Annotated in this window: 48 protein-coding genes (1 of these 48 running past the window's edge); 25 read left to right on the top strand and 23 right to left on the bottom strand. The window is 67.0% G+C overall.

Translation table 11 applies throughout. The features are described 5' to 3' along the window. From ACIQCS_RS07945 to ACIQCS_RS07935, 3 genes are all read right to left on the bottom strand, one after another. Window positions 1-226 carry the 5' portion of a dihydrofolate reductase gene (locus ACIQCS_RS07945; RefSeq protein ID WP_345852043.1) on the bottom strand. The gene continues 245 nt to the left of window position 1, outside the view, so 226 of the gene's 471 nt are visible here — the first part of the coding sequence; it begins with the start codon at window positions 224-226; its stop codon lies off the left edge, out of view. A gap of 143 nt (window positions 227-369) precedes the next feature. Further along, window positions 370-1,251 carry a BPSS1187 family protein gene (locus ACIQCS_RS07940; protein ID WP_345849763.1) on the bottom strand — a complete coding sequence of 294 codons (882 nt, stop codon included), beginning with the start codon at window positions 1,249-1,251 and terminating at the stop codon, window positions 370-372. Further along, the gene (locus tag ACIQCS_RS07935) at window positions 1,248-2,042 is read right to left on the bottom strand and encodes a thymidylate synthase (RefSeq protein ID WP_345849764.1); all 795 of its coding nucleotides are present in this window, start codon (window positions 2,040-2,042) and stop codon (window positions 1,248-1,250) included. Before ACIQCS_RS07935 ends, ACIQCS_RS07940 begins: the two co-directional genes overlap by 4 nt. Before the next feature lie 112 nt (window positions 2,043-2,154). Here ACIQCS_RS07935 and ACIQCS_RS07930 point away from each other — a divergent pair, with 112 nt between their 5' ends. Continuing rightward, entirely contained in the window at window positions 2,155-2,592 is a 438-nt protein-coding gene (locus tag ACIQCS_RS07930; RefSeq protein WP_345849765.1) for a JAB domain-containing protein, read from the top strand. Here ACIQCS_RS07930 and ACIQCS_RS07925 read toward each other — a convergent pair. The 4 genes from ACIQCS_RS07925 to ACIQCS_RS07910 all read right to left on the bottom strand — a co-directional run bounded on the left by ACIQCS_RS07925 (window position 2,578) and on the right by ACIQCS_RS07910 (window position 8,600). Then, window positions 2,578-3,345, bottom strand: a complete 768-nt coding sequence (locus ACIQCS_RS07925; protein WP_345849766.1) for a class I SAM-dependent methyltransferase — start codon at window positions 3,343-3,345, stop codon at window positions 2,578-2,580. The genes ACIQCS_RS07930 and ACIQCS_RS07925 overlap by 15 nt on opposite strands. Next, entirely contained in the window at window positions 3,342-4,469 is a 1,128-nt protein-coding gene (gene prfB, locus ACIQCS_RS07920) for a peptide chain release factor 2 (protein ID WP_345849767.1), read from the bottom strand. The genes ACIQCS_RS07925 and prfB overlap by 4 nt, the downstream gene beginning before the upstream one ends. Window positions 4,470-4,597: 128 nt before the next feature. After that, the gene (locus tag ACIQCS_RS07915) at window positions 4,598-7,111 is read right to left on the bottom strand and encodes a transglycosylase domain-containing protein (RefSeq protein ID WP_345849768.1); all 2,514 of its coding nucleotides are present in this window, start codon (window positions 7,109-7,111) and stop codon (window positions 4,598-4,600) included. A gap of 226 nt (window positions 7,112-7,337) precedes the next feature. After that, on the bottom strand, window positions 7,338-8,600 hold the full coding sequence (locus tag ACIQCS_RS07910; protein WP_401530540.1) for an N-acetylmuramoyl-L-alanine amidase: 1,263 nt from the start codon (window positions 8,598-8,600) through the stop codon (window positions 7,338-7,340). 485 nt (window positions 8,601-9,085) lie between these two features. On the opposite strand from ACIQCS_RS07910, the gene ACIQCS_RS07905 reads away from it, so the two are divergent. The 6 genes from ACIQCS_RS07905 to ACIQCS_RS07880 all read left to right on the top strand — a co-directional run bounded on the left by ACIQCS_RS07905 (window position 9,086) and on the right by ACIQCS_RS07880 (window position 16,619). Next, on the top strand, window positions 9,086-11,725 hold the full coding sequence (locus ACIQCS_RS07905) for a ribonuclease E/G (protein WP_345849770.1): 2,640 nt from the start codon (window positions 9,086-9,088) through the stop codon (window positions 11,723-11,725). Window positions 11,726-11,860: 135 nt separating this feature from the next. After that, window positions 11,861-13,219, top strand: a complete 1,359-nt coding sequence (locus ACIQCS_RS07900; RefSeq protein ID WP_345849771.1) for a M48 family metalloprotease — start codon at window positions 11,861-11,863, stop codon at window positions 13,217-13,219. Window positions 13,220-13,224: 5 nt separating this feature from the next. Continuing rightward, window positions 13,225-14,007, top strand: coding sequence for a DsbA family protein (locus ACIQCS_RS07895; protein WP_345849772.1), 783 nt, complete (start codon window positions 13,225-13,227; stop codon window positions 14,005-14,007). A gap of 241 nt (window positions 14,008-14,248) precedes the next feature. After that, the gene (locus ACIQCS_RS07890) at window positions 14,249-15,199 is read left to right on the top strand and encodes an ABC transporter ATP-binding protein (RefSeq protein ID WP_345849773.1); all 951 of its coding nucleotides are present in this window, start codon (window positions 14,249-14,251) and stop codon (window positions 15,197-15,199) included. Then, window positions 15,196-15,969 carry an ABC transporter permease gene (locus ACIQCS_RS07885; protein WP_345849774.1) on the top strand — a complete coding sequence of 258 codons (774 nt, stop codon included), beginning with the start codon at window positions 15,196-15,198 and terminating at the stop codon, window positions 15,967-15,969. Before ACIQCS_RS07890 ends, ACIQCS_RS07885 begins: the two co-directional genes overlap by 4 nt. Then, complete coding sequence (locus ACIQCS_RS07880) at window positions 15,969-16,619, top strand: heme-binding beta-barrel domain-containing protein (RefSeq protein WP_345849775.1); 651 nt, start codon at window positions 15,969-15,971, stop codon at window positions 16,617-16,619. The genes ACIQCS_RS07885 and ACIQCS_RS07880 overlap by 1 nt, the downstream gene beginning before the upstream one ends. Window positions 16,620-17,094: 475 nt before the next feature. Here ACIQCS_RS07880 and ACIQCS_RS07875 read toward each other — a convergent pair whose 3' ends face one another. Together ACIQCS_RS07875 and ACIQCS_RS07870 are read right to left on the bottom strand one after the other, a co-directional pair. Further along, window positions 17,095-18,954, bottom strand: coding sequence for a CocE/NonD family hydrolase (locus ACIQCS_RS07875; RefSeq protein WP_345849776.1), 1,860 nt, complete (start codon window positions 18,952-18,954; stop codon window positions 17,095-17,097). Between the two features lie 57 nt (window positions 18,955-19,011). Beyond that, entirely contained in the window at window positions 19,012-19,749 is a 738-nt protein-coding gene (locus ACIQCS_RS07870; RefSeq protein ID WP_345849777.1) for a CPBP family intramembrane glutamic endopeptidase, read from the bottom strand. Between the two features lie 212 nt (window positions 19,750-19,961). Here ACIQCS_RS07870 and ACIQCS_RS07865 point away from each other — a divergent pair, with 212 nt between their 5' ends. From ACIQCS_RS07865 to ACIQCS_RS07855, 3 genes are read left to right on the top strand one after another with little or no spacing between them, the layout of a single operon-like run. Next, window positions 19,962-22,238 (top strand): ferritin-like domain-containing protein, encoded by a 2,277-nt coding sequence (locus tag ACIQCS_RS07865; protein WP_345849778.1) that lies wholly within the window; start codon window positions 19,962-19,964, stop codon window positions 22,236-22,238. Window positions 22,239-22,251: 13 nt separating this feature from the next. After that, window positions 22,252-23,103: a DUF692 domain-containing protein gene (locus tag ACIQCS_RS07860; protein WP_345849779.1), complete on the top strand. Its 852-nt coding sequence runs from the start codon at window positions 22,252-22,254 to the stop codon at window positions 23,101-23,103. Further along, on the top strand, window positions 23,093-23,851 hold the full coding sequence (locus ACIQCS_RS07855) for a DNA-binding domain-containing protein (RefSeq protein WP_345849780.1): 759 nt from the start codon (window positions 23,093-23,095) through the stop codon (window positions 23,849-23,851). The genes ACIQCS_RS07860 and ACIQCS_RS07855 overlap by 11 nt, the downstream gene beginning before the upstream one ends. A 432-nt stretch (window positions 23,852-24,283) precedes the next feature. On the opposite strand, the gene glpX is transcribed toward ACIQCS_RS07855, so the two are convergent. After that, window positions 24,284-25,252 carry a class II fructose-bisphosphatase gene (glpX, locus tag ACIQCS_RS07850; protein ID WP_345849781.1) on the bottom strand — a complete coding sequence of 323 codons (969 nt, stop codon included), beginning with the start codon at window positions 25,250-25,252 and terminating at the stop codon, window positions 24,284-24,286. A 155-nt stretch (window positions 25,253-25,407) separates the two neighbouring features. Here glpX and ACIQCS_RS07845 point away from each other — a divergent pair, with 155 nt between their 5' ends. Both ACIQCS_RS07845 and ACIQCS_RS07840 read left to right on the top strand, forming a co-directional pair. Continuing rightward, complete coding sequence (locus tag ACIQCS_RS07845) at window positions 25,408-25,761, top strand: hypothetical protein (protein WP_345849782.1); 354 nt, start codon at window positions 25,408-25,410, stop codon at window positions 25,759-25,761. A 66-nt stretch (window positions 25,762-25,827) separates the two neighbouring features. Further along, window positions 25,828-26,136 (top strand): hypothetical protein, encoded by a 309-nt coding sequence (locus tag ACIQCS_RS07840; RefSeq protein ID WP_345849783.1) that lies wholly within the window; start codon window positions 25,828-25,830, stop codon window positions 26,134-26,136. Window positions 26,137-26,154: 18 nt separating this feature from the next. Here the strand turns inward: ACIQCS_RS07840 and ACIQCS_RS07835 are convergent, their stop codons facing one another. The 3 genes from ACIQCS_RS07835 to ACIQCS_RS07825 all read right to left on the bottom strand — a co-directional run bounded on the left by ACIQCS_RS07835 (window position 26,155) and on the right by ACIQCS_RS07825 (window position 29,176). Further along, entirely contained in the window at window positions 26,155-27,447 is a 1,293-nt protein-coding gene (locus ACIQCS_RS07835; protein ID WP_345849784.1) for a homoserine dehydrogenase, read from the bottom strand. Between the two features lie 133 nt (window positions 27,448-27,580). Beyond that, window positions 27,581-28,531, bottom strand: coding sequence for a 2-oxoglutarate and iron-dependent oxygenase domain-containing protein (locus ACIQCS_RS07830; RefSeq protein ID WP_345849785.1), 951 nt, complete (start codon window positions 28,529-28,531; stop codon window positions 27,581-27,583). A 141-nt stretch (window positions 28,532-28,672) separates the two neighbouring features. Further along, on the bottom strand, window positions 28,673-29,176 hold the full coding sequence (locus tag ACIQCS_RS07825) for a hypothetical protein (RefSeq protein ID WP_345849786.1): 504 nt from the start codon (window positions 29,174-29,176) through the stop codon (window positions 28,673-28,675). 119 nt (window positions 29,177-29,295) lie between these two features. Between ACIQCS_RS07825 and ACIQCS_RS07820 the strand changes: the two genes are divergently transcribed. The 5 genes from ACIQCS_RS07820 to ACIQCS_RS07800 all read left to right on the top strand — a co-directional run bounded on the left by ACIQCS_RS07820 (window position 29,296) and on the right by ACIQCS_RS07800 (window position 32,672). Beyond that, complete coding sequence (locus ACIQCS_RS07820) at window positions 29,296-30,528, top strand: multidrug effflux MFS transporter (RefSeq protein ID WP_345849787.1); 1,233 nt, start codon at window positions 29,296-29,298, stop codon at window positions 30,526-30,528. Window positions 30,529-30,606: 78 nt separating this feature from the next. Further along, window positions 30,607-30,945: a DNA primase gene (locus ACIQCS_RS07815; RefSeq protein WP_345849788.1), complete on the top strand. Its 339-nt coding sequence runs from the start codon at window positions 30,607-30,609 to the stop codon at window positions 30,943-30,945. A 46-nt stretch (window positions 30,946-30,991) separates the two neighbouring features. Continuing rightward, window positions 30,992-31,582, top strand: coding sequence for a YdeI/OmpD-associated family protein (locus ACIQCS_RS07810; RefSeq protein WP_345849789.1), 591 nt, complete (start codon window positions 30,992-30,994; stop codon window positions 31,580-31,582). A 230-nt stretch (window positions 31,583-31,812) separates the two neighbouring features. Further along, window positions 31,813-32,229 (top strand): biopolymer transporter ExbD, encoded by a 417-nt coding sequence (locus tag ACIQCS_RS07805; protein WP_345849790.1) that lies wholly within the window; start codon window positions 31,813-31,815, stop codon window positions 32,227-32,229. A gap of 59 nt (window positions 32,230-32,288) precedes the next feature. Continuing rightward, window positions 32,289-32,672, top strand: a complete 384-nt coding sequence (locus tag ACIQCS_RS07800; protein WP_345849791.1) for an MliC family protein — start codon at window positions 32,289-32,291, stop codon at window positions 32,670-32,672. On the opposite strand, the gene ACIQCS_RS07795 is transcribed toward ACIQCS_RS07800, so the two are convergent. Continuing rightward, window positions 32,662-32,865 carry a hypothetical protein gene (locus ACIQCS_RS07795; protein ID WP_345849792.1) on the bottom strand — a complete coding sequence of 68 codons (204 nt, stop codon included), beginning with the start codon at window positions 32,863-32,865 and terminating at the stop codon, window positions 32,662-32,664. The two genes, ACIQCS_RS07800 and ACIQCS_RS07795, sit on opposite strands and share 11 nt — an antisense overlap. A gap of 64 nt (window positions 32,866-32,929) precedes the next feature. Here ACIQCS_RS07795 and ACIQCS_RS07790 point away from each other — a divergent pair, with 64 nt between their 5' ends. Then, the gene (locus tag ACIQCS_RS07790; protein ID WP_345849793.1) at window positions 32,930-33,322 is read left to right on the top strand and encodes an acyl-CoA thioesterase; all 393 of its coding nucleotides are present in this window, start codon (window positions 32,930-32,932) and stop codon (window positions 33,320-33,322) included. A 151-nt stretch (window positions 33,323-33,473) separates the two neighbouring features. On the opposite strand, the gene ppc is transcribed toward ACIQCS_RS07790, so the two are convergent. Further along, window positions 33,474-36,146 (bottom strand): phosphoenolpyruvate carboxylase, encoded by a 2,673-nt coding sequence (gene ppc / locus ACIQCS_RS07785; protein WP_345849794.1) that lies wholly within the window; start codon window positions 36,144-36,146, stop codon window positions 33,474-33,476. A 79-nt stretch (window positions 36,147-36,225) separates the two neighbouring features. Then, on the bottom strand, window positions 36,226-37,239 hold the full coding sequence (locus tag ACIQCS_RS07780; RefSeq protein ID WP_345849795.1) for a L,D-transpeptidase: 1,014 nt from the start codon (window positions 37,237-37,239) through the stop codon (window positions 36,226-36,228). A 99-nt stretch (window positions 37,240-37,338) separates the two neighbouring features. On the opposite strand from ACIQCS_RS07780, the gene ACIQCS_RS07775 reads away from it, so the two are divergent. Beyond that, a complete protein-coding gene (locus ACIQCS_RS07775; protein WP_345849796.1) occupies window positions 37,339-38,187 on the top strand; it encodes an oxygenase MpaB family protein in 849 nt (282 codons plus the stop codon). On the opposite strand, the gene ACIQCS_RS07770 is transcribed toward ACIQCS_RS07775, so the two are convergent. The 6 genes from ACIQCS_RS07770 to ACIQCS_RS07745 form a co-directional block, all read right to left on the bottom strand. Beyond that, on the bottom strand, window positions 38,184-38,582 hold the full coding sequence (locus tag ACIQCS_RS07770) for a septal ring lytic transglycosylase RlpA family protein (RefSeq protein WP_345849797.1): 399 nt from the start codon (window positions 38,580-38,582) through the stop codon (window positions 38,184-38,186). The two genes, ACIQCS_RS07775 and ACIQCS_RS07770, sit on opposite strands and share 4 nt — an antisense overlap. 132 nt (window positions 38,583-38,714) lie before the next feature. Further along, window positions 38,715-39,503: a DUF4198 domain-containing protein gene (locus ACIQCS_RS07765; RefSeq protein ID WP_345849798.1), complete on the bottom strand. Its 789-nt coding sequence runs from the start codon at window positions 39,501-39,503 to the stop codon at window positions 38,715-38,717. Between the two features lie 47 nt (window positions 39,504-39,550). Beyond that, window positions 39,551-40,678 (bottom strand): ABC transporter permease, encoded by a 1,128-nt coding sequence (locus ACIQCS_RS07760; RefSeq protein WP_345849799.1) that lies wholly within the window; start codon window positions 40,676-40,678, stop codon window positions 39,551-39,553. Next, window positions 40,675-41,841 carry an ABC transporter permease gene (locus ACIQCS_RS07755; RefSeq protein WP_345849800.1) on the bottom strand — a complete coding sequence of 389 codons (1,167 nt, stop codon included), beginning with the start codon at window positions 41,839-41,841 and terminating at the stop codon, window positions 40,675-40,677. The genes ACIQCS_RS07760 and ACIQCS_RS07755 overlap by 4 nt, the downstream gene beginning before the upstream one ends. Before the next feature lie 5 nt (window positions 41,842-41,846). Beyond that, window positions 41,847-42,881: an efflux RND transporter periplasmic adaptor subunit gene (locus ACIQCS_RS07750; protein WP_345849801.1), complete on the bottom strand. Its 1,035-nt coding sequence runs from the start codon at window positions 42,879-42,881 to the stop codon at window positions 41,847-41,849. Further along, the gene (locus ACIQCS_RS07745) at window positions 42,878-44,242 is read right to left on the bottom strand and encodes a TolC family protein (RefSeq protein ID WP_345849802.1); all 1,365 of its coding nucleotides are present in this window, start codon (window positions 44,240-44,242) and stop codon (window positions 42,878-42,880) included. The genes ACIQCS_RS07750 and ACIQCS_RS07745 overlap by 4 nt, the downstream gene beginning before the upstream one ends. A 1,766-nt stretch (window positions 44,243-46,008) precedes the next feature. Here ACIQCS_RS07745 and ACIQCS_RS07740 point away from each other — a divergent pair. The 3 genes from ACIQCS_RS07740 to ACIQCS_RS07730 all read left to right on the top strand — a co-directional run bounded on the left by ACIQCS_RS07740 (window position 46,009) and on the right by ACIQCS_RS07730 (window position 51,663). Further along, window positions 46,009-46,665 (top strand): hypothetical protein, encoded by a 657-nt coding sequence (locus ACIQCS_RS07740; RefSeq protein ID WP_401530527.1) that lies wholly within the window; start codon window positions 46,009-46,011, stop codon window positions 46,663-46,665. An 82-nt stretch (window positions 46,666-46,747) separates the two neighbouring features. After that, a complete protein-coding gene (locus ACIQCS_RS07735; RefSeq protein WP_345849804.1) occupies window positions 46,748-51,082 on the top strand; it encodes an RHS repeat-associated core domain-containing protein in 4,335 nt (1,444 codons plus the stop codon). Next, the gene (locus ACIQCS_RS07730; protein ID WP_345849805.1) at window positions 51,079-51,663 is read left to right on the top strand and encodes a hypothetical protein; all 585 of its coding nucleotides are present in this window, start codon (window positions 51,079-51,081) and stop codon (window positions 51,661-51,663) included. The genes ACIQCS_RS07735 and ACIQCS_RS07730 overlap by 4 nt, the downstream gene beginning before the upstream one ends. Window positions 51,664-51,681: 18 nt before the next feature. On the opposite strand, the gene ACIQCS_RS07725 is transcribed toward ACIQCS_RS07730, so the two are convergent. Then, window positions 51,682-51,981: a hypothetical protein gene (locus ACIQCS_RS07725; RefSeq protein WP_345849806.1), complete on the bottom strand. Its 300-nt coding sequence runs from the start codon at window positions 51,979-51,981 to the stop codon at window positions 51,682-51,684. A gap of 70 nt (window positions 51,982-52,051) precedes the next feature. On the opposite strand from ACIQCS_RS07725, the gene ACIQCS_RS07720 reads away from it, so the two are divergent. The 3 genes from ACIQCS_RS07720 (at window position 52,052) to fusA (ending at window position 56,725) form a co-directional block, all read left to right on the top strand. Then, window positions 52,052-52,222, top strand: a complete 171-nt coding sequence (locus ACIQCS_RS07720) for a hypothetical protein (protein WP_401530524.1) — start codon at window positions 52,052-52,054, stop codon at window positions 52,220-52,222. Window positions 52,223-53,104: 882 nt separating this feature from the next. Next, the gene (gene tuf, locus ACIQCS_RS07715; RefSeq protein ID WP_345849808.1) at window positions 53,105-54,286 is read left to right on the top strand and encodes an elongation factor Tu; all 1,182 of its coding nucleotides are present in this window, start codon (window positions 53,105-53,107) and stop codon (window positions 54,284-54,286) included. Between the two features lie 393 nt (window positions 54,287-54,679). Then, window positions 54,680-56,725, top strand: a complete 2,046-nt coding sequence (gene fusA, locus ACIQCS_RS07710; RefSeq protein ID WP_401530522.1) for an elongation factor G — start codon at window positions 54,680-54,682, stop codon at window positions 56,723-56,725. The last annotated feature ends 190 nt before the right edge of the window (window positions 56,726-56,915 follow it).

Here is a 56,915-nt window from a genome sequence, read left to right as displayed (position 1 = left end):
CGACCTCGGCGCCCTCGGCCCGCCAGCCGGCATCGCGGGTCAGCACGATGTGGCGGCGGCCGGGCAGCGGGGCGGGGAAGCTCTCGAAGGTCTTGCGCCCCATGATCATCGGCTTGCCCATGGTCTGCGCCTTGAAGCGCCTGAGATCGGCCGGCAGGTGCCAGGGCAGCCGGCCGTCGATGCCGATCACGCCATTGTCGGCCCGGGCGAGATGGAAGGAAATCAGCGGCATGGCGGGGCTCCGGCGTCGCGGCTGAAAAGGGGTGGGGACAGGCGCGAGGCAGGGATCATCCGCCGACACAAGCAGATGCGACTCGAGATGGGAACCCTTTGCCGATGCTGCCTCGCCGGGCTCCGCATGTCGCGGCGTCACTCGGGCGCGTCGCTGCCCTTGCCGAACATCGTGCGCCATATCTCGGCATAGCGCGGGTCGCGGATGCCGGCGCCGTGATAGGGATTGGGGCTGTTCGCGCCGAAGCCCGGCGGCAGGTCGAGCGTCAGCACATGCACCTGCGCCGCCGGCAGGCCGAGCGCGGCATAGGCCGCCCGGATCAGCGGCACCGTGTTCTCGCGGCGGTTGTACGCTGCCTGCCAGCGCGCGACCGGCGTGGCGCTGGGCCCGGCTATCCAGGGCGCAGGCCGGCGCTGGCGGCCGCTGGTCTCCCAGGGGCTGGAGAACAGCACGACGCGGCGGACCTTGTGGCGCTTGGCGATCCAGGCCGCCATGCCCGCGCCCTGCGACTGGCCGGAGAAGAGGATCGCGCCCCAGTTCAGGCTGTCGCCGTCGAGATACCGGCCCCAGCCCCGGCCGGGCTGCTCCCGCTCGAGCAGGCGGAGCAGCGCGACCAGGCGAGGCACGATGGCCTCGGCCCGGGGGTTGGCCACCGTCCTGGACTTGCCGGTGCCGAAGACACGCATCTCGCGAAAGTCGCTCGCGCAATCGGGATCGGGGTCGGCGGTGCAGACCTGCACCACGGCCGGATCATTGTCATAGCCGAGCGCGATCGCCCGGTAGCCGAGCCCGGCGACGAAGCGCATCAGATTGGCGTTATATGCGGGCTTGCCGTTGGTGCCGGGCAGGAACACCGCGAGCGGCGCATCCGCCGGCAGCCGGTCTCCGGCGAAGATGTAGCTGGGATCGTCGAACGCCTTGACCGCGGGGTCGGCCCGGGAAGGGACGACCTGATGGCCGGCCTCCTGGTCCGCGGCCGGCGCCAGCGCCAGCAGGGCCAGCGCGGCCAGCCGGATCATACCGCCACCGGCGCCTTGATGTGCGGCTGGGCGACGTAATCGTGGATCGCGAAATCCTCATATTCATAGGCGTCGATCGACGGCGCCTTGCGGAGGATCTCCAGCCGCGGAATCGGCCCCGGCGTGCGCGAGAGCTGCTCGCGCGCCTGGTCGAGATGGTTCGAATAGAGGTGGCAATCGCCTCCGGTCCAGACGAAGTCGCCCACTTCCAGCCCCGCCTGCTGGGCGAGCAGGTGGGTGAGCAGCGCATAGCTGGCGATGTTGAACGGCACGCCCAGGAAGATGTCCGCCGAGCGCTGATAGAGCTGGAGGCTCAGCCTGCCGTTCGCGACATGGCATTGGAACAGGCAGTGGCAGGGCGCCAGCGCCATGGCGTGGAGCTCGCCCGGGTTCCAGGCGGAGACGATCATGCGGCGCGAATGGGGATTGGTCTTCAGCGTCTCGATCAGTTCGGCGATCTGGTCGATATGGCGGCCGTCCGCCGCTTCCCAGTCGCGCCACTGCTTGCCATAGACCGGGCCCAGCTCGCCCGCTTCGTCGGCCCATTCGTCCCAGATGCTGACCTTGCGCTCCTGCAGCCACTTCACATTGGTGTCGCCGCGCAGGAACCAGAGCAGCTCGATGAGGATCGAGCGCAGGTGCAGCTTCTTGGTGGTGAGCAGCGGGAAGCCCTTTGCCAGGTCGAAGCGCATCTGATGGCCGAACACGCTGCGCGTGCCGGTGCCGGTCCGGTCCATCTGCTCGGCGCCGTGCTCCAGCGCGCGCGCCATCAGGTCGAGATATTGCTGCATGGGCCCAGACTAGCCCCGCGCCCCGGCGGCGCCAAGCGGGCGAGATGCCTCCATTGTGGAGAAAACGCGCATCTGGGAATACCCGGGCTCGCGGTCCGGAACGGACCGGGTCGTGCTTCGGCCGGCGCGTGGCGGATGGCAGCGCCGCACGATGCTTTCCGGTGCCGAGAACCCGCCCCTGCGCCTTGCCGATGCCCAGGCCGCCGGCGCGCTGTTCGGGCCGCTCGCGCGCGAGACAGTGGAAGTGATGGCCTTCGCCTATCTCGACCGGCACCAGCAGGTGCTGGGCCTGCGCCATGTCCGCTCGGCGCATCGCGACCGGCTGGACCTGCCGATCCGCGACGTGGCGGCCGACGCGATCGCCTTCCATGCCTTTGCGGTGGTGATGGCGCACAACCATCCGAGCGGCGATCCCACGCCCAGCCAGGCCGATCGCGCGGCGACTGACCGGCTTGCCCGCGCGCTCGATACGCTGGGCGTGCGGCTGCTGGATCATCTGGTGGTCGCGGCGCGCGGCACCACCAGCTTCCGCAACCTAGGGCTCCTTTGATTCCCTGGACATGCTGGCCGGCGTGGCGGTCTTGCCGCTCTTGCAGGCGCGGATCGCGCTGGGCTCGGGCCGCTCGCCCTGCGCCTGGAAGATCGCGATATAGCCGCCGGCCGAGGGCATCGGCCGGATCGAGGACAGGGTATAGCCCACCGCGGCGAACTCGCATTTGAGCAGCGCCGGCGGCGTGCCGTGATCCTGGGTCGGGCGATTGGCGTCGACCACCACCACCTGGCCGTCGGGCGCGAGCGCGGGGCGGAGCCGCCACAGAAACTCGTACGGGCTCTCGATCTCATGGTACATATGGACCATGAGGACGCGATCGAAGCTGTTCTCGGGCAGGCGCGGATCGGCGGGCAGGCCCAGGCGCACGCTGACATTGTCGAGCCGCTCGCGGATCACCCGGCCGGCGAGCTTCTGGATCGTGTCGGGCACGATGTCCTCGGCGACGACCCGACCCTTCTTGCCGACGCGGGTGCCCAGGCGGACGGTGTAATAGCCTTCGCCCGCGCCGATATCGGCCACGGTCATGTCGCGCTTGATCCCGGCCAGGTCCATCACCTGCGCCGCTTCGTTCAGCCGGTCGCGCGCTTCCTCGGTCGACCAGCGCGGGGACAGGATGGTGGCGACCGGCCGGTCGGCGGCGGGGAAGCCGCTGTTGATCGCGGGGGCGCCCTCTTCCCGATTGTCGAGCGGCGACCCGCCGCTGCATGCGGCCAGCGCCAATCCCAGGAGCAGGGCGAGGCCCGGTCTCAATCGACATCCTCCACTTCGACCGTCTCGCCGGTCACGCGCTGCGATAGCGCAGCCGCCATGAAGGCGTCGAGGTCCCCGTCGAGCACGTCGGAGGGCGCGGTGGACGTGACTCCGGTGCGCAGGTCCTTCACCAGCTGATAGGGCTGGAGGACATAGGAGCGGATCTGGTGGCCCCAGCCGATATCGGTCTTGGTGGCGTTGGTCGCGTTGGCGGCCGCCTCGCGCTCGGCCAGCTCGCGCTCGTAGAGGCGGGCGCGCAGCTGGTTATAGGCCTCGGCCTTGTTCTTGTGCTGCGAGCGCTGGTTCTGGCACTGCACCACGATGCCCGTGGGCAGGTGGGTGATGCGCACCGCCGAATCGGTGGTGTTGATGTGCTGGCCGCCCGCGCCCGAGGCGCGATAGGTGTCGATGCGCAGCTCGCTCTCGTTGATCTCGACTTCGATATTGTCGTCGATCACCGGATAGACCCACACGCTCGAGAAGCTGGTGTGGCGCCGCGCGGCGCTGTCATAGGGGCTGATGCGGACGAGGCGGTGCACGCCGCTCTCGGTCTTGGCATAGCCATAGGCGTTCTCGCCCTTGACCAGCAAAGTGGCGGACTTGATGCCGGCCTGCTCGCCGGCATGGAAGTCGATCAGCTCGACCTTGAGGCCATGGCGATCGGCCCAGCGCGTGTACATGCGCTGGAGCATGCCGGCCCAGTCGTTGCTCTCGGTGCCGCCGGCACCCGCGTTGATCTCGATATAGGTGTCGTTGGCATCGGCCTCGCCCGAGAGCAGGGCCATCACCTTGTCCTTCTCGGCGCGCTCGGCCAGCGCGGCGAGGCTGGCGGTGCCTTCGCTCGCCATGTCCTCGTCGCCCTCGGCCTCGGCCATCTCGATCAGCTCGGCGGTGTCGTTGAGCTCGGTCTCGATCGCGCGGGTGGCGGTGATCGCCTCGTCCAGGCGGCGGCGCTCGCGCATCACGTCCTGGGCCTTTTTCGCGTCGTTCCACAAGGTCGGGTCCTCGACGCGCGCGTTCAGCTCGTCGAGGCGGCGCAGCGCGCGGTCCCAATCGAGGAAGCGGCGGAGCAGCGCGAGCGACTCCTTGATGTTGTCGACATGAGCCTGCGCTTCGGCGCGCATGGGTTTTACCTTTCGAACTAACTACTTCGTCATCCCCGCGAAGGCGGGAATCCAGGGTAACGAGCGGCGTCGCCTTTGGCTCTGGATCCCCGCCTTCGCGGGGATGACGACCTATATGAGAACGCGCGCTAGTAGATTCCGCCCTCGCGTTGCAAGAAGTCGCTGTCGCCTTCCTGCTTCTTCGGCGCGGCCTTCTTCTCGACGGCCTTGGTTTCCTGCGTCTCGTCCTGCTCGCGCCGGCCGCGGCGCTGCTCGGTATCGGGCTTGAACGCTTCCCAGATCACGCCCGAGAGCGGGTCGCTCGTCGGCCAGGCGCCGGTCACCGGCTTGCCCGAGGCACGATCGATGCGGACCATGCGGATGCCCTGCGGCGCGGTGAAGGGAATCTTCTCCATGCCCTCGAAGGCGGGGATGGCGAATTCCTTGAAGATCGGTGCCGCGATCGAGCCGCCCTGGGCATAGCCGCCCAGGTTGGTCGGCGTGTCATAGCCGATATAGAGGCCGCCGATCATCTGCGGCGTGCCGCCGACGAACCACACGTCGGTGGGCCCCGAAGTGGTGCCGGTCTTGCCCATCATCGGCCGGTTCAGGTCGCGCAGCACCGTGGCGGTGCCGCGCTGGACCACGCCCTCGGCGATATGGACCATCTGATAGGCGGAGAGCGCGTCGATCACCTGCTTGGCGCGGTTCACCGGGCGCGGCATCGCGCCGCCCTTCCAGTCGGGCGCGTTGCAGCCTTCGCAGGGCCGCCAGTTCTCGGGCCACACCACCGCGCCCTTGCGGTTCTGGACGAAGTCGATCAGCGACGGGTTGAGCGCGCGGCCATGGTTCACCAGGATCGAATAGGCGTTGACCATGCGCAGCACGGTCGTCTCGCCCGCGCCCAGCGCATAGCTGAGATAGGGCGGGAATTTCTGCCGCGACACGCCGATGCGCTGCATCAGGTCGACGACATGGTCCATGCCGGTCTGGTTGGCGATCTGCACCGTCATCAGGTTGCGCGACTGCTCGATGCCCCAGCGCAGCGTCTTGGGGCCGGCGCCGCGGGCATTGCCGAAATTGCGGAAGCATTTCTGGCCGAGATTGGCGCCCTGCCAGACGCAGAACGGGCCATCGACCACGATCGAGGTCGGGGTCATGCCCTGCTCCAGCGCGGCGGCATAGACGATCGGCTTGATCGTCGAGCCCGGCTGGCGCTGCGCCTGGGTGGCGCGGTTGAACGCCTGGATGCGCGAATCGAAGCCGCCCTGCATGGCGAGGATGCGGCCGGTGCGCGGATCCTCGACCACCATGCCGCCCGAGACCTTGGGGATCGAGCGGAGCGACCATTGGTCGCCCGCCTCGGGCGCCACCGCGACGATGTCGCCGGGCTTGAACGCGTCGAACGCCTGGCCGCCCTGGCCGCGCACCGGCATGGTCGCGCCCCATTTGGGCAGCGTGCCGGTGGTGCCGTCGTCGAAGCCGATCTGCCAGCCATCGCCCGCGCGCTCGATCAGCACGCCGGCGCGCCAGTCCTCATAGTCCAGGCCGATATTGGTGTTGAGGAACGACTGGAGCCAGTTGCCGGCATCCGCGTGGCCGATGGGCCCGGACCAGCCGCGGCCGCGATCATAGCGCAGCAGGCCGTCGCGCAGCGCCTTTTGCGCATATTGCTGCAGCTTGGGATCGAGCGAGGTGCGCACCCACAGGCCGCCCGAATAGACGCTGTACGGCCCGCTCGCATCCGTCTCGCCGAACTTGTCGAGCAGCTGGCGGCGCACTTCCTCGGTGAAATAGCCGCCGACGCGCTCGAACCGGGGGGTCTGGCGCGGCACGGTGCCGAGCGGCGCCGCGACCGCGGCGTCATGCTGGGCCTGGTCGATGAAGCCGTTGCCGAGCATCTGGCCGAGCACCCAGTTGCGGCGATCGAGCGCGCGCTGGGTATGGCGTTCGGGGTCGTAGTTGGACGGGCCCTTGGGCAGGATCGCCAGATAGGCCATCTGCGGCAAGGTGAGCTTGTCGAGCTCCTTGCCGAAATAGGCCTGGCTCGCCGCCTCGACTCCGCCGGCGTTGCGCCCCAGCTCGATCGAGTTGAGGTACAGCTCCATGATCTGCTGCTTGGTGAGCGTGTCCTCCATGCGCCAGGCGAGGATGCCCTCCTTGGCCTTGCGCAGATAGCTCGTCTCGTTGCCGACCAGCAGGTTCTTCGCGACCTGTTGCGTGATCGTGGAGGTGCCGCGCGGCGTGGAGCCGCTGATCAGCCCCTGAAAGGCGGCGCGGGCGAGGCCGGGGAAATCGACGCCGTGATGCTCGAAGAAGGTCTTGTCCTCGGCGGACATGTACGCCTCGACGAGGAGCTTGGGATATTCGGCGAAGCTCAGCTGCACGCGGCGTTCGCGCGCATAGCTGTGGATCGGCAGCCCCTCGACCGAGCGGACGTTCGTCGGGAGCGGCGGCTCGTAGTTCTTGAGCGTGTCGACCGAGGGCAGGTTGCGCGCGATGAACAGCCAGACGAGGAACACGAACAGCCCGGCGAGCAGTGCCAGCACCGCCAGCACCCGGAACCACCAGCGGTGGCGCACGCGGCCGAACAGCCCCTTGAAGCCCCCGATCTCGCGCTTGATGCGCATCTTTATGCTGGAAGTGGTCGAACCGTCGGACATGCGGCTCGCGGTTTAGCAGGATTGGGAGCGGAAGGAAGCAGGGAGTCTGGTGGCCGGCATCGCACCTTTTCCCCCGCCATCCCGAGAATTCCTCCGTCATCCCCGCCTTTGCGGGGATGACGGCCAGGGTAAATCGCGCCGAAACCCTTTTATGCCGCCTTCGGAACCACTTCCCCGCACACCCTCTATAATGAACCCCGAGGGGAGGAAGCAGAAGGGGATGTGATCAACGAGAGGCCAAAGTCCGCGACGCCATGCGGGTCGCGAAATGAATCTCCACGGCCTTGCGCACGCTCTGCGCCACTTTCCTGCGCCCTTCGTCCGAGGCGAGGAAGGCGGCATCGCCCGCGTTCGAGATATAGCCCGTCTCGAACAGCACCGAGGGCATGTCCGGCGCCTTGAGTACCATGAGCGAGGCCATGCGGTGATAATTGGCCTTGATCGGGATCAGCGGCTGGGCCTCGCGGCCGAGCAGCCGGGCGAAGCCGGCCGAGGCGTTCATCGTCTCGCGCTGGGTGAGGTCGATGAGAATCGAGGAGATGTCCGGATTCTGCGTGCCGAGATCGACGCCGGCGATGATGTCGGCCTTGTTCTCGCGTGCCGCCAGCCGCGCCGCTTCCTTGTCGGAGGCGACTTCGGAGAGCGTGTAGACGGTTGCGCCCGACGCCTCGCCATTGCCGGCGCTGTCGCAGTGCACCGAGATGAACAGGTCCGCGCCCAGCTTGCGTGCCAGGCCGTAGCGCTCCTGCAGCACCAGGAAGCGATCGTCCTCGCGGGTGAGCGCCACGCGCACCCGGCCCGAGGCGATCAGCGCGTCCCTGATCGCCAGCGCGGTCTTGAGCGTGAGGTCCTTCTCGCGCAGGCCGAAGGCGCCGATCGCGCCGGGATCGTGCCCGCCATGGCCGGCATCGATCACCACCAGCGGGCGATCGGCCGCGCCATAGACATGGGGCAATGCCACCGGCGGCGCGCGCCGGGGCAGGGCGATCGTCTCGCTGTAGCTGCTGTGCCCGGCCGGCTGCACATAGGAGAAGGGCGGCAGGAAGCGCATCCGGCGCTCGGCCGCGGCGCGGGCGAACTGCGCGTCGTCCACGGTGCGCAGCTGCAGCGTGAGCGTGCGCCCGTCGCGCCCGAAGCTGCCCTCGGTCACGATCGCCGGCCGCGCGAGGTCGAGCACGATCCGCGCGCCCTCGGGCCCTTGCGAGCCCTGGCGGATGCTCGCCACCGGCCCTTCGGCATAGGCGCGATTGCCCGGCTCGGCGCCCCTGGCGTCGAGAACGATACGTTGCGGTCCCGCGAGCATGAAGGCGCTCGCCTGCGAGACGGGCTCGTCGAACCTGACGATCACCCGATCACCCTTGACTCGCACTTCCTGCACGACGCCCGCCCAGCTGGGAACTCCGGTCAACCAGCCGGAGAGCAAGGCGAGCAGGAACAACACCCTGACGCTATGCCGCGCCCGGGCTCCGGGGGTCCAGCCCAAAACCATGATGAGATACTCTGACTACGCGTCTGCCCTGACCAGTCCGGACTAGGCGGCGCGCCTCAAATCGCCGTGAAACGATGCGGTTAATTTATGATTCGGCATATTTTTGCCGGCAGCGGCGGCAAGGGCTTGCCGGTTGGCGCCAAGGTTGCCGCGCCGCCACGGTAATGCTAGGCAATCCCAGGCCGGCCCTTGCGCCGGCCCTTTCCCGCGGCCACATCTTGCCGCGACAGTTCAGGTTGACGCTCGCATGAGGCAATTTCCGCAACGCTCGCACCGACCGGCCCCGATGGCCGGCCGCGTGATGGCGGCGGAGTCGGCGGACCACCGGTTCGCGCGTGTCCTGCGAGCAGCAGCAGTTTTCGAAACCAGCGAGACCGCAGCCGGCGAATCCGCCGGCCAGGGCCGCTTTGCATATCGCGCGCCTGCGCGAGCCCTCCGCAACACCAATCCAGAGGGCTGGGGCCGGCGCGCCCGGAGAACAATAAATGACCATGCGTATGCTGATCGACGCACGCCACCGGGAGGAAACCCGCGTGGCGGTCGTCAAGGGAAGCCGAATCGAGGAGTTTGATTTCGAGTCCGCCGAGCGCAAGCAGCTCAAGGGCAACATCTATCTGGCCAAGGTGACTCGAGTGGAGCCGTCGCTCCAGGCGGCGTTCGTCGACTATGGCGGCAATCGCCACGGCTTCCTGGCCTTCAGCGAAATCCATCCCGACTATTACCAGATCCCGAAGGAAGACCGCGAAGCGCTGCTGCGCGAAGAGGCCGAGCACGCCGCCGAGGAGGCCGCGCTGCGCGCCGAGGAGGATGGCGACGAGGATCACGACCACGACCATGACGAAGGTGGCGTGGAAGTGCTCGAGCGCCCGCACGACGACGAGGAAGGCGAGTATGAGGCCGACGCCGATGCCGAGCCGGGCGAGGAAGCCCGTGAGGGCGGCCGTTCGCGCAAGCGCCGCGGCAAGGGCAATGGCGGCGAAGACAGCCCGGCCGAGGCCCTGCGCCAGCGCCGCATGAACCTGCGCCGCCGCTACAAGATCCAGGACGTGATCCGCCGGCGCCAGGTGCTGCTGGTCCAGGTCGTCAAGGAAGAGCGCGGCAACAAGGGCGCGGCCCTCACCACGTATCTGTCGCTCGCCGGGCGCTATTGCGTGCTGATGCCGAACACCGCGCATGGCGGCGGCATCTCGCGCAAGATCTCGTCGGCCGCGGACCGCAAGCGCCTCAAGGGCATCATGGCGGACCTCAAGCTGCCGCCGACCATGGGCTGCATCGTCCGCACCGCCGGCCTCCAGCGCACCAAGGTCGAGATCAAGCGCGACTTCGACTACCTCGCCCGGCTGTGGGACGGGATTCGCGAGGAGACGCTCAAGTCGACCGCGCCGGCGCTGGTTTACGGCGATTCGGATCTGCTCAAGCGTGCGATCCGCGACATCTACAATCGCGACATCGACGAAGTGATCGTCGAGGGCGAGGACGGCTATCGCCAGGCCAAGGACTTCATGAAGCTCCTGATGCCGAGCCACGCCAAGAAGGTGAAGCAATATGCCGACGCGGTGCCGCTGTTCCAGCGCGCCGGCGTCGAGGACCAGCTCTCGGCGATGTACAATCCCGTAGTCCAGCTGAAGAGCGGCGGCTATCTGGTGATCAACCCGACCGAGGCGCTCGTCTCGATCGACATCAACTCGGGCCGCTCGACGCGCGAGCACAATATCGAGCAGACCGCGACCGCGACCAACCTGGAAGCGGCGCACGAGATCGCCCGCCAGCTGCGCCTGCGCGACATGGCCGGCCTGGTCGTGATCGACTTCATCGACATGGATCACTCGTCCAACGTCCGCAAGGTCGAGAAGGCGATGAAGGAGGCGCTGAAGAACGATCGCGCCCGCATCCAGGTGGGCCGCATCTCGGCGTTCGGCCTGATGGAGATGAGCCGCCAGCGCCTGCGCACCGGCGTGCTCGAGGCATCGACCGTGCAGTGCCCGCATTGCGAGGGCACCGGCCTGGTCCGCACCGCTTCGTCGGCCGGGCTTTCCGCGCTCCGCCTGATCGAGGACGAGGCCGCGCGCGGCCGCGGCTCGCTGATCACGCTGCGCGCGAGCCAGGAAGCCGCCTTCTACGTGCTCAACAAGAAGCGCGCCGACATTGCCGAGATCGAGGACCGTTACGGCGTGACCGTCGAGATCCTGTCGGACGGCGAGCTGGAGGGCGCGCGGATGTCGGTCGAGGCTTCGGGCCCGCCGCCGGCGCATGCGCCCAGGTTCGAGAAGCTCATCGAGGAGCCCGAGGACGAGGAGTATATCGAGGAGCTCGACGAGGAAGAGGAAGAGCTCGAGGCCGAGGCCGAGGGCGGGCGTCGTGGCGAACGCGAGGAAGGCGAAGGCGGGCGCAAGCGCCGCCGCCGCCGCCGCGGCCGCGGCCGCGGCCGTCGCGAGGAAGGCGAATCGGCCGAGGGTGAGGCCGATGCCGACGCCGGCGAGGAAGCCGAAGCGGAAGGCGAGGCTGGCGAGGGCGAGGAAATGGCTGGCGCCGGCGAAGGTGAGGGCGAGGGCCGCGAAGGCGGCCGCAAGCGCCGTCGCCGTGGCCGTCGCGGCGGCCGCCGTGGCGATCGCGCCGAGGCTGGCGGCGAGGATGCCGGTGACGAGGTGATCGAGGCCGCGGCCGATGCCGCCGAGCCGGCCGAAGCCGCGCCGGAACCGGTCGCGGCGGAAGCCGCCCCGGCCAAGCCGAAGCGCACGCGCAGGAAGAAGGCGGAAGCCGCCGAAGCCGAGGCCGCGCCCGTGGCCGAGGCTCAGGCCGAGCCGGCGCCCGAGCCGGTGGCGGAAGCGGCCCCGGCCAAGCCGAAGCGCACGCGCAAGAAGAAGGCGGAAGCCATCGAGGCCGAAGCCGCGCCCGCGGTCGAGGCTCCGGCCGAGCCGGTGCCCGAGCCGGTGGCGGAAGCGGCGCCGGCCAAGCCGAAGCGCACCCGCAAGAAGGCAGTGGCAGCCGAGCCGGCCGCCGCGCCGGCAGAGGAGCCCGTGCCGGTGGCGCAGGACACCGCGCCGGTCGAGGCCGCCGAGGACGATGCCGAGAACGAGGACGGCACGCCGCGGCGCGGCTGGTGGCAGCGCACCTTCGGCGCCTGATTCGCGGGCCTGAGGAAAAGGGGGCGCCGGTCCGCTGGGCCGGCGCCCTTTTTCGTGGCTTCACACGCGGTTCATCGGTGCACGCGCACGGCCAACGCCATTGATCGCGGTCGGAAATCGGAGGATACGGACGGCATGAAGCGCATCCTCGCCCTGTTCTCGGCCGTCTTGCTGCTCTGGATCCAGCCGGCGGCCGCCCAGTCGATCCTGCGCGATGCCGAGACCGAGGCGCTGCTCAACGACATGGCCAGGCCGCTGTTCGTCGCGGCCGGCCTGTCGCCCGCCAATGCCAAGGTAGTGCTGATCAACGACAGCTCGATCAACGCCTTCGTCGCCGGGGGGCAGATCGTCTATGTCCATTCGGGCCTGATCGATGCCGCCGACAGCGCCAACGAAGTGCAGGGCGTGATCGCGCACGAGATCGGCCATATCGTCGGCGGCCATGCCGTGTTCCAGAACGACGGCGGCTATACCAACATCTCGATCCTCAGCCTGCTGCTCGGCGTGGCGGCGATGGCGGCGGGCAGCGGCGAGGCCGGCACCGGCATCCTGATGGCCGGCCAGCGCGCCGCGATCGGCAAGTATCTGGCATTCAGCCGCGTCCAGGAAAGCTCGGCCGACGCGGCCGGCTCCCGGTTCATCAACAGCGCCGGGATCAGCGGCAAGGGCATGCTGAGCTTCTTCAACAAGCTCACGGCCCAGATGCACCGCTATGGCTATTACACGACCAGCCCGGAGGTGGATCCCTTCGCCCAGACCCACCCGATGTCGCAGGATCGCGTCGAGACGCTGAAGGCCGACCTGATGAACGCGCCGAGCTGGAACAAGCCGCTCGACCAGGATCTGGAACGCCGCTTCAAGCGCGTCCAGGCCAAGCTGCGCGGCTATGTCAGCGATCCCAAGGACACGCTCACAAAATATCCGCAGAGCGACCAGTCGGTGCAGGCGCATTATGCCCGCGCCTATGCCTATCACAAATCGGGCTATCCCGAGCAGGCGGCGGCCGAGACCCAGGCGCTGGTCAAGGCAGCGCCCAAGGATCCCTATTTCCTCGAACTCGAGGGGCAGATCATGCTCGAATCGGGCGATCCGCGCGGGGCGCTCGAGCCGCTGCGCGAGGCAACCGCCCTGTCGGGCAACCAGCCGCTGATCGCTTCCACGCTCGGCCATGCGCTGCTCGCGACCGAGGACAAGGCGAACCTTGCCGAGGCCGAGCGCGTGCTCAAGCAGGCAGTGGCGCGCGACAACGACAATCCCTTTGCCTGGATGAACCTAGGCACCGTCTATGATCGCAAGGGCGACGAGCCGCGCACCGCGCTCGCCACGGCCGAGCGGGCGCATCTGATCGGGGATGTCGGCACCGCGCTGATGAGCTCGCGCGCCGCGATGGCCGGGCTCCCGCAGGGCTCGGCCGACTGGGTGCGGGCGCAGGACATCAACATGGTTTCGCAGACGGCCTGGGACGAGAGCCGGAAGAAGAAGAAGGACCGATAGAGGCAATGATCGAACGGCTTCTGCGGTCGCCGCTGGCGCTGGCCGGCGCTTTCGCCCTGTGTGCGCTGCTCGGCGCGGGCATGTTCGCCGGCATCCAGGCGCTGATCCCCGGCATGGGCGCGCGCGGCGCCGTGGAGCGGGTGGTGCACGACTATGTGCTCGCCCATCCCGAGGTGCTGCTCGAATCGGTCGAGCGCTACAACCGGAAGCAGAGCGCCAATGCGGAGAAGGCGCAGGCGGAAGCGGCGGCCGCGGCCGAGAAGACTCTCCCCGCCGAGCGTCCGAAGCTGGAGACGCCCTATGCCGGCGCCTGGGCCGGCAATCCGCGGGGCGACGTCACCCTGGTGGCCTTCATGGACTATGCCTGCGGCTATTGCCGCGCGAGCCTGCCCGCGATCACGGAGCTGCTGAAGCGCGATCCGAACGTGCGCGTCGTCTATCGCGAATATCCGGTGCTCGGGCCGGACAGCCTCGTCGCCGCGCGCTGGGCGCTGGCCGCGGCCGAGCAGGACAAGTTCCCCGCTTTCCACGACGCGCTGTTCGCGACGGACGGGCCGAGCGCGGGCAATATCGAGGCGGCGGCGCAGAAGGCCGGGCTCGACATGGCCCGGGCGAAGCAGGCAATCGCCTCCAAGGCAGTGGAGGGCGAGATCCTCGCCAACCACAAGTTCGGCCAGAAGCTGGCGATGACCGGCACGCCGAGCTGGGTGGTCGGCGGCAGGCTGCTCTACGGCATGCGCGACTATGACGGGCTCGCCGCCGCCGTGGCCGAGGCGCGGAAGAAGTAACTCCCCAATGCCGCCCCAGCTTGTCTGGGGGAGGGGAACCATTTGCGCAGCGAACGGTGAAGGGGCCGCCGTCGTAGACGGCGGTGTTCCGCCGCCGCCCCTCCGCCACGCCGCTGCGCGCCGCGGTTCCTCTCCCCGAGACAAGCTCGGGGAGGAACTACTGCCTCGATTTTTGTACCGAGCGGTTGCCGCGCCGCGTTGCCGCGCTTACTTAGCGGGTCCTTTCCCGGCCGGGGGCATCATGACTTCCATTCTTTCCATAAAGGGCGTGAGCAAGACCTATGGCTCAGGCCACAAGGCGCTCGATCACGTCGATCTCGAGATCCGGCGGGGCGAGATATTCGCGCTGCTCGGCCCCAATGGCGCGGGCAAGACCACGCTCATCTCGATCATCTGCGGCATCGTGACGCCGAGCACCGGCACCATCCTGGTCGCCGGGCACGACGCGGTGCGCGAGCCGCGCGCCGCGCGATCGAAGATCGGGCTGGTCCCGCAGGAGATCGCGGTCGACATGTTCTCCACCGTCGGATCGGCGCTGCGCTTCTCGCGCGGCCTGTTCGGCAAGGCGCCGGACCAGGACTTTTGCGACCAGGTGCTCAAGGACCTGTCTCTCTGGGACAAGCGGGATGCCAAGATCATGGAGCTGTCGGGCGGCATGAAGCGCCGCGTGATGATCGCCAAGGCGCTCAGCCATGAGCCGGACATCCTGTTCCTCGACGAGCCCACCGCCGGCGTCGACGTCTCGCTCCGGCGCGACATGTGGAAGATGATCGGCAAGCTGCGCGAGCGCGGCACCACGATCATCCTCACCACCCACTATATCGAGGAGGCCGAGGAGATGGCCGACCGGGTGGGCGTGATCAACAAGGGCCAGCTGCTCCTCGTCGAGGACAAGAGCGCGCTGATGAAGAAGCTCGGCAAGCGCGAGCTCGACCTCGCGCTGGTCGAGCCGATGGCGGCGATCCCCGCCGGCCTCGAGGAATGGCATCTCAGCCTCGAGGACGAGGGCACGCGCCTGCGCTACACCTTCGACGCCCAGGCCGAGCGCACCGGCATCCCCTCGCTGCTCCGCAAGCTCGGCGAGATGGGCATCGCGTTCAAGGATCTCGACACGTCCAAGTCGAGCCTGGAGGACATCTTCGTCGGGCTGGTCGAGCAGCGCGAAACCTCGAACGAGGGAGCCGCCGCATGACCGGCATCAATTTCCATGGCATCTGGGCGATCTACAAGTTCGAGATGGCGCGCACGCTGCGCACGCTCTGGCAGTCGATCGCCACTCCGGTGATCACCACCTCGCTCTATTTCATCGTGTTCGGCAGCGGCATGGGCAGCCGCATCCCCTCGATCGAGGGCGTGCCCTATGGCAGCTTCATCGTGCCGGGGCTGATCATGCTGTCGCTGCTCACCCAGAGCGTCGCCAATGCCTCGATCGGCATCTATTTCCCCAAATTCACCGGCACGGTGTTCGAGCTGCTCTCGGCGCCGATCTCGGCGGTGGAGCTGGTGATCGGCTTTGTCGGCGCGGCGGCGACCAAATCGGTGGTGATCGGGCTGATCATCCTGCTCACCTCGGGATTGTTCGTGCCGCTCCGGGTCGATCATCCGCTGGCGATGCTCGCCTTCCTGCTGCTCACCTCGATCAGCTTCAGCATGTTCGGCTTCATCATCGGCATCTGGGCCAAGGGCTTCGAGCAGCTCAACCTGGTGCCGGCGCTGATCCTGACGCCGCTGACCTTCCTGGGCGGCAGCTTCTATCCGCTGAGCTTCCTGCCCGAGCCGTGGCGCACGGTCAGCCTGTTCAATCCGGTGGCCTATCTGATCAGCGGCTTCCGCTGGGCCTTTTTCGGGGATGTCGGCGATATCGACGTGCGCTGGAGCCTGGGCTTCACTGCCGGCTTCCTCGCGCTGTGCCTGGGCCTTATCGTCGCGATCTTCCGCACCGGCTACAGGCTGAAGAACTGATGCAGCCCTTTCCGCTCGACATCTTCACCGAGCCCGAGGGCGTCGATCCGAACACGCTCGCCAATCTGGGGCCCCTGGCGCGCCTCGCCGGCCGCTGGGAGGGCAGGAAGGGCGTCGACATCAACCCGAAGGCCGAGGGGCCCGAGCAGCGCGAATTCATCGAGCGGATCGAATTCGTGCCGATCGACCCGCAGGCGAACGGGCCGCAGCTCTTCTACGGCCTGCGCTACCATATCCACATCACCACGGCGGAAGAGGACATCACCTTCCACGACCAGGTGGGCTATTGGCTGTGGGAGCCGGCCACGGGCGTGATCCTGCAGACGCTGGCGATCCCGCGCGGCCAGGTGCTGCTCGCCGCCGGCAAGGGCGCGCCGGGCGACAAGGCAATCCGGGTGGAGGCGAAGCGCGGGCAGACCAGCTACGGCATCTGCTCGACCGATTTCCTCGAATATGCCTTCCGCACCGATGCCTATACGATCGACATCGCCTTCGACGACGAGGGCGGCTGGAGCTACGACATCCACACCACGCTCGAAGTGAAGGGCCAGGGCAGCTTCGACCATCACGACCGCAACGCGCTGCACCGCGTGGGGGATGCGAAGCCCAACCCCTGGGTGCAGATCCTGGCGGTGCGGGGGGAGATTTAGAAGCCTCTCCCAAAGGGGGAGAGGGAGTTAGGAGCCCTGGGGCCAATCGACATTCCGGCTAAGGATGTGGCTGGCAGGCCGGAGCGCTTCGAACCAGCCTCCTGCGTCACCCTGAACTTGTTTGGCGTTTATCCTCTCGGGACAAATGCCCGATGGCCGTCATCCCCGCGCAGGCGGGGATCCAGGGTAGTTGCGGGATATCGGCACCACCGCGCGAATGCTCTCCGGAAGTGCCAGGAATGCCTTGCACTTGTGCCGCGCCTGGCCCTGGATCCCCGCCTGCGCGGGAATGACGGAATCGGGTGCACTGACAAGTGGCAACTTGTTTCAGGGGCCAACGTGCCACCGGCGACATCGCTGGTGGAGAATTGGATGCTGAAACAAGTTCGGCATGGCGGAAGGGAGAGGCTTCGACATGCAGCTTCCGTCCCTCGCCACCGGGCGTGGAAGGGACAGAGCTGAATGTCGATTCGTCCTAGTTCCCCACCACCGGCAGCATGATCGCCGAGCCGGCGCACACCTTCTGCGTCGCCTTCCGGTAATCGCCCGGCCTGGCCTTGTAGATGTTCGGCACGAAGGTCTGCGGGTTGCGATCGATCATGGGGAACCAGCTCGACTGGATCTGGACCATGATCCGGTGGCCCTTCTTGAAGACATGGTCGTGGTCGCGCAGCGGGATCGACCAGTCGGTGACCTGGTTGGGCACCAGCGGCGTCGCCTTCTCGAACGACTGGAGATAGCGGCCGCGGCGGACTTCCATCGCGATCGGCAGCTGATAGCCGTTCAGCCCCTTGGCATAGGCGCCGAGCGCAGTCGGCGGCTTCTCATAGTCCTCGGGGAAGACGTCGATCAGCTTGACCACGAAGTCGCTGTCGGTGCCGCTGGTCGCGGCCATCAGGCTGGCGGTGATCGCGCCGGTCACTGTCAGGTCGCCGTCGAGCGGGGCGCTGACATAGCTGAGCACGTCCGGCCGATATTCGACGAAGCGCTGGTCCTCGGTTTCCCACCAGCGCCAGTCCGGCGTCGCATAGGTGGCCGACATCGGGCGCGGGCGGAAGGGCACCGGGTTGGCCGGGTCGGAGATATATTCGCGGCAGCCCTCGCCTGCGGCCGGCGCCTGGAACGAGACGCTGCCATCGGCATGGAGGAACAGGCTGCGGCGCGCCGCGCCGGCGAGCGGCCATTGGCTATAGGTCTTCCACTGCCAGCTGCCCGACTGGAAGCTCTTCAGCGCATAATCGGGTTTGGTGCCCTTGCCGTGCAGCCAATAGGCGAAGAAGGGCGCCTCGACCTGCTCCATGAACTGGGTGCCGCTGTCGACGCCGAACGGGACGCGGCCGAGGGCGTTGCCGGGCGAACGCCAGCTGCCATGGTTCCACGGGCCGGCGACCATCAGCGCGAGCCTGTCCGGATCATTCTCGCGCTGCTTGTAGAAGATCTGCCAGCTGCCCCAGGGGTCTTCCTGGTCCCAATAGCCGGCGACGTTGAGCGTCGGCACGGTGGTGCGCTTCAGCGTGTCCGACCAGACCTGCTTCTTCCAGAATTCGTCATAGTCGGGATGCTCGATCATCTCGCGGTAGCGCGGCACCCGGCCCTTGAAATACTTCTCCTCGATGTCCGCCGGCGAGCCCGCCTTGAGGAACCATTCATAGGTGTCGTAGCGGTCGTACAGGTCGATGCCGGCATTGGTCTTGTCGGCCTGGAGGCTGTTCACCCAGTCGCTGGCATAAGTGAGGCGCATCGCGCCCCAGCGGTGCAGGTCGTCATTCTTCCAATAGTCGGTCCAGGCGGCCTGCGGGCTCACCGCCTTGAGCGCCGGATGCGGGCGGGCGAGCGCGACCGCGGCGGTGAAGCCGGGATAGGAGACGCCCCACATGCCGACCTTGCCGTTGTTGGGCTTCACATTCTTCACCAGCCAGTCGATCGAATCATAGGCGTCGGTCGATTCGTCGACGGCGTTCTTGCCGGTCCTGATCTCGGTGGAGAGCGTGAAGGGGCCGCCCTCGGACTGGAAGCGGCCGCGCATGTCCTGCGAGACGAAGACATAGCCGTCGCGGGCCAGCGCCGCCCAGCTGGCCGGCACGCTCTGCGGCGCGCGGGCCGAGGCGCCATAGGGCGTGCGGCTGAACAGGATCGGCAGCGGGCCCTTCTGATCGCGGGGGCGCAGGATCACCGTGTGGAGCTTCGCCCCGTCGCGCATCGGGATCATCGCCTCCTCCATCACGAAGGGCGACCCCTCGGCCTGGGCCGGGGCGGCGGGAGCGGCCTGGCGCGCGGGCAGCGCGGCGACCGGTGCGGCGGCGACCGCCAGGGCGAAGAGACTGACCAACCGCATGCGAACCTCCATCGGAACCGGAATTGGGAGGAGGGCGTACTTGGTGTGTTGCTGGTGTCAATCGGGTCGCGCGGGAAACCGCAGGGCGATGGCGGGACGCAGGACCAGCGCGTTGAAGTCGATGAGCAGGTGGACGAAGATCGGCGCCGCCAGTCCGCCGGTGCCCAGATAGAGCGCCGCGAACAACGCCGCGAGCAGAGTCGCCAGCGCCATGCCCAGCCATCCCTGGTAGCGATGGAGCAGCCCGAAGAGCAGCGTCGAGGCGATGAAGGCGAATGCCGGAGCGCCGCCGCTCAGGACGATCAGGAGCGGCAGATAGAGGCGGAAGAATATCTCCTCGCTGATCCCGGCATTGACGGCCAGCGGCACGACGCGGAGCAGCTCGGCCCGGTTGCGCGGCAGCATCGCGGTGATGTCCAGCGCCGGCCTGGCGGGGCGGCGGCGCCCGAGCCGCAGCATTGCCCCCAGCGCGCCTCCCCCGAACAGCGCCCCGACCATGAGCCCGAGGACCAGGGGGCTGCCGATGCGAAAGTCTGGCATTGCCGGGGTCAGCGGGGCGAATGCATCGGGAAAGGTCCAGAGCGCATCGAGCCTGCCGAGCAGCGCCAGCCCGATCAGCGGCACCCCCAGATACAGGGCGCAGGCGTTGCGGGTCCAGCGCAGGAAGGCGCGCTGGCGCTCTTGCGTGTCCTCGATCGCGCGGAGGCGCCCGAAGCCGCGCACGTCGTTCCGCCGGAACCAGGCGAGTACTGCCAGCGATGCGACCAGCAGCGCCGGCGCCATGCGCGCATCCATGTCCCGCTCCCTCCTTGCGAACCCGCAGCGGGATAGCGCCACCGCACGGCGAGGCAAGTATGAGGAGATGGTTCAAGAAAAGCGTAAATTGACTGTCAGGCGTAACAAATATCGCATGCAACTATATTGGTTCTTTCGTCGATTGACGTGCCAATTCTGTTGGAGGAACCCATTGCCATCGCGGGCTTTCGCGAAGCTTGGGGGAAATTGCCATGCATCTGACGCACAAGCCGGGCGAACTGTCCGCGCGCCCTCTCAAATTCCTCGAGACCGATACGCTGGTGGTGCGTTGGATCGCGCAGGCGGCGGTCAATGTCGAGCTGTTCACCATCCCGCTCTACATGACCTCGCTCTATTCGATCACCGGCATGCACCCCATCACCAGCCAGGGGAACAGCTTCTACAAGGGCCGGCAATGGCCGGGCGCCAAGACCAGCGCGATCTTCGAGCACAAGCCCGGCAAGAAGGGCTGGGGCAACAAGAAGGCGTTCAACATCGTCTTCTCGGTGTTCATCCAGGAGATGCTCCACCTCCAGATGGCGGCCAATCTCGCCACCGCGATCGGCGCCGTGCCGAGCTTCACCGCCACTGCGCTGCAGAGCGGCGATCATGGCTGGACCTGCTATGGCCCCAAGCTCACCCGGATCCCGGGTGTCGTCGACCTGACGGACACCAACCGGTTCAAGGACGTGAAGGTCAATGTCGGCCCGCTCGACGAGGAGCGGATCAAGCTGTTCCTCGCCATCGAGCAGCCGCAGGAAACGGCCGAGAAGGACATCGTTCGCAACCAGGAGCGATATTTCCCCAAGGTGCCGTTCAAATACACGACCGCGGCCGAGCTCGACGCGCACATCATGTTCGGCTCGATCGGCTATATGTACCAATGCTATCGCGACTATCTGCTGATCACCTATGAGGACGGGTCGCGGCTCTGGGACCATGTGATGGACGCCTCGGGCCAGCAGAACGACCTGTTCAACAATTTCAGCTTCCCCGGCCATCCGATGCGCGAGTTCATGGGCTTCGAGACCACGATCGCGCTCACCGATCCCGAGATCGCGCTGAAACAGGCGCTCAACATGATGAACGCGATCACCGACCAGGGCGAGGGCGCCACGCTGGGCGCACGCTATGACGAGAAGGGCCAGCGGCTGAAGGACGATGCCGCCAAGCTCGTCCAGGGCGCGGTGAGCCCGCATTACTGCCCGGACCGCGACGCGCTCGCCTCGGACTATCCGAGCTATTCGCAGACCGGCAAGCTGATCCCCTCGTCCGATGCCGCGGCGCGCGCCGACAATGACGGGATCGACCATTACACCCGCTTCCGCGAGATCGAGGACATTCGCGGCAGCGGCGGGCTCGAGACCTGGGATCACTCGCCCAGGATCGGCAAATGGACCGCGGCGGACCTGACCACCGAGGGCTATGATCCCAAGGACAATCCCTATGGCCTGGCCACGCCCGAGCAGATCGCCCATGCGCTCAACAGCCTGAAGAACGGCGCGGACAGCGCCGCCAGCTTCCAGAAGATGAGCCAGGCGGTGTGCGGCGCGATCAAGGGCGTCACCACCGTGCTCGACAGCTATTGGAACCCGGCCGGCGCCACCGTGTCCTTCCCCTTCCCCTCGATGGCGGGATCGGGCGACCGCATGTCGACTGCCTGGGCGGTGTTCGGCCGGACGCCGGACCTTTCGGTCGGCGTCGGCGAGCCGGATTCGAACATCGTCAACCATGCCTGCCAGGGCCTCGACCTGGCCGAGGTCGGGGGCAAATGGGGCACCAATGCCTGCGCCCAGACTTCGATCTACCACACCTGCCGCGGCTCGAACCTGTGCAAGGGGCAGGGCGGCTGCGGCTTCGTCCAGCTCACCAGCGGCGGCGGCAGCTGCGGCGGGGCGAGCAGCGGCTGCGGCGCCGCTTCCTCCAAGACCTCGAACGCGCCCAAGGCGAACCCGGTCGCGGGCGGCGGCTGCGGCACGCCGACCACGGTGAAGGGTGGCGGCTGCTCGGCGGTGACGATGCGCACCTATGGCGGGCTGTGCGGCACCCCCACGCCATCGCCGACGCCGACGCCGAGCGGCCCGATGTACACTGCGCCGAGCGACAATATCTGCGGCGGCTTCGGCGGCTGCGCGGTGCCGATCTCGGCGCTCCAGCTCTATCCCAAATCGGGCTCGATGGAGGTCTGGGCGCTGGTCGGCAGTTCCAAGCCGGTGCTCTGCGGCGCTCCAAAGGCCCAGGCGGACAAGAATCTGTGCGGCACCCCGTCGCCCTCGCCGTCGCCCACCCCCTCGGGCTGCGGCGCGCCTTCCTCGAAGAAGATCGCCACGATCGACTTCAAGGAAGGCGACAAGGTGGAGGACATCGCCTTCCAGGCCTTTGCCAAGGTCGTGGCCTACAAGGTCAATGGCGATCCGGACAAGCCGGTGCCGGGCCTTGTCCAGCAGGCGCCGAACGACCTGCGCCTCGCCTATCCGCCCTCGACCTAAAGGAGGGGAGGCGATGACGCAGCCTCGGCTCGGCCTGCCCAATCCCGGCGACGGGCTGGGGCTGCGCGAGGAGCATTTCCCCCACCTGATGTTGACGCCCCCGGAAGCCTGGGGCGTCGACTGGTTCGAGGCGATCACCGAGAATCTGCTCGACAATGCCGGCTATGGCATGCGCGTGTTCGAGCATGTCGCGGCGCACCGGCCGGTGGTGCTGCACGGCGTGTCGCTGTCGATCGGCAGCACCGCGCCGCTCGACATGGCCTATCTCGCCAAGCTGCGCGCCCTGGCCGAGCGCTTCCGGCCGCTCTGGATCTCGGACCATCTGTGCTGGACCGGTGTGCAGGGCGTGAACAGCCATGATCTGCTGCCGATGCCGCTCACCCAGGCGGCGCTGGCGCATGTCGCGGACCGGGTGGCCCAAGTGCAGGATTTCCTGGGCCGGCCGCTGATCGTCGAGAATCCGAGCACCTATCTGGAGTTCCGCGCCAGCCAGATGCCCGAGGCCGAGTTCCTGGCGCGATTGTGCGCGGCGACCGGCTGCGGGTTGCTGCTCGACGTCAACAACGTCCATGTCTCGAGCTTCAACCACGCGCTCGATCCGCTCGCCTATCTCGAGGTAATCCCCGCCGAGCATGTCGTGCAGGTCCATCTCGCCGGGCCGAGCGACCATGGCACCCATCTGATCGATACCCATGACGCGCCGGTGCCCGATGCGGTGTGGCCGCTCTATGCCCGGGTCTGGGAACGCTGCGGACCGGTCGCCACGATGGTCGAATGGGATGCCGACATTCCCGAATTCGCCGTGGTCGCAGCCGAGCTGGCCAAGGCGCGGCGCGTGCGCGAGGGGCTGTCGCTTGCCGCCTGAGCTCGCCGCGCTGCAGGACTGGATGCAGGAAGCGATCCTCGCCGCTTCCGATCGCGATGCGCGCGACCATGTCCGGGGCGATAACCGGCTGACCGCGGAGGATCGGGTCCAGATCTATGCCCGCGGCTATCGCCAGCGGCTGACCGAGTGCCTGGAGCGCGAATATCCCCTGCTCGCGGCGCTGGCCGGGCCGACCGCCTTCGGCCTGTTCGCCCGGGGCTATATCGCCGCGCAGCCGTCGCGCAGCTATACGCTCTACGATTTCGGCGCCGGCTTTCCCGCCTGGCTGGAGGCGTCGCGGCCGCCGGGCGGAGCCCAGGACGTCGGCGCCATTCCCGCCGCACTGGCGCGGATCGAGCGGACCAAGGCCGAAGTCCACCGTGCCCGCGGGATCGAGCGCGAAGCCCCGGCCTGGCCGGGCATGGATCCGGTGCTGGCCGAGCTGCTCGCGCTGGCCGCGACCCGGCGCTGGTATCGGCCCGACTCTGCCCGGCTGCTTGCCTTGCCCTTCGACTTCAGCGCGATGCTGGCCGGGGGCGAGCCGATCCCGCCACGCCCGGAGCCGATGCTGCTCGCGGTCGCCCGCGCGCAGTACCGCGTCGCCTGCCTGCCGCTCGAGCCATGGCAATATGACTGGCTGACCATGCTTCCCGAGGATCCGGCGCGGGCGATGCCGCTGCCGGACGATGCGCGCGTCTCGCTATGGCTGCCCTTCGCGGCGGCGCACGGGCTGGCCGCGGCGGGGTAGAATCTTCCTATACGGCTACGGCGCGAATCACTTGGAAAGTCCCGAAGGTCCCGACGTCCAATGGCTTGTGCCGGGCAGGGCCTGCGCAACTTCGTTGCCCGGCGCCCTGGTGCCAGGCGTCCTATATTTCCTACGGTTGAAAGAGCGGCCCGGCAGTGCACGCGGCCGGGCGAGCACGCCATGCGGAAGCCTACATTGCAAGGCGGGCGCATCCCTGCGTCATTCGGGGTGGGTTTGGCGGCTATCCCTTGAGACAAGGGCCTTCCAATAATCGTCATCCCCGCGAAGGCGGGGATGACGGACAAAGTTTCAAGGGCTGCTCCGGGCACTCAACCCAAGCGATCGCGCGACGCTATCTGCGGTGCGTTGGATGCCGAAGCGCGTGCGGCATGACGGCATTGGCAGCCGCAGCACGGTACCGCGCGATGCCGCTCAGAGCCGGTGCTCGCCCTTCACCCAGCGGACCGTGCCGGAATGGGCGCGCATCACCACGCTCTCGGTGGTCATCTTGTTGGCGAAACGCTTCACGCCCTCGAGCAGCGAGCCATCGGTCACGCCCGTCGCAGCGAAGATGCAGTCGCCCTTGGCGAGCTCGGTAAGGTCGTAGATCTTGTCGAGATCCTCGATCCCCCATTTCCGCGCGCGCTGGCGCTCGTCGTCGTTGCGGAAGACCAGCCGGCCCTTGAACTGGCCGCCGACGCAGCGCAGCGCCGCGCAGGCGAGTACGCCCTCGGGGGCGCCGCCCTGGCCCATATAGACGTCGATCGTCGTCTCGGGATCGGTGGTGGCGATCACGCCGGCCACGTCGCCGTCGCCGATCAGCACCACGCCGCAACCGACGTCGCGCAGCTCGGCGATCAGCTTCTCGTGGCGCGGGCGATCGAGCACGCAGGCGATGATCTCGTGCGGCTGCACGCCCTTGGCGGCGGCGATCGCTCGCACATTCTCGGTCGGCGACTTGTTCAGGTCGATCACGCCCTCGGGATAGCCGGAGCCGACCGCGATCTTGTCCATATAGACGTCGGGTGCGTTGAGCAGGCCGCCCTTCTCCGCCACCGCGAGCACCGCCAGCGCATTGGGGCCGGCCTTGGCGCAGATGGTGGTGCCTTCGAGCGGGTCGAGCGCGATGTCGATCGCTGGGCCCTTGCCCTGTGCCGCGCCCACCTTCTCGCCGATATAGAGCATCGGGGCCTCGTCCCGTTCGCCTTCGCCGATCACGACGGTGCCGTCGAGATAGAGCTTGTTGAGCGCGTCGCGCATCGCCTCGACGGCGGCGGCATCGGCCGCCTTCTCGTCGCCGCGGCCGACCAGGGTGGAGGCGGCGATCGCCGCCGCTTCGGTCACGCGCACCATTTCGAGGACGAGGACGCGATCGAGGGCGTGGCTGGCGGTCTGCTGCATGGGAATGGGATACCCCGGGTGATTGGACTTGCGGCGGCGATTAGGCAGCGCCGTGGCGCTTGTCGATTCCGCTAACGTTGTCAGCATGCGGCCGTTCCCAATTCGGTCACAACTTGCCGCTAGTGAAACGAAATCCGGGGGCGGAGGACGTGCACATGCTGATGATCGCCCTGTTTCTGCTTGCCCAGAGCAATGATCCGTCGCCGGCGCAGGTGATGGAGGCCCACCGCCAGCGCTGGTCGGCCAATCCCGCATGCCGGCGCGCGCGCGACGAGAGCGAGATCGTCGTCTGCTCGCGGCGCGAGGCGGACAAATACCGGGTGCCGCTGACCACGACGTACAATGGACCCGATACCGACCAGGGGCGGCTCAACCGGCTGTTCGACGGGGCGGACGGACGCGCGCCCTGCGGCGAGGGCGCGTTCCTGGTGCGCTGCGGCTTTGCGGGCGTGACGATGAGCGTCAACGCGCGCGGGGTGCGCACCGTCCGCCGCGAACTGGCGCCCTGAGAAAACCCGAGGGAAACCGGCGCCGCGCCGCGCGTTGAGCGCGGTGCCCCCCTGTCGGAGACCCGGATGCTGCTGTTCGCCCTTGCCCTCGCCAATGCCCTGCCCGCCGCCGAGCCGCCGCAGCATCGCCGCAAGGCCAGGGCGCGGGTGACGCGCGTCACCCGCATCCCCGCCCGCGCCGCGCCGCAGCCGCGCAACCTGGCCATCGCGGTGCCGGCCGATCCCGCCAGGCGCTATCGCCTGCCGCTTCCCAGCACCGAAGTCACGGATGCCAAGCGCGACGCGGTGCGCAACACCGGCATGGCCTGCGGCACCACCGGTGCGCCGGTATGCCCGCAAAAGGGGCGGCAGGTGCTGAAGAGCAGCCTCGACTGAGCTGCGGCGGGCGGACCGTCAGCCGGCCAGGATGTGCATCCACATCGGCTCGCCCATCAGGCTGGCCGAGCCGCGCAGCTTGTCGAGCGCCTGCGATACCGCGCGTTCCGGCCCTTCATGCGTGACGATGGCGACGAGCACGCTGCCGTCGGGATTGGCGCCGCGCTGCATCAGGCTCTCGATCGAGACGCCGGCATCGCGCATCGCCGCGGCGATCTCGGCGAGCACGCCCACCTTGTCCGCCACGGTGAAGCGCACATAGGCGCGGCCGGTCCGCTCGCCGGCATCGGCCGCGTCCTGCGCCGCGAGCGCCGCGGCGGGCATCGCATAAGGGTGGCCGAATTCGCCGCGGGCGATGTCGATCAGGTCGGCCACCACGGCGGATGCGGTCGGGCCGTCGCCGGCGCCCGCGCCCTGGAACAGCAGCCGGCCGACGAAATTCCCCTCCGCGACGACCGCGTTGGTCGAGCCCGTGACATGGGCAAGCGGGTGGCTGAGCGGCACGAGATGCGGATGCACGCGCTGGAACAGTCCGCCCGGGCCGGCATCGGCGATGCCGAGCAGGCGGATGCGGTAGCCGAGCGAGGCGGCCTCGGCGATGTCCGCCGCGAGGACGTGGCGCACGCCGGCGATCGCCACCCGGTCGAACGCCGGCTGGGTGCCGAAGGCGAGGCTGGCGAGGATCGAGAGCTTGTGCGCCGCATCGACGCCGTCGATGTCGAAGCTCGGGTCCGCTTCGGCATAGCCGAGGCGCTGCGCCTCGGCGAGGATCTCGGCGAAGTCGCGGCCCTCGGCTTCCATCTTGGACAGGATGAAATTGCAGGTGCCGTTGAGGATGCCGTAGACGCGGGCGATCTCGTTGGCGGCGGCGCCTTCGCGCAGCCCCTTGATCACCGGCACGCCGCCCGCCACCGCGGCTTCGAACTTGAGCGCCAGGCCGGCATCCTCGGCGGCGGCGGCGAGCTCCAGGCCATGATGCGCGATCATCGCCTTGTTGGCGGTGACCAGGCTCTTGCCGCCGTTCAGCGCCGCGCGGGCCAGGGCGAGGGCGGGGCCGTCCGAGCCGCCGACCAGCTCGACCACCACGTCCGCCCGGGGATGGCGCGCCAGCGCGGCGGTATCGTCGACCCAGTCGAAGCGCGTGATGTCGACGCCGCGATCCTTGGCCCGGTCGCGCGCGGAGACGGCGACCACTTCGATCGGCCGGCCGGCGCGGCGGGCGATCAGCGCCGCATTCGCGTCGATCAGGCGGATCACGCCCGCGCCGACGGTGCCCAGGCCTGCAAGTGCGATACGAAGCGGTTCGGTCATTGTCAGCTCATTCCCCGTCATGCTGAACTCGTTTCAGCATCCAACGCGCAGCAGGGGCCGCGCTGTCGGCACCTAGCTGCACCTTGGACCCTGAAACAAGTTCAGGGTGACGGAGGATTTCTTTGCTCCGGCCTTACTTCTTGATCAGCCCGATCTCGACCAGCCGCTCGAACAGATAATCATGCGCGGTGATCGGCTCCGGATAGCGGTTCGGGCTGTCCGCGGTGATCGTCGACGGCAGCGTCTCGATCAGGAAGTCCGGCGCCGGGTGCAGGAAGAAGGGCATCGAGTAACGCGGGGTGCCGCGGCGCTCGACCGGCGGATTGACCACGCGGTGGGTGGTCGAGGGCAGGTAATGGTTGGTCAGGCGCTGCAGCATGTCGCCGACATTGACCACCATCGCGCCTTCGGGCGGCTTGACCGGCAGCCAGCGGCCGTCCTTGTCGAGCAGCTCGAGGCCGGCTTCCTCGGCGCCGAGCAGCAGGGTGATCAGGTTGATGTCCTCATGCGCGCCGGCCCGCACTTCGGGCGCGTCGGCGGCGACGGGCGGATAGTGGAGCAGACGCAGCACGGAATTGCCGTCGCGCACCGCGCGATCGAACCAGTCGGGCTGGAGGCCGAGATAGCGGGCGATCGCCGAGAGCAGCCGGTCGCCCGCGTCGTCGAACGCCTGGAACAGCTCGAGGAACGTCTCCTTGAAGCCCTCGGGGCGATCCGGCCAGATGTTCGGCGCCATGTCGTTCTCGAAGCGATGGCCCTTGGTCAGCTCGCGGCCGACATGCCAGAATTCCTTCAGGTCGACATATTGCGCGCCCTTGGCGATCTCGGTCTTGAACGGCGTGTAGCCGCGCGCGCCGCCGCCGCCTTCGACGAAATAGGCGCGCTTCTCCGCCTCGGGCAGCTCGAAGAACGCCTTGGTCATCGCCCAGGCGCGATCGATCAGCTCCTGCGGCACGCCATGGTCGGCGACCATCGCGAAGCCGAAGCGCCGGAAGGACTGGCCGAACTTCTGCGCGAATCCGTCGGGATCGTTCGCCTGTTCGGCCATCGAGACGAGGGGCACCTCGTCGAGAACAGTAGCCATCTATTGAGTCTCCTTGGGCCCAGTTAGACCCGCCGGTGCCGGCGCGACAAGAGGTGCGCCGGCATGGCTCGGACTCGTGGCCGCGGGGACGGCAGTGGAGAATGGCGGAGAGAGACGGCGTTTGCCGATTGCGCCCCGACCCTAGCTGCCGGCCATCTCCATGCGGCCCTTGACCTTCGCGCCGCCATCCGCGCTCAGGTCGAGCGTGAAGGTGCCGCCGTCCGACGTGGTGCCGGCAAAGCCGTCCCCCTTGGCCGCGAACTTGAAGCCCTTCTTCGTGAAGCCGTCGCGGAACCAGCTCTGGACGGCGGCGAGCGAGGCCGGGCTGGTGAAGTCGATCCGCACCTTGCCCCCGTCCTTGCTCTTGCCCGGCTTGTCGCTGCCGGTGATGTGGAAGCCGGCGATCTCGGACTTGGGATAGAGCTTCACGCCGTCGAGATCGACGTCGTCGGCCTTCATCTTGATCTGCGGCACCCTGAAATTGCCCTGGAAGCCGTCGCCCTTGATCGAGACGGTGCCGTTCTCCATCCGGAAGCTGCCATTGTCGCCATCGTCCGACTTCACGTCGATCGTCACCGGGGTGCTGGTGCCGCCGTTGCAGGCGGCGAGCGCGAGGGGAAGCAGCAGAAGGGGCAGGCGACGCATCGGCGCTCTCCATTGGTGTATCGCAAAGGCAACACACTAACGGAAGCGCATGGCCGGCACAAGAAAGGCGTTGGCTTTGGGGGGTGACGCGCACGGCAGGATGCGTCATTTGCGCCGGCATGGAAGAGCCGCACCTCACAACGCAGGCGCAGAACAAGGCGCCGCTCGCGTTCGGCGAGTTCGTCAGCCTGGTCGCCGCCATGATGGCGCTCACCGCGCTCGGCATCGATTCGATGCTGCCCGCGCTGCCCGCGATCGGCGCGAGCCTGGGCGTCGACGCGCCCAATCATCGCCAATATGTCGTCACCGCGTTCCTGATCGGCTTCGCCTTCGCCCAGCTCGCCTATGGCCCGCTCTCGGACCGTTACGGGCGGCGGCCGGTGCTGGCGCTCGCGCTGGCCTCCTATGTGGTGACGAGCGCAGTGGCGGCGCTCTCGGGCAGCTTCCTGCTGCTGCTGGTGGCCCGCGCGGCCATGGGCGCGTCGGCGGCGGGCGCGCGCGTCGTCTCGGTGGCGCTGGTGCGCGACTGTTTCGCCGGCCGGGCGATGGCACGGGTGATGAGCCTGGCCTTCATCGTCTTCATGGCCGCGCCGATCGTCGCGCCGAGCCTGGGGCAGTTGATCCTCTATGCCGGTTCGTGGCGGCTGATCTTCTGGGCCGTCGCCGCGCTCGCGTGCCTGGTGGTGCTGTGGTTCTGGCTGCGCATGCCCGAGACGCTGGGGCAGGAGGGGCGGCTGTCGCTCAGCCCGGCGCGGGTGCTCGCCGATTACGGCCTGATGCTGCGCGATCGCCAGGCAGTGGGCTATACGATCGGCATCATGCTGCTGTCGGGCGGCATGTTCGGCTTTATCGGTTCGGTGCAGCAGGTGATGGAGGACGTGTTCCAAGCGCCCGAGCTGCTGGCGGTCGTCTTCCCCTGTGTCGCCTCGACCATGGCGCTGGGCTCGTTCCTCAACTCGCGCCTGGTGATGAAGATGGGCATGCGCCGCATCTCGCACACGGCGCTTGCCGGCATGATCGTCTTTGCCGCGATCCACCTCGCCGTGGCCTGGAGCGGCTTCGAATCGATCTGGAGCTTCACGCTGCTCCAGGCGCTGATGATGGGATGCGTGGGCCTTTCCACGTCCAATTTCTCCGCGATGGCGATGGAGCGGATGGGGGAGATCGCCGGCACCGCCTCGAGCCTGCAGGGCTTCGTCACCACGCTCGGCTCGGCGCTGATCGGCGCGGCGATCGGCCAGGCGTTCGACGGTACCACCGTGCCGCTCTACACCGGATTCCTGCTTATGGGCCTCATCGCTTTCGTGGTAGTTGCGGTGACCGAGCGCGGACGCATGTTCCGCCCCAGCTAGGGAACGCTCGGGCACGATCGCCGTTCGCACTGGGAAGGGCCTGCCGTCGTGGCGGGCGCCGTGAAGCGAGGACGGATAATGGGTGGCTATCAGGTTCCGGGGCGCGGCCCAGGCGATGACGGGTTCGACGAAGAGGGCTATGACGAGAGCCAGCGCGCCGAGATTCTCGAGGCGACCACCGACGGCCCGAGCGACGGCAATGTCCTGACCGACATGGCACCCGATCTCGGCGCCGACGCCGATGACGACGAAGACGATCTGCGCATGGTCGACGACGAGATCGGCGAGGAGGACGAGGACGGCGGCCAGCGCGCGCGCGCCATCTCCGAGGACGAGATCCAGGACGGGTTCGATGAGGACGAGCTGGCGGACGACGACGATCTGGACGACGCCGATGGGGACGCGCTCGAGCCCTGAGCGCCGCTATTGACGTTGCGCGGGGGGCGGCGGAACATGCCGCCCCATGGCCAGCGATCCCCGGGTAGACGCCTATATCGAGAGCCGCGCCGCGTTCGCGCGGCCGATCCTGCAATGGATTCGCGCGCGCTTCCACGCCGCGGTGCCCGAAGTGGAGGAGACGATCAAATGGTCGCACCCCTTCTTCACGCTCGGCGGCCGGCCCTTCGCCAACATGGCCGCGTTCCAGGCGCATGCCAGCTTCGGCTTCTGGAACCGGCAGGACAATGAAACCGGCAGGGAAGGCGAGGCGATGGGCCAGTTCGGCCGCATCGCATCGCTGGACGACCTGCCTGGTGCGGCCGAAGTCGAGCGGCTGATCCGCGAGGCGGCGGCGCTGGCGGCCGAAGCGAAGCCCGCCCGGCCGCGCGCCGCGCCCAAGGGTGAGGCGGCAGTGCCGCCCGAGCTGGCCGAGGCGCTGGCGGCCGACGATGCCGCCGCCGCCGTCTTCGATGCCTTCCCGCCGAGCTGCCGCCGCGAATATTGTGAATGGATCGCCGAGGCCAAGCGGCCGGAGACCAGGGCCAAGCGCGTCGCCGAGGCGGTCGCCTGGATGCGCGAGGGGAAGCGGCGGAACTGGAAATACGAGAATTGCTGAGGGGCTGACTCCTCGCTCTCCGCCGCCGCCTATCCCCTTGGGAAAGACGTGCCCAATAGTCGTCATCCCCGCGAAGGCGGCGATGACGGAGGGGTATTCGCGGAGATGACAGGGGGCTGCTTGCCTCAGCGAGGTAAGTGCCCGCCTTCAGGGGAGAGGATAGGGGAGCTGGGCATTGCCATCCGCATTTCTCTATGTGATGTTACATCATCATAACGAGGAGAGGTGCCATGATCCGTGCCGTCCGCGCTCGCCGCATTCCCGATACCGCCCCGATCGGCGCGATCAACATCACTCCGTTGATCGACGTGATGCTGGTGCTGCTCGTCGTGATCATCATCGCCATCCCGATCGCCTCGCACAAGGTGCCGGTCGACCTGCCTTCGGGCCTGAACCCGGTCGCCGATCCGCTGCCGCCTTCCGTCCTTGCGATCGACCGGCAGGGCGCGCTCCATTGGAACGGCGTGGCGCTTGCCGATGCGGCGCTGCCCGAGCGGCTGGCGGCGCTGCAGAAATCGGGCGCGATCCTCCATCTGCAGACCGATCCCGAGGCGCGCTACGAACGGTTCGACGGGATTCTCGCCACGGTGAAGCGCGCGGGCATCACCAGGCTCGGCTTTGTCGGCAACCGGCCGCTTGAAGACTAGGCTGGCGGAACGGGCGCATCGGGCTATTCGTTACGTTCCCGGACGAAAGAGGAATCCCGATGCGCCTGACCCTGACTGCCCTGCTCGCGCTCGGCGCCTGCTCCAGCCCGCAGCCCGCCGCCGAGCGCAACGTCGTGCAGGCGGAGGCCACCAATATCACCGACGACGCCTCGCCTGCGCCGGTCGACAAAGCGCCGGTTGCCGATGATCGCGCCGCCGTGCGCTTCCGCTGCATGGACGGCGTGCGCATCGTCGCGCGCTTCGATACGGAGAAGGACATTGCGACCGTCACCCGCGACGGGCGGACCCTTGTGCTGCCGCAGCAGCGCATGGCCTCCGGCGTCCGCTATTCGGACGGAAGCACGACCTTCGAGGGCAAGGGCGACGCCATGTCGTTCGAAGCGCCCGGCCGGCCGCCGATCGCCTGCACGGTCATCCGTTGACGAAATTCTCGAGCACCGCCAGGTCGCTGTTGCTGACGTTCGTGCCGGTCGCGTCCTCGATCATGGTGGCGGCCTGATGGCTTTCCTTGTCGCCGAAGCCGATGAAGGTGACGGCGGTGAAGAGCACGCCCGCGGCCCAGAGCAGGGCGGCCCAGCGGCTGCGGAAGATCCGGGAGGGATGGCGCGGGATCATGATGCGAGGCTAGCCGAGCGCGGTGAAGACTGCGCTTCCGAGATTGGTTAAGCTGGAAGGACGCATGGCGAGCTATACTGCGACGATCACCGCCGGACCCGAGGACATCGACGAGCTCGGGCACGTCAACAATGCGGTGTGGGTGAAGTGGATCCAGGACGTGGCGGTGGCGCATTGGCATGCGGTCGCCGCGCCCGCGCACCGGGATGCCTATATCTGGGTCGTGACCCGGCACGAGATCGACTATCGCGGCAACGTGACCGAAGGCGAGACGGTCACCGTCGAGACCTGGGTCGCCGAGCCGCCGCGCGGCGCGCGCTTCGACCGGCACATGAAGTTCACCGGCGCGGACGGGAAGGTCCGCGTCGAGGCCAGGACGACCTGGGCGATCCTCGACCGCGCGACTCAGCGCCTGATCCGCGTGCCGGCGGAAGTGGCGGCGCCGTTCCTTTCCTGAAAAATCCTCCCTCGCGAAGCGGGGGAGGGGGACCATTTGCGCAGCAAATGGTGGAGGGGGAACGCGCTATCGAGAGGGCGCGCGCCCTCCACCACCGCCTGCGGCGGCGGTCCCCCTCCCCCGGAGCTGCGCTCCGAGGGAGGAATTGAAACTACCCGCTGTTGCGCAGCGCCGTGGCGATCGCGTTGATCGAGAGCAGGATGCCTTCGCCGATCCGGGGATCGTCCTCGCCCGCGCGGTGGCGCTTGAGCAGCTCGATCTGCAGCAGGTTCAGCGGCTCGATATAGGGCAGGCGCAGGCGGATCGACGTCTCCAGCCCCGGATGCTTCTCCAGCAGCCGCGTCTGCCGGGTGGCCTGGAGCAGCCCGTCATGCGTCTTCTGCCACCCCTCGCGGATCCGGCCGAAGATCGCGTCGCGCAGGCCGGCATCCTCGACCAGCGCGGCATAATGGGCGGCGATCTCCATGTCGGACTTGGCCAGCACCTGCTCCATGTTCGCCAGGGTCGAGGCGAAGAGCGGCCAGGCCGTCGCCATCTCGCGCAGCAGGCCCTTGTCCGCGAACGCTTCCAGCGCCTGGCCCACGCCGTACCAGCCCGGCAGCATGATTCGCGCCTGCGCCCAGCTGAATACCCAGGGAATGGCGCGCAGGTCCTCGATCGCGTCGGACTGTTTCCGGCTCGCCGGGCGCGAGCCGATCTTCAGGCCGGCGATCTCGGCGATCGGCGTCGCCTGGCGGAAGAAGCCGCGAAAGCCTTCGGTCTCGTAGACCAGTCCGCGATAGGCCCTGAACGCATTGTCCGAGAGCTGGTCCATGGCCGCGGCGAAGCGCGTCGCATCGGCCTTGCCCAGCTTCTCGGGCTCGAGGCTGGCGAGCAGCGTGGCGGAGGCCATCGCTTCGAGATTGGTGCGCGCGCTTTCGCGCGTGCCGTATTTCGCGGCGATGATCTCGCCCTGCTCGGTCACGCGGATGCGGCCCTGCACCGTGCCCTTGGGCTGGGCGAGGATCGCTGCGAAGCTCGAGCCGCCGCCGCGCCCCACCGCGCCGCCGCGGCCATGGAACAGCTGCATGCCCAGGCCCGCCTTCTCGAACACCGGCTTCAGCGCCGTCGATCCGCGCGAGAGCTGCCAGGTCGAGGTGAGGTAGCCGCCGTCCTTGTTCGAATCGGAATAGCCGATCATCACTTCCTGATGCCCGCGCTTCGCTGCGATCGCCGCGACTTCGGGCAGGCCGAGCCAGGCTTCCATGATCGCCGGCGCGCCCTCGAGATCGCCGATCGTCTCGAACAGCGGGATCGCCATGATGTGCGCCTGGGGCGCGTCGCCCGGGATGTAGAGCCCGGCTTCCTTCAGCAGGATGTGCACCTCGAGCAGGTCCGACACCGATTGCGACATCGAGACGATATAATGGGTGATGCACTGGCGCCCATATCGGGCATGGGCCTGGGCTGCGGCGCGGACGATGGCGAGCTCGGACGCCGTCTCCTCCGAATATTCGGCATAGGGGCTGGTGAGCGGGCGGGCGCTGGCCAGTTCCCTGCGGAGGATCTCGACGCGCTTCTCTTCGGGGAGCGACGCATAATCCTCGGTCACGCCGCCCGCCTTGAGCAGTTCCGCGATGACGCGCTCGTGCACTGCGCTGTTCTGGCGCATGTCGAGCGTGGCGAGGTGGAAGCCGAACGTCTCCACCGCGCGGATCAGCCGGCCCAGCGCGCCGCCGGTGGCCAATGGTCCATCGCCTTCGTCCGCCAGCGCATGGGCGATCGTCACCAGCTCCTCGCGGAACTCGCCCGGATTGGCATAGGGCTCGGCGGCGAGCGCGGCGGGGCGCGGCGGGGCCTTGCCCGTGAGCTTCTGATGGGTGGCGGCGAGCCGGGCATAGATGCCGGTGATCGCGCGGCGATAAGGCTCGTCGGCGCGGCTCCTGGCCTCGTCATGGCTGGCCTCGGCGAGCTTGAGCAACGCTTCGCTGACCTGGACATGCTCGGTCGAGATCGAGAGTTCGGCGCCCAGCGCATGGACCGCGTCGAGATAATAGCCGAGCACCGCCTCCGCGGCGCGGGCGAGCGCGAACTGCAGCGAATCGGCGGTCACGAACGGATTGCCGTCGCGGTCGCCGCCGATCCAGCTGCCGGGGCGCAGGAAGGAAGGCGCGCGGCCGCCCAGCGCCCGGTCCCAGCGGGCATAGAGCGCCGGGAGGACCGGCAGGAAGATGTCGCGCAGATAGGAGAGCGCGGTCTCCACCTCGTCGGCGACGCCCAGCTTCTCGCGGCGCAGCACCCGGGTCTGCCAGAGCAGGGCGATCTGGCGCAGGATCGCTTCCTCCACCTGGTCGCCATCCTCGGTCTCGGCCACGCCGCGATCGCGCAGCAGCATCAGCTCGGCGATGCGGTTCTTGTGGTCGATCATCGACTTGCGGCGCACTTCGGTGGGGTGCGCGGTGAGCACCGGGGCGACCAGCGCCTGGTCGAGCAGCGCCATCACCGCGTCGCGGCCGATGCCCTCGCCCTCCAGCCGCCGGAGCGCCGAGGCGATGTCGGCGTCCTTCTCGGTCTCCACGCCCTGGCGATCCTCGGCCAGGTTGGCGAGCATCGAGAAGAGCATGAAGCCGCGCGTGAAATCGAGCGTCTCGTCCAGCGTCAGCCGGTCGAGCCCGCGATCCACCGCGCCTGCCCCCGCGACGCCGCGCGCGCGATCGACCGAGGTGGAGCGGATATATTCGATGCGCTTGAACAGCTCCTCGCCGCCATAGGCACGGATTACGTTGCCGAGGAGCCGACCGAGGAAGCGAACATCCTCGTTATTTGCGATCGCGAGGCTAGCCATGGGGCGCGTTGCTGCACTGCGAAATGTTACGGGGTCAATGCGAAAGCGCTTGGGCGCGCGTTTAGTTTCGCTTTCCGGCTCAGCGCGTGGTGACTTCGTCGTCTTCCAGCCATCCGGCGACGCCGGGATCATTCTCGATCAGCGCTTCCGGCGCGGCGGCGGCGGGCCGCGCGAGATCGCTGCCCAGGCCGAGCGAATCGGGAATCACCACCAGGGTGGTGCCGGGCCCCACCACGCCGGCAAGCGCGCGGCGGAAGGGATCGCTGCCCTGGAAGCGCCCGGCATCCGGCGCGGCGAGGCCGGCGGCGGCGCGGCCCTCGCCCGGCAGCGCCAGCCTTTGCCAGCGATAGTCGCCGGCAACCACGTCCTGCAGCACATAGGCCTGGACCCGGTCGATCACCCCGTCGAACGCCACCGGTGCCGAGCCGATCTCGACGCCGCCGCGCAGCACCACCATCCGCCGGTCCGCGCCGCTCACCACGATCGATACCGGGCCGGCGCGCGCAAGCTCGGGTCGCCACACCGCCGGGCCGGCGGGGAGGGCTGGCGACACCGGATCGGTGCCGACGCGCAGCGCCGGAGCCTGGTTGGTGACGATCACGGTCATGCCGAGATCGGTCTGCTCGAACAGCAGCCGGGCGAATTCGTGCGGCAGGCGGATGCAGCCATGCGAGGCGGGATAGCCCGGCAGGTTCCCGGCATGGAGGGCGATGCCGTACCAGGTGAGGCGCTGCATGAAGGGCATCGGCGCGTTCGAATATTTGCTCGAACGGTGCCATTTCGCCTTTTGCAGGATGGTGAAGACGCCGGTGGGCGTGCGATGGCCGGCCTTGCCCGTCGAGATGGTGGAGACGGCGATCGGCACGCCGTTGCGATAGGCGACCACGCGCTGGGTGGCGATGTTGACCACCACCAGCATCGGGCCGGCCGGTGCGATCTCGGGCACCCAGATATACTGGCCGGGCCTTAGCCGCTCGACCGAGGCCATCACGGTGCCGTCGTTGATCGGCTGCATCTGGGCGGCGCCGGCGGTGGCGAGCAGGCCGGTGGCGATGGCGAGGGACAGTGCTTTTATGCGCTTCGATCGGAGCAAGACTCACCCCATGCGATGACGTCATGACATCCTATCAGCGTGGCGCTCCCGCGAAAACGGGCGGTTGCGGGAAAGCTGTTAGTCCCTAGCTTGGGAGCCATGAACCCTGCCGACGGCATCGCGAAAAAGCTGCGTGGCGCGCTGATCGGCCAGGTGCGCGCCGTGTTCAACGATCAGGCCCGGGGCGAGAAGCCGGTCCGGCGCAAGCCCGAGGAGAGCCTGTTCGGGCCCCGATCGGTGGTGTGGCGCGTGCATGGCGACGTCACCACCATGATGGTGGGCGGCGTCGCGGCGCTGCTGCTCCAGATGCTCCATCCGGCGGTGCTGGCGGGGGTATGGGATCATTCCGCCTTTCGTGGCGACATGCTGGGGCGGCTGCGGCGCACGGCCCGGTTCATCGCGGTGACCACCTATGGCTCGGCGGAAGAGGCGGGCGCGGCGATCGCCAGGGTGCGCGACGTGCACACCCGGGTGAAGGGCGTGCTGCCCGACGGCACGCCCTATGCCGCGGACGATCCGCGCCTGCTCGCCTGGGTGCATGTGACCGAAGCGGTGAGCTTCCTCGATGCCTGGATCCGCTATGCCGAACCGGGCATGCCGATGGCCGACCAGGACAGCTATTTCGCCGATTTCGCGCGGATCGCCGAGGCGCTGGGCACCGATCCGATTCCGCGCAGCCGGGCGGAGGCGGACGCGCTGATCGCGGCGATGCGGCCCGAGCTGCTGGTCGATGCGCGCACCCGCGAAGTGGCGCGCATGGTGCTTGATCAGCCGGCGCCCAATCTGGCGGTGGCGCCGGTGCAGGCGCTCACCTTCGGCGCGGCGGTGGACCTGCTGCCCGGCTGGGCGCGGACGATGCATGGCCTTTCCGGCGCGGGCCTGGCGACGCCCGCGCTGCGCATCGGCACGCGCGGGGTGGCGCGCACGCTGCGCTGGGCGTTTCGTTAGTCCTGGCCGGCTTCGGCCTCTTCCTCTTCGGCCAGCGCGAGCGAAACGGTGCCCCGGCCCCGGCGGGCAAGGCCGATCTCGTTCGCGGCCGCGCGGGAAATGTCGATCAGCCGGCCCTTGTCCCAGGGGCCGCGATCGTTGATCCGCACGACCACGCTGCGCCCGCTGCCGATATCGGTGACGCGCACGCGCGTGCCGAAGGGCAGGCTGCGGTGCGCGGCGGTGAAGTCGCTGGGGTCATAGGCTTCGCCGCTCGCGGTGCGCCTGCCGGCGAAACGATCGGCATAATAGCTGGCCTCGCCGGTGGCGATCGCGGCGGCGCGCGCCAGGCCGGGTGCGTTCGCATGGGAAATCGCGCAGGGCGAAAGCAGCATTGCCGCAACGGCAAATGCCATCCCCCACTCGAACCTTGCCCCCATTTGACTCGCCTCGTCTTGCCCGGGAGGAGGCCTGCCGCCGATCGCCGGACAAATCCACACCGCCGAGCCGATACTGCGCCATATCGTGGTTGGGCGGCGACGAGCCGCTCAGGCCGCGTCGAAGGCCAGCGTGTAGGTATAGCTGCGATAGGGGGTTTCCGATCCGGCCGGCGCCGCCGTGCGGTGGCGGACCAGGATCAGGTAGAGGCCGGCATCGCCGGGGCGCAGGGTGAAGCCGCCCCGCGCGTCCGACCGGACCGTCGCGGCGATCTTCCTGCCGTCATAATTGCCCGCGGCGCGGAACAGCGTGACTTCGGTGTCGGCGAGCGGCTTGCCGTCGAACAGCAGGCGGAACCTGGCGTCGCTGCCCGCGGCGATCTCCGCCGGATGGATGAGCGGCTGGATCTCCAGCGCGGTGCCGATCGGCCGCAATGCCCCGGCGCTCGCCGCGCCGCGCGTGACATAGGCTTCGGCCAGCGTGGTGCTCTGCACATCGACTTCGCGCGCGCCGGCGGGCGCGGCGCCGTCCTCGCCGGCGATGATCCACTTGCCGCCCGCCTGGTACATCCTGCCCTTGCGGCCGAGCCGCTGGCCGGTGGTGAGGCGATAGGTGCCCATGGCCGGGAGATCGGCCTCGAAGACGGTGAGGTCGCGCAGATAGGTCGGCTTGCCGACTTCGCCGCGCGTGCCGTCCGGCCGGATCAGGTGGAACGGCGCGTCCTTCATGCCGATCTCCGGCACGAACGCGTCCTCGCCGAACGAGGTGGTGACGGTGACGTGATCGCCCGTGCCGACGTCGAACAGAGTCGGGAGCAGATAGGGCATGTGCGCCTGGGCCGCGGTGCCCAGCACCAGCGCACCGAGCGCGCCCAGCAGCGTGAGTTTGGCAAATCGCATGGCGGCCCCCGTTCGAATGCTATGGAGCTGCGTTAAAATTAATGCTATTAACTTGCAATAGCAGATATTCGCGAGGCCTCGCGGATCCGGTAGCGCCAGGCCGCGATGCCGCCATAGAGCAGCGTGAGCAGGGCAAGGTTGAGGAGCTCGGCCCATTGCTCGGCCAGCGTCGCGCCCATCTGGTTGATGCCGACCATCAGGCGGATACCCGGCGTCGTCGGCAGCAGCCGGGCGATGAGGGTCAGCCAGTGCGGCGTCGCCTCCGCCGGCCAGGACAGGCCGGAAAGGAAGAAGATCGGGACGGAAGTGACGATCCAGAGCTGGATGGGCCGCTCGCGCGTGCGGAAGAAGCTGCCGAGCGCCAGGGCTCCGGCCACCGTCGCCGCCACGAACAGGGTGGCGGAGACGAGCAGGGCGGCCGGATCGGCCTGCGCGCGCGGATAGTCCTGGAACCAGAAGACGAAGCCGGTGAACCAGGCGATGTTCGCGCAGCCGATGACGAAGAAGGCGAGCGCGATGCCGAGCAGGCTGCGGAGCGCGACGCCCGGCGTGCCCTGCTGCTCGCGCATCGTCGCGGCGAGCATGGCGAGGCCGATGAGCAGGGTCTGCTGGATGATCAGAAAGGCAACGCCCGGGAAGATCGTGCTGCCATAGCCTTCGCGGGTATTGAACAGCGGGCGCTGGATCATCGCGAGCGGGGGCGGCGCGGGCGCGCCTTGCGCCATTGCCTGGTCGATCGCGGCGTCGCGCCCGGCCGCGCCCAGCGCCGCGCCGACGCCGGCCAGTGCCGTCGAGGTGCGCAGGAGATAAGCGCCGTTGCCGTAGAGCGCGACCACGCCCTGGCCGCCGGAAAGGATGCGCCGCTCGAAGCCTTCGGGGATCACGACGATGGCGCTCACCCGCCGCTCCTGGAGCAGGCGCAGCGCGGCGGCAGGGGAAGCCGGGCGCGCGACCAGCTCGGCCTGCTGCACGGCGCCGAGCCGGTTCTCCAGCGCGCGGCTGGTCCCGCTATGGTCCATGTCGACCACCGCGATCGGCATCCGCACCGGCACCTCGCCCGAATAGGCCGAGGGATAGAAGAAAGCGTAGAGGATGCACGATCCGATCAGCAGCATCAGCGCCGAGCTGTCGGCGAAGATCGCGCGGAAGGTGGCGCGGAAGGCGCGGCCGATCATCGCCGGCCCCAGCTTTCCGGGCGCCGCGCCGCCGCCAGGTAGCGCGGCAGCCCGATGCCGGCGCCGACCAGCAGGAAAGCGAGCATCGCCAGCAGCTGCCATAGCGACTGGGCGGCCGGCGCGCCCATGATCCATTGCTCGGCCAGCAGCTTGGCGAAGGCCGAATAGGGCAGCAGCGCGCTCCACAGCCGCGCGAAGCCGGACGCCGATTCGATCGGGAAGATCGCGCCGGCAAAGGCGAAGGAGGCGCCGGCATAGAGGCCGGCGACCGACAGCGCCTTGCCCATCGTCAGCGTCAGCCCGACGACCAGCAGCGTCACGCCGACATAGGCGAGGTACATGGCGACATAGCCGGCGAGCAGCATCGCCACGCTTCCCGCCACCGGCCAGCCGCGCAGCCCGGCGACATAGCCGATCGCCAGCAGCCCCCAGCCGGTGAAGATCGCGAGATAGGGCGCGAGCTTGCCCGCCACGGCGGCGGCGGCGCGCAGCGGGGGCTCGCCGCCGATCCATGCGCCGATCGTGCCGTCGCGCAGCTCGCGGCCGAGCGCGCTGGCCACCGCGACCATGAAGATCAGGTGGAGCAGCGCGGGATGGATCAGCGCGACCAGCTGCAGCTCATAGCTGCCCTGCGGATTGAACAGCACCGCGCTCTGCACTGCGACCGGCGGGCGGCGGACCTTGCCGGGGCCCAGCGTGGCGGCGGTCTGGGTGGCGGCGAGCGTCGCGGCCAGGCCCTGCACGACATTGCCTGCCTCGCGCAGCGCCGCGCCGGACGCAGTGGAATAGCTGGCATTGTAGAAAGTGGTGATGCTGGCCGTGGCGCCGCGCAGCACCGCGCGCTCGCTGCCGGCCGGGATCAGCACCACGGCATAGGCGCGGTTCGAGCGCACCAGCCGCTCCGCCGCGCGCATGTCCCCCGGCCGCGCCGCGACCCGCAGGCCCGGCGCCGCGTCCAGCCGCCGGGTCAGTTCGCGCGAGACGGCGCTGTCGTCCTGGTCGACCACCGCGATCGGCAGGCCGCGCATCACGCCCGAGGACAGCTGGATCGCCACCACCGCCATCAGCAGCAGGGGCACCCACGAGACCAGCGCGAGATCCCAGAAATTCGAGGCCAGGAACCGCACCTCCCGCCGCAGCGCACTGCCGAAGGCGCCCGCCATGCCGGTCAGGCCGGCCAGCCGAACAGCACGGTCATGCCCGGCCGCAGCCCCTCGACCGGCGCGACCGGCACCACGCGCACCTCGAAGCTCTTGATGTCGAACCCGGTCGATTGCCGGGTCGCGCGCCAGGTGGCGAAGTCGCCGGCCGGCGCGGTGTAGATCACGCGGAAGCGCGCCCGCTTGTTGGCCAAGGCGGGGATCGTGCCCGCCAGCTCCTTGCCGCGCGCCAGCCCGCGCAGCTGGTCCTCGCGCACGTTGAGCGTCACCCAGGGATGGGCGGTGTCGGTCAGCATGAACACCGGGAAGCCCTGCGGCACCAGCTCGCCCGGCTGGGCCAGCCGCTTGCCGACCTCGCCATCGGCCGGCGCCGTCACTCGCGTCTCGTCGGCGGCAGCCTGCACTTCCGCCACTGCGCCGCGCGCCTGCTGCACCTGGCCGGTCGCCGCCGCCTTGTCCTGCCGCCGCGCCCCGGCCAGCGCGAGATCATATTGCGCGCGCGCGGCCTTGGCCTGTTCGGCGGAAGCGACTGCGTTGGTTCGCGCCTCGTCCGCCTTCTGCCCGGCGATCACGCCCTGCTCGTAGAGCCGCTGGGTGCGCGCGGAAGTGGTGCGGGCCAGCTCGGCGGCCGCCTGTGCCCGGCGCCACTGCGCCTCGGCCGCGCGGATATCCTCCGGCCGGGCGCCTTCGTCCGCCTTGCTCTCCACCGCCTGCGCCGCCGCCAGCGCCCCGCCCGCCTGTTCCGACTTGGCGGCGACTTCCGGGCTGTCGAGCGTGTAGAGCAATTGCCCGGCCTTTACCGGCTGCCCCTCCTCGACATGGAAGGCGCCGATGCGGCCGGTGACCTTGCTGGTGATCCGCATCTCGCGCGCATCGACCATGCCCTGGATCTGGTCCGGCGCGGGGCGATAGGCCAGCCACAGGCCGAGCGCGAGCAGCACGGCCACCACCAGCCCGGCGACCGGCGCGACGGGAAAGCGCCTGGCAGGGGCGGGAGCGGGCGTCGGCGCGGGGGCTTCGTCCTCGATCGCGGTATCGGTCATGGGATCACCTTGTCGGCCCGGGCGAGATAATCGGGCATGCGGGCCATCTGGCCGCTCAGGCTGAGCAGCTGGGCGAGCGCCTGGACATAGTCGTTGGCCGCCTGAGCGCGCTGGACGCGGGCGCGGCCGAGCCCGAGCTGCGCGTCGATCACGTCGAGCGACGTGACCTGCTGCTCGCGGAACGAGAGCGTCTGCAGCCGCAGATTCTCGGTGGCCGAGGCAAGCGCGCTGTCGAGCAGCAGGAAGCGCCTGCGCGCCGCCTCCGTCTCGCCCCAGGCCTTGGTCACGCCGATCTCGAGCTGGGTGCGCGCCTCGCGCAGGCCGGCCTCGGCCTGCGCCACTGTCGCGCGGGCGGCCTCCACCTGCTGCTGGCGGCCGGCGCCCGACATGAGCTTGTATTTCAGGCCGACGCCCACCGACCAGTCCGGATCGGTGAGCAGCGAATTGCGCGTGTCGAAATTATACTGGCCGAAGCCATAGATGGTCGGCCGCAGCTTCGATTGCTGGAGCGTCACCCCGGCGCGCGCCTGATCCTCCAGCGCCTGCAGCCGGGCGAGCTGGGGATGGGCATAGAGCGCGGCGGCCTTGAAGCTCTCGAGCGGCTCCAGCGGCTGCGAATTGACGCCGAGCGGGCTGAGCGGATGCACGCCGGCCGGCGCGCGGAGCATGCCGGCGAGCGCGGCATTGGCGGTGCCCAGGTCGGATATCGCCTTTTCATATTCGCGCGCGGCGTCGTCGCGCGCCACTTCCGCCTGCAGGCGCTGCGCGCGGCTGATGAAGCGCGCCTGTTCGAGCTTCGCTGCGTCGGCGACATGGCGGTTGAGCCCGTCGAGCACGTCGCGGCGGATGCCCAATGCCCGCTCGGCGAGCTGCTGGCCATAATAGGCCTGCACCAGCTGGACGAGCGCATTGTCCACCGCGAGGTCGCGATCGGCCTTGGCCTGGGCCACCTGGGCGCGGGCGCCGGCCCGGGTCCCGGAGATCTGGCCGCCGGTATAGAAGGGCAGGGTGGCGGTGACGATCGGCCGGGCGCTCGTCCGCTCCTGCCGGAACTTCAGCGGATCGCGGATGCCAAAGGATTCCGCCACCGGCGCCAGCGATCCGAGCGGCAGATAGAGCGTCTTCTGATATTCGAGCAGCTGCGCCTCGACGTCCACGTCCGGCCGGCCGAGCGTGCGGGTGGCGCCTTCCTGCGCTTCCTTGCCGCGCAGATTGGCGGCGGCGGCCTCGATCGCGTCGGAGCGCTGGAGCAGCCTGTCCTGCGCCGAGCGATAGTCCAGCCCCAGCGGTTCGGAAGTTTGCGCGAAGACGGGCGATGCACAGGAAAGCGTAGATAGCAGCGACAACGCCAGGATGCGCATCGACAGAACTCCCGTCACGCCATGTGCGAATGATCGCGATCATGCCGCTTTTGTAAAGAGCGATTTCCCGGGCTCGGGGCCGATACGGCGGCGATGCCCGGGCCGGGTGGAGAATCCAGGCAGGTATCCGCGCCAACAATGCCGAGCAAGACGATGCAAACCCGGGCTGAGCGGATTAATGAACGGCCGGTTTCAGGGAGCAGATCATGACAGGTGAACGTCGGCTTTGTTGGCGACCGCTGACCGATCATTGGTCCGCTCGAATGTCGGCTTTTCGCGATCCTGCGTCTGATACCAGGCAGGCAGAAGACGGCCCAAGGTCAGTCATTGAAGCGTAAGCGCTCCTTGCCCTGATCCGGCCCTTCGTTCAGGTTCATCGAATGAAGCGACCAAGATAAAACCGCACCCTTACTGGACCGATGGCGGCGCTGGCCATTTTTGTGGCTCTCGCTGTGTGTTTCGGACAACTTGTGATCCGGAATTGGACTTTTATGCCCGGGAGTCGGACAAATTGTGCTCCTGCTTACAGTCCTGTAAGCAGGAGCACAATTTGTCCAATCGGACCGGCTCCCCCTTTCGTGTGAGGAGCCGATGAGCGTTTTCAAATTTGTCCAGCCAACGGGCATAATTTGTCCGCTCTCTCGGACGGGATTTACGAAAACTTGTCCAAGTTAATGCGTAATAGCTCGCTCGAAGCAAAAGGCGTGCAGCGCAGATTTTCTTCGAGGTGGCGCGTGGCGCGTGGCGCGCGACGCTTTCAAGTTGCGATGAACCGCGGCCCAACCACCATTCGTTCAGGTGGAGATTTCGAGCGCCGGCGATTGGCGATCAGTTCATCGGCGTCAGGTGATGTTGAGGGGCCGCTAATTAGATGGTGCCTCTCAAGAAAATCCGCGAGAGAATAGTGATAGCAAGGACGTTCCCGTCCTTCGGTTACATTTCGGACATCCCTAAAGCGGACGAGCCCGTGGGCCCGCAGGTGGCGGTTTGCTGCGACGTTGAATGGTTCGCTGCGGTCAGGCCAAAGCTCGTCGAGCAAAACCTTGACGCTGTTCGACACCACAAATGCGTCCAATGCGAGCACTCGAGCAACTCGATGAGCGTTTGAGAAGCTCCGAGCGGTCGCCAGCGGAAGATAGAGATCGGTCAACCGAGGCGCTGGCCTAAGCCGGATGTCCTGCGTGGCTCGGCGGTCTGTGCCGATTGCTGGTCATTCCCGACGGCGAGGTCGGCGCACCGCGCAAGATCGCGTTCCTGGTCGCATTCGCGTGGCTGGCACTTTCCATTGTCATCCATAATCGCTCCCGCCCTTCGCTCGGGAGTATTCCGGCGTTCAGCCCCCTCGCACCAAAAGCGGTCGTTTATGGGCTCACGGCCTAACTATGAAGCCGGACCAGTCATCGCGGGCAGTCCACTGTCCGGCGTTGCCTTGGCTAGGTAGCATGAAGCATTGTCGTAATGCTTAGTTCATTCTAGGTAATAAATAGATGATATATCGGATTTTATTCATTATCGTCTCAGAACTGTAATGAACGCGACCTAGTCCTTGATTCACGGAAATTGGGGCGCCGTAACATCATAATATTCTTGACGGGCACGACGAGCCTCTGGGGAGTCGGTCGCCGCTTCGTCATGCTCGCTTTCGATAGAATTCTTATGGGGCATGTTTGCCCGGAACGGTCATTTCGTACCCGGCTCTTTCAGGGCGGGGTGATCCGTGCGCCTCATGGGTCATGCTGAAGCGACCTGACAGAAGAGGGGGTATTTTGAACAAGCATCGTCTTCTGGTATCTTGTTGCGTGATGGCGTTGCTCGAAGTGGCGCCTGCGACATCCTCTGCGGATAATCATACATACACATATGATGCGCTTGGTCGCCTGATCGGAGTATCGATCACCGGCGGGCCGGATGCCGGCATCAACACGGCGACGTGCTTCGATGCCGCCGGAAATCGGACGCAATATTCGACCGGAGTCGGCGTTGTGCCCTGCGGGTCCGGCGGCGCGCCCATAGGGACGCCGACGCCCACGCCGACGCCCACACCTGTCCCTACGCCGACGCCCACCCCCACCCAGCCTGCGCTCTGGTCCGCCACCTTGACCAGTGGGAGTTTCGGTACCTGCGATGATAATGGCTGCACCGACTGGTTTGGCTATTATCCCGGCTGGTCGATGGGCGCGCTGAGCAACACCAACTTCAACGGAAATACCGTGCAGATGGTAAAGTATCAGAGTGGTGAGCTTGACCTTTACATGGCGGGGCCATCCGCGCCCCCACCCAATTCAGGATGGACGTCCATCTACGTTCCCGGCATCGGCCTGCTGACGCGATCATCGGCAATGTACATGGTGAACGGTAAATCTGGCATCTGGATCTGGGGAACCTACAACCAGATAAGCTCCGGGACCATCTCCATCTATTGATTCTACGCGCGACGCGCGAGCCTTACGCGCGTGATCGAACGGCTGCGCCAATCAATCTCAGGCAAATAGAATAGGAAGAACCATGCCGGTCAACGTATCGCCTGGGTCCAGCTTCTCATTTCGTGGGAAGCGCTTCTACCGGGCTTTCATCTCCATGCACGCTCTCGTGCTCGGGCTGATCGCTTTGCCCACTGCCGTGCGCGCCCAGTCCAGCGACAGTATGGGATTGCCGCCCAAGACGTATAATATCGACGAGAACGGCGTCGATGTCATCCGCGGAACATATTCGCATCCGGAGACGAACGTCAGCATCGGCGATGATGAGCACGGATTTGCCGACAAGCGGTTGGGCGGGGCCAGCCTGCTTCCCGCCATGGGCATGAACCTGATCAGCCACACCGGCATATATCAGATGCAGCCTGACCCGCTCGGCACGATCGGCATCGGAGTCGACGGCAAGCTCGATGCGTTCGTGCCGTCCCCGGCATATGAATATGGCGATCCCATACCGACGACCTATGTCTCGGCAGGTCACAATGGCTCCAGCCTGACGCTCTCGCCGCGCCAGCCGGACGGCACGACTTTCTATACCTACACCGCGCGCGACGGCACGGTCGTGCACGCGTTCTCGTCCTCCCCAACGGGGCACGAGATGCTCGGTGTCGTGACGGATGTGACCAGGCCGGACGGGTTCCAGAAGAAATACACCTACACCAAGATCCCACTATGCAACCCCATGCAACTTCACAGCAAAAATGGCGTTAATACGTGTGGAGAACTGGTCGGCTACGAATATCGTCACGATAAGATCGAGAATTCTGCAAATTATAAGGTCATATTCAACTGGTTAAATCAAAATGGTGTGCCACCAAATATTAGTAACTTTGAGGGCCCCGGTATAAATCAGGTTGTGACCATGGTGAATTCTACCGTGGATTCATGCAACAACTTGTGTGGCATCACGCCAACCAGGCCCGGCCTCGGCTATGACGTCAATATCGATGTCGATTCAAGCGGCTATAACGATACCATCAATATTACCGATTCGCTGGGAAGGCGCAATCGGTTCTACATAGCTCATCCCGAGAATTACTGTGACAGGACGAGCCTGGATGACATGAATAAGATGATGTACCTGGCTGTGGTGCATCCGGGGCAGTCGAGCCCCTCTGTGGTTGTCTGCCAATGGGGAACATACTACGTCACGAGTACCGTCAACGTGCTGGATACATTGTCCGGTAAAGCCAAGTCGGTAATCATTGGCAATAGTAAGTATGAATACACTTATTCCGATGTTCTGGATAATGGAACTTACAGTAGTAACCCCTGGAATGTTGTAAGAACGACGACGGTAACTGGCGCCAATGGATATCATAAGGTCTATATAGGCAGCTGGTCTACCGGAACCCTATACTCGGTCACCGACTCGAGTGGGGCCAAGACTTCGTTCTCATACGATGCCTATAACAGGATGATCTCCCGGCAGAACCCGGATGGCGACCGCTGGACGTATAGCTATGACGGCAGAGGGAATCTCCTGGAGGCTCGCCATATCTCCAAGACGCCCGGCACGCCTGGGGATATCGTCTACACTGCGGTGTATCCGGCGAGTTGCATGTCGGTCGCGACCTGCAACAAGCCCGTGCAGAACATCGACCCGCGCGGCGGCGTTACGGACTTCGAATATGACGCGGTCACCGGCCAGGCGACGCGCATTCTCGGGCCGGCCGATGCCCATGGCGTACGTCCGGAATCCCGGTTCAGCTATGTCCGCGTGAACGGTGTGAGCATGCTGGCGACGAAATCGGCCTGCCAGAGCATCGCGAACTGCTTTGGGACCGCAGACGAAGTGCGGACGGACTATGCGTACAACGCCAACCTCCTGGTTACCAGCGAGACCGTCTCGCTCGGCAACGGCACCGTCCTCAAGGCCACGTCGTTCGCCTATGACGCGATAGGCAACAAGATCTCCGAGGACGGCCCCCTGCCGGGGCCGGCTGATACCACGCGCTATCTATATGATGCCGCGCGCCAGCGCATCGGCGAAATCCGGCCGCCCGCCGCCGATCAGGACGGCGTCGTGCGCGCGTTCGCCAAACGGCTTTCCTATACCAGCTTTGGCAAGCTGCAATTGTCGGAAACCGGCACGACCACCGGTCAGGACGATGCTGCATGGCAGGCCTTCGTCCCGCTGACTTCGACGCGGACGGTATTCGGATCCGACGAGCGCAAGGCGATCGACTACAAGCAGGACGCGGCCGGCAATGCGCTGACAGCCACGCAATATAGTTATGACAGCAATGGCTGGCTGTCCTGCATCGCGGAGCGGATGAACCCGGATGGCTATGCGTCGCTGCCGGCGGATGCCTGTACCCTGGGCCCGGTCGGGAGCTTCGGCACCGATCGGATCACGAAGAGCATCTATGACGGCGATGGAAATCTCGTCCAGACTCGCAGGGGTTTCGGTACGACGCTCGAACAGGCTTACGTCACGTACAGCTATACGCCCGGCGGCAAGCAGGAATATATCATCGACGCGAACGGAAACCGCGCGAAGATGGAATATGATGGCTTCGGCCGCGCCGAGCGCTGGATATTCCCGGGGCCGAATGCTCCGACCGCCTTCAACGCATCGACCGTCGTGACGGCCCTGTCCAGCGCGGGCTCGATCAACACGAGCGATTACGAAGCCTATGGCTATGACGCAAACGGCAACCGCAAGAGCCTGAGGAAGCGTGACGGCAGCCTGATCACCTTCGACTATGACGCGCTCAATCGCATGACGGCGAAGGGCGGTGCGGCAGCCGCGACCAGCTTTGGCTACAACCTGCTGGGCTATCAGACCTCGGCCGTGTTCAATGCCAGCGGGCAGGGCATCTACAACAGCTATGACGGCCTCGGCCAGGTCACCCTTACGACATCGACCATGGGGGGCTATAGCCGCACCATCGGCCATGGCTACGACGCTGGCGGGGACTGGACCAGGATGACCTGGCCCGACGGCAATCAGGTCGATTATGTCCGTGACGGCCTGGGGCGGCTCGATCATGTCGCACTCAACAATTCCACGCTGCTGCTCCGCCCGCAGTTCAACGCCGCCGGGCAGATGTCACGCCTTTATCGTTACAGCGGCTCCGCATGGAGTGCGCCCACCACCTATGGGTATGATGGGGCGTCCAGGCTTTCATCCCAGACCCACAGCTTCGGCGCACCCGGCTATAACGTCGCCACCAGTCTCGCCTATAATCCCGCCAGCCAGATCGTCGGAAATCTGCGGAACAACGACGCCTACGCCTGGACCGGATACACGCCGCTGAGCCGCGCCTACACCGTGAATGGCCTCAACCAATATGGCCAGGCGGGGGCCGTGACGTTTGGCTATGATCCGAACGGCAATCTCACCTCGGACAGCATCTATGCCTATGGCTATGATGCCGAAAACCACCTGACCTCGTCCTCCAACGGCGCAGTGTTGAGCTACGATCCGCTCGGGCGGCTGTGGCAGGTGGCCAGGGGCGGCGCGGTCACGCAGTTCCTGTATGACGGTGACCAGCTGGTAGCCGAATATGACGGGGCCGGGACGATGCTCCGCCGCTACGCCCATGGCGAAGGCGAGGACGATCCTCAACTCTGGTTCGAGGGGTCGGGCTTGTCGAGCCCGCGCTATCTGTACAGCGACCATGAAGGCTCGATCGACGCCGTCATCGACATGAGCGGCACCTCGGTGAGCATCAACACCTATGACGAATATGGCATCCCCGGCGCGGCCAATCTCGGCCGGTTCCAATATACCGGCCAGGCCTGGCTGCCCGAGCTGGGCCTCTATTACTACAAGGCGCGCATGTATTCGCCGACCCTTGGCCGGTTCATGCAGACGGATCCCATTGGCTATGGCGACCAGATAAACCTGTATGCCTATGTCGGAAACGATCCGCTGAATGGCCGCGATCCATCGGGCGAGTGCGTCGGCGCGGTCGTGGGCGAACCGGTGGAGATCGTGGTTTGCGGGGAATTGGCCCTGGCCGCCACGATCAATCTGGTCGGCGGCCTATGGCTTGCGTCGCAGATGAAGCCGCCGTCCTTCACTCACGAAAAGAAGGTCACGCCTAAGCACAGCGCCACTGCGGCCGCTGCGCCGCCGCCCGATGATGACGACGGCAGGCCGGAGCGCACCACCAACCCGAAGCATCATCCCAATTCCTCCAGCCCCGAGCCCAAGAATGTGCGGGAACTGTATGCCCGGTCCTACGAGGACAAAAGCGGCGTGCGGTGGACCAAGGATGCCGATGGCGTGTACCATCGGTTCTCGCGGCCGAGCAACGGGCAGACCCATTGGAATGGCTCGACGGGAGGCGCGAACCCCATCCAGATGAGGAATGTTCCCAATGAAGTTATCAAGCATTTTGCCAACCTATGACGACTAGAATTCTTACGGGTGACCGCACCGCGTTGGCGATAGAATCCTATGTCGACGAATTTATCGCGTCGCGCAGCCAGATGGGCATCGGCTATTTTCTGATCCATGCCGGCGGAAAACGATATGGCGTCGAAGACCCCCGGGCTTGCGCCATGGGTAGCTCCTATAGCGAAGTGCTGTCGCGGTTGCGCCGCGAAGGCGAGCATGTGCTCACCTTCGCCTCACGCATCGATGCGAGGGATCTTGCCATCCACGTCGTGAATCACATTTACGACCGGGGGTTTTCCGAGCCGGTGCTCCCCCCCGAGTGGAAGCAGGAAATCGATGCGCTACTCTATGCCAATGCGCTGATCTGGGCGCCGGACGGGGATGCCGCCTTCGATGACGGAAGTCACGTCCTGCAAATCGACGACGGAGACAAGGTGCGGATCATTGCCTTCGTGAACGCTGACACCCAAGGCGAGCTGGAAAGCAGCCTGGCCGACGTGACGACGGAGCGCGCGCACTACTATGCGGTGCTGCGCGAATGGGCGCAGAAGTTCGAGCTGCAATGGATGAATTCGCACATCGAGACGGCTTAGAGTCCGTTTGAGAATGGCTTAGGCGACGGTGCGACTGTAGACGGTCTTGCGGTTGGTGGCGAAGGACGGAAGGATCACGTCATCGCGCCACATCTGGTTGAAGGCCGGCAGGGCTTCGAGACGCGCCATTGCCAAGTCGAAGCCGGGCAACTCTTCGTGGATGGTGCGTATCTGCTCGCCATCGCCTACGCCCGTCACGATGTCGCAGCAGACCAGATCGGTCGTGATCTCATCGAGTTTGTAGGCGACGACGGCGCTGATCTCGTCCAGGGAGACGGCATCGGTTCCTTTCGCCGTCACGATAGCGAAGACGCTCAACAAGCGCGCGCCGCTCAGTCGGGTGCTGGCGGAGGCCGATGGCCTGGACCCTGGGGGCCTCGAATACAGGATGCCGGCCGCGGCTCCAATCTCGGTCGGTAGTCCAGCCAAGGCGCTTGGCCTTGCCCATCTGCTCAAAGGTCTCGGCGTCAGCCTTGCCTCCGACGCGCTCTGGCAGTCTCGCGAACTGGCGCTCGATCTGCTCGAACTCGATGCCAATGGCGACATTGCCGAATCCTAGGTTGTCGCACGCAATGCGAGTGCCGCCGACGACGTCGCAGCGCACGAAGCCGGTCTGCGCGACGATCTGCGGCCGCCGATCCATAATGGCGCCGATCTCTGGGCGCATCGGGCCGAGCTCTTGCCCAATCTTGAATTCATTCCGAGGACGCGCGCGCAAATCGAAGGAATCCTCGCCGGCGATGCCCTTATCCTTGCCGAGCGAACCGAAATCTGAAGCGGAGCGGCCCGTCCACAATCGGATTGGGCCGCTTTCGACCTGGCTGCTACGCGCCCTAATCGCGGTCATTCAACTCGAGTGCTGGCGACCCCAAAAGCTACCGCTCGAGCAGCGGCGGACGCTTGCAATCGAGAACCGCCACTGCTAGGTGCCCGCCGCGTTTCAAACGGAAGAGCATGATGATCATGGGGCGGAACAAGGCAGCGCTGAACGCGACGGCAAATGCCGGCGTATCGCTGTACTATATCGACTTCTGATCCGCCTCTCGATTTCGAGGAGGCGAACGGCCTCCCATGTGTCCGATGACCCTGGAAGGCCCGAGCCTCCAGGGTTTTTTATTTGGCGCATCTGCGCCGACGGACAAGGAACAGGGCAATGACCCGCACGATGCTGAATATCGCCGCCATCGACCTGCGCACCTCGCCGCGCGGCGATGACGCATGGCGATTTGCGAGCTGACGCCCCAGGCACATCCGCCGGGGCCGCCAAGGGGACCCCGGACACTCGAAAACCACGAGAGCCCGCCGGCCCCCACCGGCGGGCTCTTTTGCTTTCGGGCTGCTCCTCGCGGCCCATCACCGAATTGGCGCGCCAATGCCAATGGCCGCCTGGATCGGGACTGGCCATCCCGGTTCAGGCGGCGCCCTAAAGTGAGTGGAGACAATGAAGAAGCATGTGAATGTCGGAACGATCGGTCACGTTGACCACGGCAAGACGACGCTGACCGCCGCGATCACCCAGGTCCAGGCGGCCCGGCTCGGCGGCCAGGCTCTCGCGTTCGATCAGATCGACAAGGCGCCCGAGGAGAAAGCCCGCGGGATCACCATCAACACCAGTCATGTCGAGTATGAGTCGGACACCCGGCACTACGCGCACATCGATTGCCCGGGTCACGCCGATTATGTGAAGAACATGATCACCGGCGCGTCGCAGATGGACGGCGCGATCCTGCTGGTCGACGCCACTCAGGGCGCCGCGAAGCAGACGATCGAGCATATCCTGCTCGCGCGTCAGGTGAATGTCCGCCACATGGTCGTGTTCGTGAACAAGATGGACGCGATTCCGGAAAGCGACCGCGCGGACATGATGGCGCTGATCGAGCTGGAGACGGGCGATCTGCTCGCCCGTCAGGACTATGCCGATACGCCGTTCGTCTTCGGCAGCGCGCTCGGCGCTCTGGAAGCGATGGTGCGCGGCGATCTCGCCGATCCGGCCGTCCAGGGCATTGTCGATCTGGTGGCGGCGCTCGACGCACATATTCCGGATCCGGTCCGGGATTTCGAGAGCCCGTTCCTGATGCCGATCGAAGGCGTTCACACGATTCCGGGCCGCGGCACGGTCGTTTCCGGCCGGGTCGAGCGTGGCATCGTGCGCGTCGGCGATACGGTGGAGATCGTCGGTGTCGACAATGAAGGCGCCGCGATGGTCGTGACCGGCACGCAGGCCTTCCGGAAGGACATTCCGGAGGCGCTTGCCGGCATGAATGTCGGGCTCCTTCTGCGCGGTCTCAAGCGCGACGAGGTCGAGCGCGGGCAGGTGCTGAGCGCGAAGGGCGCCATCAAGGCGCGCACGAGCGGCAAGGCACAAGTCTTCGTGCTCACCGCGGAGGAAGGCGGGCGGCATACGCCGTTCGCCAGCGGGTATCGCCCGCAATTCTTCTTCGGCGTGACCAACGTGACCGGTGTGATCCACACCGCGGACGGTTCGCTGGTTGAACCGGGCGCGCAGGTCGAAGTCGGCTTCGAGCTGGCCCGGCCGGTGGGCATCGAACCGGGCGTGCGCTTCGCCATCCGCGAGGGCGGTAAGACCGTCGGGGCGGGCGTGGTGACGGAAGTCGCCGGGTGAAAGCGTGAGGCGCCGGCTCCCGGTCCTCGAAGGCTCGTCCTTCGGGGGCCGGGAGTTTGGCCGGACGGACATTGACAAGGAAGGTGTCTCCAAATAACGGAGCGCCCGCCTGCAAGGCGCGGGCAAACAAGAGGTGGATGATGACGGACGATAGCCAGCACCGGGAGTGCCGCTGACGTTGCCGTAGAGGCGCGTGGGCGCGCCTCCCTCTAAAATTCCGGCGGTGCGCTGCCGGTGATTTCGAAACCATGAGCTTGTTAAAACGGCGCAAAGCCGGCGCTGATCCTGCGCGCGGCTGCGTTCTTCCTGCATTCGACTTGCGAATGCGGGCCGATCGCGTGCGCCTGCTTCTGGCGGCCCATGGTCACGCCCACGCATATCGCGAGAAGAACGATGACCAGAAAACTACGCAATATCGGCATCATGGCGCATGTCGATGCCGGCAAGACCACGCTGACCGAACGCATCCTGCTGAACACCGGCCGTATCCACAAGGCGGGCGACGTGCATAGCGGAACCGCGACAACCGACAGCCATGCGCTGGAGAAGCTGCACGGGATCACCATCTCGGCGGCGGCGACTTCGTGCGAATGGCGGGACGCTTCGATCACGATCATCGACACGCCGGGACATGTCGACTTCACGATCGAAGTCGAACGCTCGCTACGCGTGCTCGACGGTGCGGTCGCTGTGTTTTCGGCCGTCACGGGGGTCGAGGCTCAGTCGGAAACCGTGTGGCGCCAGGCCAGCCGGTTCGGCGTGCCGCGACTATGCTTCATCAACAAGATGGACCAGCCGGGCACCGATGCCGAACGCGCAGTGGCGATGATCGCCGAACGGCTCGGGGCCAACCCGTTGCCGGTGCAACTACCGATCGTCTCCGGCGGCGCCTTCTGCGGCATCGTCGATCTGGTGGCGATGGAGGCGCTGACCTGGGACGGGGGCAATCCCGATCCAGAGCGGACCGCCATTCCGCCGGAGCTTCACGGGGCGGCGGCACGGGCACGCGAGGCCATGCTCGAAACGCTGGCCGAGTGCGACGATGCAGTGCTGGCCGCGTGGCTCGATGATCCGGCGGCACTGCCGGCGGAGGCGATACGGGTGGGCATTCGACGTGCATGCCTGGCGGGCCGATGCTCGCCTTTGCTGTACGGCTCGGCCTATCGCAACATCGGCGTGCAGCCGTTACTCGAGGCCATCGTCGACTTTGCACCGGCACCGGAGGATCGGCCGCCGGTCGAGGGCATGGAGCCTTCGGGCGCGGCCGTGTTGCGGGTGCCGAGCCCGGATGCGCCGCTGGCCGCGTTGATCTCGAAAGTGCAGGCGGGCCGGTTCGGCACGCTGGCATTCCTGCGTGTCTATTCGGGGCGACTGGTGCCCGGCATGTCTGTCCTCAACACAGTGACCGGCAAGTCCGAGCGGATCGGTCGGCTGATCCGGATGCACGCCGATGCGCAGGAGGAGATCGCCGAGGCGACGGCCGGAGACGTCGTTGCAGCAGTCGGGCTCAAATCGGTGCGCGCGGGCGATACGCTGAGCGATCCGGGCCAACCGGTCGTGCTCAGCGGCTTTGTGATCCCCGATCCGGTGATCGAAGCCGTGATCGAACCGCGTACGGCCGAGGACCGCACCCGGCTCGGCCCGGCACTGGCGATGATGGCGCGCGGTGATCCGTCGCTGCGCGTCTCGATCGACGGCGAGACCGGGCAGCTGCTGGTGCGCGGGATGGGCGAGCTACATCTGAAGATCGTGGTTGAGACGCTGAAGGCGGACTTCAACGTCGATGCCACGATCGGCGAACCGCAGGTCGCCTATCGTACGGCGGCGACGTGTCGGGCCGAGGTGGACCATCTGCTGCGCAAGCAGAATGGCGGCCAGGGCCAGATGGCGCGGGTCCGCATCGCGTTCGAGCCGTTGGGAGAGGGCGAGAGCGGGCTCGTGTTCGAGAACCGGAGCGTGGGGGGAGCTGTTCCCAGGGAATATGTCCCGGCCATCGCCAAGGCGATCGAAACCGCGCTGGCGGATGGCGGTCCGGGCGGACATCCGGTGCTCGGAATCAGGGCGATCCTGCTCGATGGCGCCTTCCACGAGAAGGACTCGTCGGCGCTCGCCTTCGAGGTCGCTGCGCGGGAGGCGTTCCGGATCGGCTTCGCTAAGACCAATCCGGTACTGCTCGAGCCGGTAATGCGCGTCGTGGTTGCGACGCCCGGAGACTATCTGGGCGGCGTCATCGGCGACCTGCAGAGCCGGCGCGGCCAGCTTCGGTCCACCGATCTGGCCGGGTTGGTGCACGAGGTGATCGCCGAGGTCCCGCTCGGCGAGATGTTCAACTATGTGGGCGCGCTCCGCTCCCTGTCGCAGGGACGGGCAAGCTTTACCATGGCGTTCGAGCGATATGCGCCGATGCCCGCAAGGCTCGCGCTCGAAACGGCCGGTTGAACGGGTGGGACGCGTGGCGACGCCGCGCGTCCCATTCTCTTTCACAATCGCTCAAGGTGGCGTCCGAAGTACGAGGCCACAGTTCCGCTACGCGCCCTAGGTTGAGGACTCATTTAAGCCACGCGGTGATAAGGGCTACGAGAGCGATGGCAGCGAGGTAGTTTGTGGCATGCCGGTCGTATCTGGTAGC

The organism is Sphingomonas sp. NPDC092440, from assembly GCF_044754985.1.
In the GTDB taxonomy this organism is placed as follows: Bacteria; Pseudomonadota; Alphaproteobacteria; order Sphingomonadales; family Sphingomonadaceae; genus Sphingomonas.
This window is presented reverse-complemented; position numbering and strand designations above follow the sequence as displayed.

Coding starts and splice junctions, on each gene's coding strand:
- ACIQCS_RS07940 (WP_345849763.1), bottom strand. CDS start 1,251: ATGATCCGGCTGGCCGCGCTGGCCCTGCTGGCGCTGGCGCCGGCCGCG.
- ACIQCS_RS07935 (WP_345849764.1), bottom strand. CDS start 2,042: ATGCAGCAATATCTCGACCTGATGGCGCGCGCGCTGGAGCACGGCGCC.
- prfB (WP_345849767.1), bottom strand. CDS start 4,469: ATGCGCGCCGAAGCGCAGGCTCATGTCGACAACATCAAGGAGTCGCTC.
- ACIQCS_RS07915 (WP_345849768.1), bottom strand. CDS start 7,111: ATGTCCGACGGTTCGACCACTTCCAGCATAAAGATGCGCATCAAGCGC.
- ACIQCS_RS07910 (WP_401530540.1), bottom strand. CDS start 8,600: ATGGTTTTGGGCTGGACCCCCGGAGCCCGGGCGCGGCATAGCGTCAGG.
- ACIQCS_RS07905 (WP_345849770.1), top strand. CDS start 9,086: ATGACCATGCGTATGCTGATCGACGCACGCCACCGGGAGGAAACCCGC.
- ACIQCS_RS07900 (WP_345849771.1), top strand. CDS start 11,861: ATGAAGCGCATCCTCGCCCTGTTCTCGGCCGTCTTGCTGCTCTGGATC.
- ACIQCS_RS07895 (WP_345849772.1), top strand. CDS start 13,225: ATGATCGAACGGCTTCTGCGGTCGCCGCTGGCGCTGGCCGGCGCTTTC.
- ACIQCS_RS07890 (WP_345849773.1), top strand. CDS start 14,249: ATGACTTCCATTCTTTCCATAAAGGGCGTGAGCAAGACCTATGGCTCA.
- ACIQCS_RS07885 (WP_345849774.1), top strand. CDS start 15,196: ATGACCGGCATCAATTTCCATGGCATCTGGGCGATCTACAAGTTCGAG.
- ACIQCS_RS07880 (WP_345849775.1), top strand. CDS start 15,969: ATGCAGCCCTTTCCGCTCGACATCTTCACCGAGCCCGAGGGCGTCGAT.
- ACIQCS_RS07875 (WP_345849776.1), bottom strand. CDS start 18,954: ATGCGGTTGGTCAGTCTCTTCGCCCTGGCGGTCGCCGCCGCACCGGTC.
- ACIQCS_RS07870 (WP_345849777.1), bottom strand. CDS start 19,749: ATGGATGCGCGCATGGCGCCGGCGCTGCTGGTCGCATCGCTGGCAGTA.
- ACIQCS_RS07865 (WP_345849778.1), top strand. CDS start 19,962: ATGCATCTGACGCACAAGCCGGGCGAACTGTCCGCGCGCCCTCTCAAA.
- ACIQCS_RS07860 (WP_345849779.1), top strand. CDS start 22,252: ATGACGCAGCCTCGGCTCGGCCTGCCCAATCCCGGCGACGGGCTGGGG.
- glpX (WP_345849781.1), bottom strand. CDS start 25,252: ATGCAGCAGACCGCCAGCCACGCCCTCGATCGCGTCCTCGTCCTCGAA.
- ACIQCS_RS07845 (WP_345849782.1), top strand. CDS start 25,408: ATGCTGATGATCGCCCTGTTTCTGCTTGCCCAGAGCAATGATCCGTCG.
- ACIQCS_RS07840 (WP_345849783.1), top strand. CDS start 25,828: ATGCTGCTGTTCGCCCTTGCCCTCGCCAATGCCCTGCCCGCCGCCGAG.
- ACIQCS_RS07835 (WP_345849784.1), bottom strand. CDS start 27,447: ATGACCGAACCGCTTCGTATCGCACTTGCAGGCCTGGGCACCGTCGGC.
- ACIQCS_RS07830 (WP_345849785.1), bottom strand. CDS start 28,531: ATGGCTACTGTTCTCGACGAGGTGCCCCTCGTCTCGATGGCCGAACAG.
- ACIQCS_RS07825 (WP_345849786.1), bottom strand. CDS start 29,176: ATGCGTCGCCTGCCCCTTCTGCTGCTTCCCCTCGCGCTCGCCGCCTGC.
- ACIQCS_RS07820 (WP_345849787.1), top strand. CDS start 29,296: ATGGAAGAGCCGCACCTCACAACGCAGGCGCAGAACAAGGCGCCGCTC.
- ACIQCS_RS07815 (WP_345849788.1), top strand. CDS start 30,607: ATGGGTGGCTATCAGGTTCCGGGGCGCGGCCCAGGCGATGACGGGTTC.
- ACIQCS_RS07810 (WP_345849789.1), top strand. CDS start 30,992: ATGGCCAGCGATCCCCGGGTAGACGCCTATATCGAGAGCCGCGCCGCG.
- ACIQCS_RS07805 (WP_345849790.1), top strand. CDS start 31,813: ATGATCCGTGCCGTCCGCGCTCGCCGCATTCCCGATACCGCCCCGATC.
- ACIQCS_RS07800 (WP_345849791.1), top strand. CDS start 32,289: ATGCGCCTGACCCTGACTGCCCTGCTCGCGCTCGGCGCCTGCTCCAGC.
- ACIQCS_RS07795 (WP_345849792.1), bottom strand. CDS start 32,865: ATGATCCCGCGCCATCCCTCCCGGATCTTCCGCAGCCGCTGGGCCGCC.
- ACIQCS_RS07790 (WP_345849793.1), top strand. CDS start 32,930: ATGGCGAGCTATACTGCGACGATCACCGCCGGACCCGAGGACATCGAC.
- ppc (WP_345849794.1), bottom strand. CDS start 36,146: ATGGCTAGCCTCGCGATCGCAAATAACGAGGATGTTCGCTTCCTCGGT.
- ACIQCS_RS07775 (WP_345849796.1), top strand. CDS start 37,339: ATGAACCCTGCCGACGGCATCGCGAAAAAGCTGCGTGGCGCGCTGATC.
- ACIQCS_RS07770 (WP_345849797.1), bottom strand. CDS start 38,582: ATGGCATTTGCCGTTGCGGCAATGCTGCTTTCGCCCTGCGCGATTTCC.
- ACIQCS_RS07765 (WP_345849798.1), bottom strand. CDS start 39,503: ATGCGATTTGCCAAACTCACGCTGCTGGGCGCGCTCGGTGCGCTGGTG.
- ACIQCS_RS07760 (WP_345849799.1), bottom strand. CDS start 40,678: ATGATCGGCCGCGCCTTCCGCGCCACCTTCCGCGCGATCTTCGCCGAC.
- ACIQCS_RS07755 (WP_345849800.1), bottom strand. CDS start 41,841: ATGGCGGGCGCCTTCGGCAGTGCGCTGCGGCGGGAGGTGCGGTTCCTG.
- ACIQCS_RS07750 (WP_345849801.1), bottom strand. CDS start 42,881: ATGACCGATACCGCGATCGAGGACGAAGCCCCCGCGCCGACGCCCGCT.
- ACIQCS_RS07745 (WP_345849802.1), bottom strand. CDS start 44,242: ATGCGCATCCTGGCGTTGTCGCTGCTATCTACGCTTTCCTGTGCATCG.
- ACIQCS_RS07735 (WP_345849804.1), top strand. CDS start 46,748: ATGCCGGTCAACGTATCGCCTGGGTCCAGCTTCTCATTTCGTGGGAAG.
- ACIQCS_RS07730 (WP_345849805.1), top strand. CDS start 51,079: ATGACGACTAGAATTCTTACGGGTGACCGCACCGCGTTGGCGATAGAA.
- ACIQCS_RS07720 (WP_401530524.1), top strand. CDS start 52,052: ATGCCGGCCGCGGCTCCAATCTCGGTCGGTAGTCCAGCCAAGGCGCTT.
- tuf (WP_345849808.1), top strand. CDS start 53,105: ATGAAGAAGCATGTGAATGTCGGAACGATCGGTCACGTTGACCACGGC.
- fusA (WP_401530522.1), top strand. CDS start 54,680: ATGACCAGAAAACTACGCAATATCGGCATCATGGCGCATGTCGATGCC.